The 57671-nt window shown below is 34.6% G+C and carries 41 protein-coding genes and 3 tRNA genes (2 of these 44 running past the window's edge); 20 read left to right on the top strand and 24 right to left on the bottom strand.

What is annotated here, in order from left to right:
- Positions 1–13: the end of a nucleoid-associated protein gene (locus GIY83_RS00760; protein ID WP_055095663.1), read on the top strand. 1046 nt of this gene lie to the left of the window's left edge; the window shows 13 of its 1059 coding nt (coding positions 1047–1059); its start codon lies off the left edge, out of view; its stop codon occupies positions 11–13.
- Between the two features lie 90 nt (positions 14–103).
- Here the strand turns inward: GIY83_RS00760 and GIY83_RS00755 are convergent, their stop codons facing one another.
- Positions 104–685 (bottom strand): TetR/AcrR family transcriptional regulator, encoded by a 582-nt coding sequence (locus GIY83_RS00755; RefSeq protein WP_208684105.1) that lies wholly within the window; start codon positions 683–685, stop codon positions 104–106.
- 70 nt (positions 686–755) lie between these two features.
- Positions 756–1508 carry a glucose 1-dehydrogenase gene (locus GIY83_RS00750; protein WP_208684104.1) on the bottom strand — a complete coding sequence of 251 codons (753 nt, stop codon included), beginning with the start codon at positions 1506–1508 and terminating at the stop codon, positions 756–758.
- 228 nt (positions 1509–1736) lie between these two features.
- Here GIY83_RS00750 and GIY83_RS00745 point away from each other — a divergent pair, with 228 nt between their 5' ends.
- On the top strand, positions 1737–4106 hold the full coding sequence (locus GIY83_RS00745) for a GAF domain-containing protein (RefSeq protein ID WP_208684102.1): 2370 nt from the start codon (positions 1737–1739) through the stop codon (positions 4104–4106).
- A gap of 117 nt (positions 4107–4223) precedes the next feature.
- Here the strand turns inward: GIY83_RS00745 and GIY83_RS00740 are convergent, their stop codons facing one another.
- Positions 4224–5402 (bottom strand): Pycsar system effector family protein, encoded by a 1179-nt coding sequence (locus GIY83_RS00740; protein WP_208684100.1) that lies wholly within the window; start codon positions 5400–5402, stop codon positions 4224–4226.
- A gap of 28 nt (positions 5403–5430) precedes the next feature.
- On the opposite strand from GIY83_RS00740, the gene GIY83_RS00735 reads away from it, so the two are divergent.
- On the top strand, positions 5431–9165 hold the full coding sequence (locus GIY83_RS00735; RefSeq protein WP_208684098.1) for a metallophosphoesterase: 3735 nt from the start codon (positions 5431–5433) through the stop codon (positions 9163–9165).
- Between the two features lie 196 nt (positions 9166–9361).
- On the opposite strand, the gene GIY83_RS00730 is transcribed toward GIY83_RS00735, so the two are convergent.
- Positions 9362–10222, bottom strand: a complete 861-nt coding sequence (locus GIY83_RS00730; protein WP_194618352.1) for an SdiA-regulated domain-containing protein — start codon at positions 10220–10222, stop codon at positions 9362–9364.
- 99 nt (positions 10223–10321) lie between these two features.
- Positions 10322–11374, bottom strand: a complete 1053-nt coding sequence (locus GIY83_RS00725) for a hypothetical protein (RefSeq protein WP_194618351.1) — start codon at positions 11372–11374, stop codon at positions 10322–10324.
- A 94-nt stretch (positions 11375–11468) separates the two neighbouring features.
- Between GIY83_RS00725 and GIY83_RS00720 the strand changes: the two genes are divergently transcribed.
- Genes GIY83_RS00720 through GIY83_RS00710 form a run of 3 tightly spaced genes read left to right on the top strand, consistent with a single transcriptional unit; the run spans position 11469 to position 15587 of the window.
- Complete coding sequence (locus GIY83_RS00720; protein WP_194618350.1) at positions 11469–12380, top strand: ABC transporter ATP-binding protein; 912 nt, start codon at positions 11469–11471, stop codon at positions 12378–12380.
- A 3-nt stretch (positions 12381–12383) separates the two neighbouring features.
- A complete protein-coding gene (locus tag GIY83_RS00715; RefSeq protein ID WP_208684096.1) occupies positions 12384–13220 on the top strand; it encodes an ABC transporter permease in 837 nt (278 codons plus the stop codon).
- Positions 13221–13235: 15 nt separating this feature from the next.
- The gene (locus GIY83_RS00710; protein WP_194618348.1) at positions 13236–15587 is read left to right on the top strand and encodes a T9SS type B sorting domain-containing protein; all 2352 of its coding nucleotides are present in this window, start codon (positions 13236–13238) and stop codon (positions 15585–15587) included.
- A 162-nt stretch (positions 15588–15749) separates the two neighbouring features.
- On the opposite strand, the gene typA is transcribed toward GIY83_RS00710, so the two are convergent.
- Positions 15750–17546: a translational GTPase TypA gene (gene typA / locus GIY83_RS00705; protein ID WP_194618347.1), complete on the bottom strand. Its 1797-nt coding sequence runs from the start codon at positions 17544–17546 to the stop codon at positions 15750–15752.
- Positions 17547–17714: 168 nt separating this feature from the next.
- On the opposite strand from typA, the gene GIY83_RS00700 reads away from it, so the two are divergent.
- Entirely contained in the window at positions 17715–19424 is a 1710-nt protein-coding gene (locus GIY83_RS00700) for a PAS domain S-box protein (protein WP_208684094.1), read from the top strand.
- Positions 19425–19429: 5 nt separating this feature from the next.
- Entirely contained in the window at positions 19430–19834 is a 405-nt protein-coding gene (locus GIY83_RS00695; protein WP_194618345.1) for a response regulator, read from the top strand.
- A 231-nt stretch (positions 19835–20065) separates the two neighbouring features.
- Here GIY83_RS00695 and rpsT read toward each other — a convergent pair whose 3' ends face one another.
- From rpsT to proS, 5 genes are all read right to left on the bottom strand, one after another.
- Positions 20066–20317, bottom strand: coding sequence for a 30S ribosomal protein S20 (gene rpsT / locus GIY83_RS00690; protein ID WP_055095632.1), 252 nt, complete (start codon positions 20315–20317; stop codon positions 20066–20068).
- 155 nt (positions 20318–20472) lie between these two features.
- A tRNA-Glu gene (locus GIY83_RS00685) sits at positions 20473–20544 on the bottom strand.
- Between the two features lie 43 nt (positions 20545–20587).
- Positions 20588–20659 (bottom strand) — tRNA-Glu (locus tag GIY83_RS00680).
- Between the two features lie 45 nt (positions 20660–20704).
- Positions 20705–20776, bottom strand: a tRNA-Glu gene (locus tag GIY83_RS00675).
- 77 nt (positions 20777–20853) lie between these two features.
- Positions 20854–22332, bottom strand: coding sequence for a proline--tRNA ligase (proS, locus tag GIY83_RS00670; protein WP_208684092.1), 1479 nt, complete (start codon positions 22330–22332; stop codon positions 20854–20856).
- A 101-nt stretch (positions 22333–22433) separates the two neighbouring features.
- Here proS and GIY83_RS00665 point away from each other — a divergent pair, with 101 nt between their 5' ends.
- From GIY83_RS00665 to GIY83_RS00645, 5 genes are all read left to right on the top strand, one after another.
- Positions 22434–23438: a hypothetical protein gene (locus tag GIY83_RS00665; protein WP_194617668.1), complete on the top strand. Its 1005-nt coding sequence runs from the start codon at positions 22434–22436 to the stop codon at positions 23436–23438.
- Positions 23439–23483: 45 nt separating this feature from the next.
- Positions 23484–24989 carry an OmpP1/FadL family transporter gene (locus GIY83_RS00660; protein ID WP_208684091.1) on the top strand — a complete coding sequence of 502 codons (1506 nt, stop codon included), beginning with the start codon at positions 23484–23486 and terminating at the stop codon, positions 24987–24989.
- A gap of 345 nt (positions 24990–25334) precedes the next feature.
- Positions 25335–26648: a 30S ribosomal protein S12 methylthiotransferase RimO gene (gene rimO / locus GIY83_RS00655; RefSeq protein WP_208684089.1), complete on the top strand. Its 1314-nt coding sequence runs from the start codon at positions 25335–25337 to the stop codon at positions 26646–26648.
- Positions 26649–26691: 43 nt separating this feature from the next.
- Complete coding sequence (locus tag GIY83_RS00650) at positions 26692–27255, top strand: hypothetical protein (protein ID WP_194617665.1); 564 nt, start codon at positions 26692–26694, stop codon at positions 27253–27255.
- Between the two features lie 32 nt (positions 27256–27287).
- Positions 27288–28193, top strand: coding sequence for an N-acetylmuramoyl-L-alanine amidase (locus GIY83_RS00645; protein ID WP_208684081.1), 906 nt, complete (start codon positions 27288–27290; stop codon positions 28191–28193).
- 424 nt (positions 28194–28617) lie between these two features.
- Here GIY83_RS00645 and GIY83_RS00640 read toward each other — a convergent pair whose 3' ends face one another.
- From GIY83_RS00640 to GIY83_RS00600, 9 genes are all read right to left on the bottom strand, one after another.
- Positions 28618–29712: an outer membrane beta-barrel protein gene (locus tag GIY83_RS00640; protein WP_194617663.1), complete on the bottom strand. Its 1095-nt coding sequence runs from the start codon at positions 29710–29712 to the stop codon at positions 28618–28620.
- A 710-nt stretch (positions 29713–30422) separates the two neighbouring features.
- The gene (locus GIY83_RS00635; RefSeq protein ID WP_194617662.1) at positions 30423–31385 is read right to left on the bottom strand and encodes a glycoside hydrolase family 5 protein; all 963 of its coding nucleotides are present in this window, start codon (positions 31383–31385) and stop codon (positions 30423–30425) included.
- 10 nt (positions 31386–31395) lie between these two features.
- Complete coding sequence (locus GIY83_RS00630) at positions 31396–32628, bottom strand: glycoside hydrolase family 27 protein (RefSeq protein WP_208684079.1); 1233 nt, start codon at positions 32626–32628, stop codon at positions 31396–31398.
- Between the two features lie 138 nt (positions 32629–32766).
- Positions 32767–33729, bottom strand: a complete 963-nt coding sequence (locus tag GIY83_RS00625; protein ID WP_194617660.1) for a T9SS type A sorting domain-containing protein — start codon at positions 33727–33729, stop codon at positions 32767–32769.
- 203 nt (positions 33730–33932) lie between these two features.
- Entirely contained in the window at positions 33933–35186 is a 1254-nt protein-coding gene (locus GIY83_RS00620) for a fasciclin domain-containing protein (RefSeq protein WP_208684077.1), read from the bottom strand.
- Positions 35187–35262: 76 nt separating this feature from the next.
- Complete coding sequence (locus tag GIY83_RS00615; RefSeq protein WP_208684075.1) at positions 35263–36327, bottom strand: IPT/TIG domain-containing protein; 1065 nt, start codon at positions 36325–36327, stop codon at positions 35263–35265.
- A 19-nt stretch (positions 36328–36346) separates the two neighbouring features.
- Entirely contained in the window at positions 36347–37909 is a 1563-nt protein-coding gene (locus tag GIY83_RS00610; protein WP_194617657.1) for a RagB/SusD family nutrient uptake outer membrane protein, read from the bottom strand.
- A 12-nt stretch (positions 37910–37921) separates the two neighbouring features.
- Positions 37922–41089 (bottom strand): TonB-dependent receptor, encoded by a 3168-nt coding sequence (locus GIY83_RS00605; protein WP_208684073.1) that lies wholly within the window; start codon positions 41087–41089, stop codon positions 37922–37924.
- Positions 41090–41402: 313 nt separating this feature from the next.
- Entirely contained in the window at positions 41403–42281 is an 879-nt protein-coding gene (locus tag GIY83_RS00600; RefSeq protein ID WP_194617655.1) for an AraC family transcriptional regulator, read from the bottom strand.
- Between the two features lie 307 nt (positions 42282–42588).
- Here GIY83_RS00600 and GIY83_RS00595 point away from each other — a divergent pair, with 307 nt between their 5' ends.
- The 6 genes from GIY83_RS00595 (at position 42589) to GIY83_RS00570 (ending at position 50522) form a co-directional block, all read left to right on the top strand.
- A complete protein-coding gene (locus GIY83_RS00595) occupies positions 42589–43719 on the top strand; it encodes a glycoside hydrolase family 26 protein (RefSeq protein WP_208684072.1) in 1131 nt (376 codons plus the stop codon).
- Positions 43720–43941: 222 nt separating this feature from the next.
- Entirely contained in the window at positions 43942–45333 is a 1392-nt protein-coding gene (locus GIY83_RS00590; RefSeq protein WP_194617653.1) for an MFS transporter, read from the top strand.
- A 28-nt stretch (positions 45334–45361) separates the two neighbouring features.
- Entirely contained in the window at positions 45362–46552 is a 1191-nt protein-coding gene (locus GIY83_RS00585) for a glycosidase (protein WP_208684070.1), read from the top strand.
- Between the two features lie 6 nt (positions 46553–46558).
- Positions 46559–47749 carry an AGE family epimerase/isomerase gene (locus GIY83_RS00580; protein ID WP_194617651.1) on the top strand — a complete coding sequence of 397 codons (1191 nt, stop codon included), beginning with the start codon at positions 46559–46561 and terminating at the stop codon, positions 47747–47749.
- Positions 47750–47753: 4 nt separating this feature from the next.
- Complete coding sequence (locus tag GIY83_RS00575; RefSeq protein ID WP_208684068.1) at positions 47754–48989, top strand: glycoside hydrolase family 26 protein; 1236 nt, start codon at positions 47754–47756, stop codon at positions 48987–48989.
- Positions 48990–49235: 246 nt separating this feature from the next.
- The gene (locus GIY83_RS00570) at positions 49236–50522 is read left to right on the top strand and encodes a cellulase family glycosylhydrolase (RefSeq protein ID WP_208684066.1); all 1287 of its coding nucleotides are present in this window, start codon (positions 49236–49238) and stop codon (positions 50520–50522) included.
- 118 nt (positions 50523–50640) lie between these two features.
- Here the strand turns inward: GIY83_RS00570 and GIY83_RS00565 are convergent, their stop codons facing one another.
- The 4 genes from GIY83_RS00565 to GIY83_RS00550 all read right to left on the bottom strand — a co-directional run bounded on the left by GIY83_RS00565 (position 50641) and on the right by GIY83_RS00550 (position 57053).
- Positions 50641–51597, bottom strand: coding sequence for an aldo/keto reductase (locus GIY83_RS00565; protein WP_208684064.1), 957 nt, complete (start codon positions 51595–51597; stop codon positions 50641–50643).
- Positions 51598–51856: 259 nt separating this feature from the next.
- On the bottom strand, positions 51857–54154 hold the full coding sequence (gene bglX, locus GIY83_RS00560; RefSeq protein WP_208684062.1) for a beta-glucosidase BglX: 2298 nt from the start codon (positions 54152–54154) through the stop codon (positions 51857–51859).
- 435 nt (positions 54155–54589) lie between these two features.
- Positions 54590–55969, bottom strand: coding sequence for a sialate O-acetylesterase (locus tag GIY83_RS00555; RefSeq protein WP_208684060.1), 1380 nt, complete (start codon positions 55967–55969; stop codon positions 54590–54592).
- Positions 55959–57053 (bottom strand): SGNH/GDSL hydrolase family protein, encoded by a 1095-nt coding sequence (locus tag GIY83_RS00550; protein WP_208684058.1) that lies wholly within the window; start codon positions 57051–57053, stop codon positions 55959–55961. The genes GIY83_RS00555 and GIY83_RS00550 overlap by 11 nt, the downstream gene beginning before the upstream one ends.
- A gap of 219 nt (positions 57054–57272) precedes the next feature.
- Here GIY83_RS00550 and GIY83_RS00545 point away from each other — a divergent pair, with 219 nt between their 5' ends.
- A protein-coding gene (locus GIY83_RS00545) for a C40 family peptidase (RefSeq protein ID WP_208684056.1) crosses the window boundary here: on the top strand, positions 57273–57671 show its 5' portion. It continues 108 nt past the right edge of the window; the window shows 399 of its 507 coding nt (coding positions 1–399); the start codon lies at positions 57273–57275; its stop codon lies beyond the right edge, outside the window.

Genomic DNA, 57671 nt, shown 5'->3' with positions numbered 1-57671 from the left:
AGAAAAAAGCTAAGAGTCATTCATTTTCTATTACTTACTTAAAACAAAAAACGGCAACTACATTCGTAATTGCCGTTTTTTTATTTAAGGTTTCTCAAAGTCATTACAAAATCGATAACATTGCTTTTATAATATCATCGTACACTTGTTTATCTCTTTCGCCGGTACGTGCCAAAACCCTGATTCCTGAATAATTATTAAAAGTAAACCGGGCTAAAACTTTCGCACTGTTTGCTTTTGAAATATGTCCTGAATCCTGACCTTTCTGTATGGCAGTTGTAAAAACTTCTTCCATTATCTGGCTGTTATTTTTTACAATTTTGGCAATCTCTTCATCATGCATCGCTAATTCTACCGAAGAGTTTACCATAAAACAACCTTTTGTAATCCGGTCTTCTAAACTCTCGATAACAGCTTGTTTGAAAATGTCGTGTAAAGTCTCTTTGATATTTTCTGATTGATCAAAAAGCTCGACGATCTGGTTTTGTGCATTTTTTTGATAGCGCTGCAACGATTGAGCAAAAAGCTTTTGCTTATCGCCAAAGGTGTCATACAAACTAGAGCGGCTTAAACCCAAATGTGTCACCAAATCCTGGGCCGATGTTCCGTTATAACCTTTGTGCCAAAAAATTTCGATGGCTTTGTCTAAAGCCTGATCTTCATTAAATTCTTTTGTTCTAGCCATGATTTTTTCAATTAACATTACAAAGGTATAAAAAACGGAACAATCGTTCCTGAATTTGTGTAAAAAAAAATTATACTACAGCATTAACGGTAAGTCCACCATCAACAACAATTTCAGTTCCGGTAATAAACGATGCATCATCTGAAGCCAGAAAACTCACCGTTTTTGCAATTTCTGAAGCCTGCCCAAAACGTTTCAATAAAATTTTCTCTCCTAAAACGGCTCCAAAACCTTCCACTTCTGCTTTTTCTAAACCTAGTTTTCCGTACAATGGAGTTTCAACAGGACCTGGAGAAACTGCGTTTACTCTAATTTTTCTTGGCGCTAATTCCGTAGCAAATACTTTATTTAAAGATAATACTGCTGCTTTGCTTGCTGCATAAACACTGGAATTTGGCATACCAACATGAGCATTAATCGAAGTATTAAAAATAATAGAACCTCCATCATTTAAGATTGGTAATACTTTTTGAACGGTAAAATAAACCCCTTTTACATTTACATTCATAATACTGTCATAATGCGCTTCTGAAGCTGATTCTACCGGAGCAAAAGAAGCTGTTCCTGCGTTTAAAAATAAAATATCAACTTTTCCAAATTGAGCTTTTACCTGCTCTACCAAACTATCAATCGATTTTAGATCGGATTGATCTGAAACAATTCCGGTAACATTCAATTCTTTTTCGGCTTGAGCCAAAGCTTCTTTGTTTCTTCCTGTTACAATTACTTTTGCACCTTTTGCTACTAAATCAGCTGCAGCTGCGTACCCAATTCCGCTATTTCCACCAGTTACAATGGCTACTTTGTTTTCTAAATTTTTCATTTTTATTATTTTTAAAATTATTGATTATTTAATTATTATTGTACAAAGATATAATAACGGAACGATCATTCCGTTATTAATAAAGTTAATATTTAGTTAAAATAAAAAACCACTCTAAAAACACTGATTTTCAGACAGTAAAATCTATGAAACAATAGACGAAAGAAATAATATAATAGCAAAGATTCTTAATTTTTGCTTAATTTTGTACTCTAAAAACAAATTAACATGGATATTCAATTATTCAACGAAAGTCCCTTTAAAACCATAATTTCATTTCATAAACTAATTGAATCTTTTGAAGAAATTGCTTTATCGAATGTAGATTACCGAGCCAACTACGCCAAAGCCATATTGAAAGAAATAGAACCTATTCCCGAATTTAGAACCGGGATTCAGGATTTTTCTATCATTAAAAACAATGAAGCTTTAATCAAAAATTTATTAGCAGATTTATTCCCAACTGCTTTAACCCAAAACGAAATAAAGGCGGTTACAATTCCGTTTCAAAATATATCATTTAACTATACTGATCGTTTCAAGAAAATTTTACGTAATGCCGGTGACGAATTTTATATGGAGATTCGTGATTTTGATGATCATCAATTTTACATTAATAATTGCTGCTTGATTTTAAACAATTATTACAATCAGAAAATAGATTTTAATAAACCTTTTTTCTACGACATTCCGGATGAAGATGGAGTCGAAAAACATTATCGCATTTTATACAATGCCGATTTTATGGAAATAATTCCAACTGAAAACGCTGTAGAACTGACTCAGGACGATATCGATCTTTTATTTGATAATTATAACGATCTGGAGCTTTGGAAATCAAAATTCCCTAAAGGAAGCTGGATTTTAAAAGGTTTTGGAATTGTTTCTTTATTTGATGCGACAACAGAAAGTGCCATTTCTAATTTAAAAAGTAATTTACTTAAGCCTGATTCAAAAACCGTTGCAACAGATGAAATTGTTACAAACATTTTTAAATCTATATTTAAAATTCCGGATTTAAGAGTAGGTTTTATTATTTACAATCCTGAAGAAGAAAAATTTATCAGGCCGGCAAAATTAGACAATCAGCTCAAAAGCTTTTTACTTGCAAAAGATCAGGAAGTCGATTGTAAAAATGCTTTTTTTGGATGTTCTTTTGAAAATTTATTAGACAACAAAGAGCCTTTTGTTATTTCTAATGTTAAAAAATTCATCGAGGAATCATCTAATAAAAAACTTGGGGAACATTTATTAAGACAAGGGATTCAGAGTTGTGTTTTTGCTCCTGTTATAAAGAACGATCATTTACTGGGTGTTATTGAATTAGTTTCCGGAAATGCCAGAGAAATTAATAGTGTAAATGCAACCAAACTAGAGTTAGTCCTACCCTATTTAACGGATACGATTGATCGCTATAATACGGATATGCAACATCAGGTTGAGGCCATTATTCAGCGTGAATACACTACTATTCATCCAAGTGTTTACTGGAAATTCAAGAAAGAATCCCAAAATTATTTTCAGAATAACAATCCTATAAAAGATTATATTTTTAAAGAAATTGTCTTTAAAAATGTTTATCCGCTGTACGGTCAAATCGATATTAAAGGTTCTTCTGAGCACAGAAATGAAACAGTTAAAACAGATTTGAAAAGCCAGCTTACTACGCTTCTGGAAATTTTTGACAATCAAAAACCAAATGCAAATCTGGTACTTTTGGAACAAAGAAAATTTGAATTGGAATCACTTCGCAACGAGCTTGATTTTCCGCTAAAAGCAGATACAGAACAACAAATTCAACGTTATATTGAAGAAGAGATACATCCTATTTTAAAAAATACAAAAGGAAATGCCATCAACGAAAAATTAGAAGAGATATATTTTGAGACTCTTGATGAAAAAACGGGATTATTTTATCAGGAAAGAAAGAAATTTGACAATGCGATGTCTATTATCAACAAAAAACTGGCATCGGTTTTAGATAAAAAACAAATCGAAGCGCAACAAATTTATCCCCATTATTACGAGCGTTTTAAAACCGACGGTGTTGAGCATAATTTATATATTGGTGCATCAATTTCGCCAACCAAACCTTTTGATATTATGTATTTGCACAATTTACGTTTGTGGCAATTACAAACTTTGTGCGAAATGGAACTGGAACATCATCAGCTAAAAGAATCTTTACCGTATGAACTCGACGTAACTTCGCTGATTTTAGTATTTAGTGCGCCGCTTTCTATCCGTTTTAGAATGGATGAAAAACGTTTTGATGTTGACGGAACGTACAATGCAAGATACGAAGTGGTTAAAAAACGTATCGATAAATCGAACATTAAGGGCACAAAAGAGCGTATTACAGAGAAAGAAAAAATTACAATTGTATATTCTCAAAACAGCGAAGAAGCGGAGTATTTAAAATATATCAAATATTTGCAGCACAAGAAAATCTTAGAACCATCAATTGAACAATTTGAAGTCGAAGATCTTCAGGGAGTTTCCGGTCTAAGAGCGATTCGTGTAAAAGTGATTAATAACAGTACAAATCCGGTGGCTCAAAAAATTACCTATCAGGATTTATTAGATGAGCTTAATTAATTATTGAATACATAGTTAGGCCGCGCATTTTTGTCATCCTGAGAAACGAGAGATGACAAGATTGATGTTATATACTAAGCTTTGTCAAAGTTTAAAACTTTGACAAAGCTTTTTTAATTAAATTGATTTAAAAGCGATTACAAAAGCAACAACAGTTACAATGATACCAATCATGAAAAAGTTGTAAGCAATGCGCAACAAGTTGTATTTACGCTGCAAAACCAATCCCAGGTAATACAAATCTTTGATCATGTTCGAATAGAGATAATCACGATCTTTCATCATTTCATTCATTGCCCAGTCGTATTCTTCTAAAGGCATCTTATAGAAATTCCCAAAAAACAACAGATTAATCTTTTTGTTCTCGATATCTTCTCTGGTAAAAACTCCTGAAGTAACTTTTGGTCTGGTCGAAAGAATCGCAAAAATTATCGTAATAACGCTTGACATCAGCATTATAAAAGTTGGAATCACTAAATGTGCATTCTTCGGGCTGTCTAATTTTGGAATAATCGACGAAAGTGCAATCGAAATAATAATTGCATTTACAGACAATAAAATATTGGCTTTACTATCGGCAATTCCGCTTAAACGCGTGTGATTTCCTAAAGTAACACGAAACAAAGTATCGACACCACGATCCGGTTTTTCGATTTTATCTTTCTTTTTAATTTCTTCTTCTATTTTATCAGCTTCTTTCTTTTTTTGTTTTTCAAATCTCTTCTGAACAAGGAGTAAATTTTTTTCTTTTAGAGGCTGCCATTTTCTAAGTGCATAATCGGTATAAAAACGATGTTTGTTCATTAAAAAATTCAAATTTTCTTTTGCCCATTCGACATTAGAAAAATCCAGTTTCCAGGTATTTTTTAGTTCAATTCGCAACAATTCGCAGGTTGTTTCATACTCTGCTCCAACTAGATGCGAAAAATCTGCGTCTTTAATTATTTTTTCTAAATGTGTTTTGGGAACATATTCTTTTACGGTAGCCATAATCAAATTAGAAACACTCGCTATAAATTCATCAGATTGTCCTTTTTCTTTCAAAAAAGCTGTAGCAATTTTCACACTTTCCTGTTCATGATTTTCATAACCATCAATATAACCTGTATCATGAAACCAGGCAGCCACCAAAAGTATTTCTTTATCATCACTACTCACGTCTTCCTTTTTGCATAGCTCTTTAACAGCATTTACTACGGTGAAAGTATGGTTAAAATTATGATAAGAATATAGATTAGAAAGTTTATCTTTGAGTAAATTACTGACGAAATCTTCTGATTGTTCTACTAGATTCATGGAGAATTGTTTTATATACCACTAAATTATGAAATTGTTTTTGGATAATCATTTTATTACTAAAATTAAAAACCGGTCTTTGGCAATAGTTGTATTGCTACTGGTCTATTCCTGTGCGACACATAAAGCGCAATATGGAAAAAATGTTAGTGCTAACGAAACGGAAAACGCAACTGATACTATAAAAATTGCACACACAATTTATTTAGTTGGAGATGCCGGAAATGCAGATGAGGAACAGGCACAACAAACGCTTGAATTATTGCATCAAAAATTGAAAAAATCGAATAAAAAAGCAACCTTACTTTTTTTAGGAGATAATATTTATCCTAAAGGTTTTCCCAGCGATGATAATGCCGCAGAGAAAGCTTTGGCCGAAACAAAATTGACCAACCAACTAAAACTTACTAAAGGTTTTAAAGGAAAAACAATTGTTATTCCGGGTAATCACGATTGGTATAATGGTATAAAAGGTCTGGAACGCCAGGCGAATTTTGTAACGAAATATTTAAATGACAAAAAGGCTTTTTTGCCTAGAAAAGGGTGCGCGATCGAAGATGTAAAAATTGACAGTACTACGACACTAATTACTGTTGACAGTGAATGGTTTCTGGAAAACTGGGATAATCACCCTACTATTAATGACGATTGCGACATTAAAACGAGAGAAGATTTTTTTGATCAGTTAGAAAATATCTTAAATAAAAATCAGGAAAAAACAGTTGTTCTTGCTATTCACCATCCTTTGATGAGCAACGGAACTCACGGCGGGCAATTTTCTTTAGAAAAACAATTATTCCCACTAGAACAAAAAATACCATTGCCTATAATTGGTTCTTTTATCAACTTGTTACGTAAAACATCCGGAGCAAGTCCGCAGGATATTCAAAACAAGCAATATACTATTTATGCAAAACGAATTAAAACCCTTTTGCAAAAACAGAAAAACGTAATTGTAGTTTCCGGACACGATCATAATCTTCAGTATGTTAACAAAGAAAATATTCAGCAAATTATTAGCGGTGCAGGATCAAAATCTGAAGCGGCAAGAGCGATAAATCCTAATGAATTCTCTTATGGCGGAAATGGTTACGCCACCTTAACTTTGTTTAAAAGCGGTGATGCTAAAGTTTCGTTTTTTGGAAATGAAAACAATAAAGAAAAATTACTTTTTGAACATGAAATTATAAAGGCAAAAGAAATTAATTGGGCAGCAACGGTTGATAATAAGTTTCCCGCCACTGTTACCACTTCTATTTATTCTGATAAAATGACCAAAAAGAGTATTTTTCATAAATTCTTATTCGGAAATCATTACAGAAAGTATTACAGCTTGCCAATAGAAGCTAAAACAGCTACTTTAGATACTTTAATGGGCGGTCTGAAACCTATTCGCGAAGGCGGAGGACATCAATCTGTATCGTTAAGAGTGTCTGATCCCAAAGGAAGAGAATATGTAATGCGTGCCCTGAAAAAAAGTGCCACCGTATTTTTGCAGTCAGTAGCTTTTAAAGATCAATATGTGGTTAATGATTTTGAAGATACATATGCAGAGAACTTCTTATTTGATTTCTACACCACTTCTCATCCTTATACTACATTTGCCATTGGCAGTATGGCAGACCAGATTGGTTTACCGCATACCAATCCAGTTCTATATTATATTCCAAAACAAAACGGTTTAAAAGAGTTTAACTCGAACTTTGGAGATCAGCTTTATATGGTCGAAGAAAGACCAGCTGATAATCATTTGGATGCTAAAAATTTTGGTAATCCAACTGATATTATTAGTACTGAGGATATGATGAAAAATCTTCATAAAGACGAAAAATACAGCGTTGATGAAGATGCTTATATGAAAGCGCGTTTGTTTGATATGCTTATTGGCGATTGGGACAGACATAGTGATCAATGGCGTTGGGCAGAGCATAAAAAAGGCAATAAAGTGCTTTATGAGCCAATTCCTCGTGACCGTGATCAGGCTTTTGTAAAATACGACGGAACTTTACTTTCTCTTTTAATGAATATTCCTGCACTTCGCCATATGCGAACTTTCAAAAATAAAATTGATAATGTAAAGTGGCTTAACAGAGAACCTTACCCTATGGATTTAGCATTTTTAAGAACTGCTGAAGAAAAGGACTGGATCGCTCAGGCCAAATATATTCAGGAAAATTTATCGGATAGTGATATCGATAAAGCTTTTAAAAACTTACCAAAAGAAGTTCAGGACGCAACGATTGAAGACATCAAGAAAAAATTAAAAAACAGAAAGAAAGATCTTCAAAAATATGCTTCGGAGTATTTTGATGTTTTAAGCCATACGGTAATGATTGCCGGAACAGATAAAAAAGACAAATTCGTTATTAATCATAATGCTAAAAAAAGCATCGAAATTCAGGTTTTTAGAGTTAAAAAAGAAGGCGATGAATTAGTTTACACGAAAACGGTAACGGATTCTAAAACTAAAAATCTTTGGATTTATGGTTTAGATGATAATGATGTTTTTGAGGTAAAAGGAAATCAGAAATCAAACATTAAAATTCGTTTGATTGGCGGTCAGAACAATGACACGTACAACATCGAAAACGGTAAAAAAGTAATTGTGTATGATTTTAAATCTAAAGAGAACACCTATAATCTGGATGCTAAAACAAGAACACAACTAACAGATGATTACGATGTGAACTTATACAATTACGAAAAACCTAAATACAATGTGGTATCCGGTCTGCCAAACATTGGTTTTAATCCTGATGATGGTGTAAAAGTGGGTATTAATTTAAATTATACGGTAAACAATTTCAAACAGAATCCGTATACGCAACGACACGTATTAAATGCTTTTTATTATTTTGCAACAGGAGGTTTAGAGTTTAATTATGTAGCGCATTTTCCTGGTTTGTTAGGTAAATGGGTTATTGATGTTGAATCGCAATATACAACTCCAAACTTTGCAGTAAACTATTTTGGATACGGAAATGAATCGGTAAATAATACTGAAGAATTTGGAATGGATTACAATAGGGTTCGTATTCAGAAATTTAATCTTTACGGAGCTATTAGACACGTTGGCAGATACGGAAGTGAGTTTAGTATTCAGCCCATGTTACAACAAATGAGAGTTGAAGAAACAGATAACAGATACATTGATACTCCAAATATCATTAACCCAATTGTTTTTGATAGTCAGGTTTATGGTGGTGCAAAAATTAAATATCTATTTAAAAATGCTGATTTTGCTGCAAAACCTACTTTAGGTGTTGCTTTTATGGCTTCGGCAACATGGCTTTCTAACTTAGATAACACGAAACAAAATTTTCCTACCATTGAAAGTTTCTTAGGATTTACTCATAAAATCGATCACAACGGAAATTTAGTATTAGCTACAATTTTAAAAGGAAAAGCGATTCTAAACAACAATTACGAATTTTATCAAGGCGCTACTTTAGGTGGAGATACTGATTTACGCGGTTATAGAAATGAGCGCTTTCTAGGAAGTTCTTATTTCTCTCAAAGCACAGATTTACGATTAAGCATTGGTAAAATCCGAAAAACAATTGCTCCTTTAACTTATGGAATTCTGGGTGGTTTTGATTACGGAAGAGTTTGGCTTGATGGTGAAAATTCAAGAAAATGGCATCAGGATTATGGTGGAGGAATCTGGATGAACGCCATAAATGTTTTAACTGCGAGAGTTTCTTATTTTAAATCTCCTGACGAAGAAGGAAGGGTTATTTTTGGAGCGGCATATAGCTTTTAGGAAAGGTTCAAAGTTGCAAAGGGACAAAGGGACAAAGGGACAAAGGGACAAAGGGACAAAGGGACAAAGCCACGAATTCACGAATTATTTATAATAATAATTCGTGAATTCGTGGCTAATTTTTTTGATGAGATGCTTTCTTATTTTAAACTTAGAAATTTAGTAGCTTAGAGTCTTAGCAACTCAGCAGCTTAAACTACTTTAGCTTAAACTCGTAAACGTTTCCTCCTACTTTGTTTGTTTTTTCGTCGGCAATCAATAATGTGTTGTTGTCTTTGAAAACTATGGCTTCTTTTTGCGAGAAGTGATTTAGTTTGATTTCGGTTTGAGATCCTTTATGAAATAAGTCTCCTTTGAAATCTTTAAATAAAACAATTTTATCATGGCTTAACAAAACTACTTTTTTCCCATCGGGACTAATTGTAGCACTTGTCAGGACACAATGATTGTAATTATCACAGGTTTTAAATTCACCTATTTTAGTTGCTTTTTGAGTTCCCGGAGCGTTTAGAATTTTGTATATAAAAGCGGTTCCGTCGAAATTTTTGCTACGGTTTTTTGTAAAAAGGTAAAAGTAATTTCCGTGTTCAAAAAAACCTTCAACATCATAAAACAGTTCTTTTTTCTTTGGAGGAAATTCAGTTTGTTCCGGATACGAAAATGAAACTTTATATTCGGCTACAGCCGCATCTTTATTCAATTGATTTTTATTGACTTTGTAAATGCACAAATCTCTACGTTCATTATCATTATTCCCAAAATCACCAATGTAGATATTTCCGGTTTTATCTTTAGTAATATCTTCCCAATCTACGTTTGTGGCGTTTGTGATTGTAATTGTTTTAGCCACTTTACCTTGCGAATTTATGGCATAGATTGCATTTTTATTGCCGCTGTCTTCTAAAGTATAAAGCAGTTTGGTTTCTGGGAAATAAGTAATGCCTGAAACTTCTTTTAATTTTTTAGGAAGCGAATAAAGCGTCTTGAATTCAGCCGTTGATTGTTGCTGACAAGCTAGTAAAGCAATAGAAATCCCAAGTAAAAAAAACTTTTTCATATGATTATTTTTTATTTTTCTAGCCACAGATTAAATGATTAAAAATGATTTTATCAAAGTTAATATTTTAAAAGAATCCGTTTAATCTGTGGCTAAAAACTAGATTAAATGTGTGTTTTTAAAATTGCGCGTAATAAACTCAAAAGCCGCAAACATGACATGCCCCATCGATTTGGCATTTTTAAACTTCATATCGTTGGTATAACGGTACAATTCCATTTTTAGCTGATTTAAATGATCTACTGTCGAAATGGTATCGTGACACATGATATTCAATAATTTTGTAATCCTGGCTTCGGCAGAATGAATTCGTTTGGCCAAAATGGCTCTTTCTTCATCTTTATACTGAATAACAGAACGGTCCTCTAATTTTTCTTTAATAAGTTTCATCATCTGATAGTTCTCTTTAAAAAACTGCGGACGATAGACTTTAAAATTCCCCTCATAACATTGCTGATCAAAATCTATGGCACGAATTCTATAGACTACCTGGTCAAAATCATGAATTGGGACAATTACATAATTATACGAACGCATATCGCCCAAAAGCCTAATCATACAACGCTCATTAAATTTCACAAACTCTTTTGCTATTTGAGATTTTTCTGTTTCGGTAGAAGTATGAAGCAACGTTTCCATAAAAATATCACCCGGAATTCCTACGATATGTTCTTCGATCAGAGTGTCACCAAAAACTAAAAAATTTATTTTATCCGGAGATAAAATGTCTTCCAATTCTAATCCGTAAATTCGTGAAGCATCGGCTTTTTTTATATAAAAATGAACGTAGTTGTCATTGAGAATATTACGGACTTTTACCCTAAAAGGCTTTGAGTTTCCAAAGGTGCAAAAATCGATAGCATCGACATTTAGATACTGAATAATATCATTGTTACCATCGGAATGCAACAGCGAATAAATCTTTTTTAAATTCAAATCAATTTCTTCGCGGTCAAACTCTCCATAATAAACACGAGTCCACAAAGTATCTACTCCGTTTTTATCATATAAATTTATGGCACCGGAAAATCGCAATAAATCATCATAGAACACAGATACCTTCGATATACGCTCGTATCGGTCTAGATAACTTAAAAGAGCTGGTGTCAAAGGGTACGATGGTTTTTTTAAAACCATTAAAGGTTCGCTCATTTTGAATATCTTTATTACAAATTTACATTAAATAAAATTTAGCGTAACAATAAACAAGTTGAATCGTCATACTTAAAACTAAAACCGAATAAATTTGGAAACCATACTTACTATTGAGAATCTGCATAAAAGATACGGGCGCATTCAGGCCTTAAAAAATGTTTCTTTTGAAATACAAAAAGGCCGTGTTTACGGTATTTTGGGACCTAACGGAAGTGGAAAATCGACTACTTTAGGAATTGTCCTAAATGTTGTAAACCGTACATCAGGAAATTATAGCTGGTTTGGAGGAAAGGTTCAGACTCATGAAGCCTTAAAAAAAGTAGGCGCCATAATAGAAAGACCTAACTTTTACCCGTACATGACGGCCGAAGAAAACCTGAAATTGGTTTGCAAAATAAAAAGCATCAATTATACTAAAATCAATGAAAAACTGGATTTAGTTGGTTTAACTGAAAGAAAAGACAGTAAGTTCAGTACTTTCTCATTAGGGATGAAGCAGCGTTTGGCTATTGCATCGGCACTTTTAAATGACCCTGAAATTTTAATTTTAGATGAACCTACAAATGGTTTAGATCCGCAGGGAATTCACCAGATTCGTGATATTATCAAAAAAATAGCTTCTCAGGGCACTACTATTTTACTGGCATCGCACTTATTAGATGAAGTAGAGAAAGTATGTTCGCATGTGATTGTTTTGCGTAAAGGCGAAATTTTGTATTCAGGCTCGGTGGATGAAATGTCAGCAAATGAAGGTTTCTTTGAAGTTATGTGTGATGATAATGCAACACTAAAAAATGTTCTGGCAACACATTCATCAATAGACCGGATTACAGAGGAGGACGGGAAAATTTTGGTTTATTTAAAATCAAATTTATCAGCAGCAGAACTGAATCAGTTTTTATTTTCTAAAAACATTACGTTAAGCCACTTAGTAAAACGTAAAAACAGTTTAGAAGCTCAATTTTTAGAATTAACCAAAAATGCCATTACTCAAAACAACTAAACCATGAACAGACTTATCTCTATAGAATTACAAAAAATCTGGAAAAACAAAGCCAGTCGCATCCTTACTTTAACCTATTTCATTTTACTTTCGTTCATTGCATTAATTGCTTCTATCAAATTTGATATAGGTCCAATACATATTGATCCGTCAGAAATGGGAATTTTTAATTTTCCGTTTATATGGCAGTTTAATACTTATGTTGCCGCCTGGCTAAAATTTTTCCTAGCCATTGTTATTGTGTCAATGATGGCAAATGAATATAGTTATGGTACTTTAAAACAAAATTTAATTGACGGTTTAAGCAAAAAAGAATTTATTTTATCCAAATTCTTAACCGTTGTACTTTTTGCATTAGGCTCGACCGTTTTCGTTTTTATAATGACTTTAATTCTTGGATATTCGTTTTCATCTTATACTGAATTTGGTATCGTTTTTAGTGATTTAGATTATCTCTTAGCCTTTTTTGTAAAATTGACAGGATTCTTTTCTTTCTGTTTGTTTTTAGGAATTTTAGTAAAACGTTCTGCTTTTGCTTTAGGTTTTCTATTGGTTTGGAGTATTTTTGAGTGGATCCTAAAAGGAATATTAGTATTTAAAGTTTTTCCAAACAGCAATACAGGAAGTTACATCACACAATTCCTTCCTCTGGAAGCAATGTCAAATTTAATCACTGAACCTTTTACAAGATTATCAATTATAAGAAGTATAGGAACACAAATAGGAGTCGAAAACACTAAAGATTATGCTGTACATATTCTTTCAATTGTAATTGTTTTAGTATGGACATTATTATTCATGCTTTTTTCTTACAAATTGCTTAAAAAAAGAGATTTATAGTATATTTGTAATACTATGAATTATATTAAAATCTTTTTATTAGTTTTCTTTCTGTGCTTATTATCCACAAAGATAAAAGCGCAGAATATTACTGTAGATGATTCAAAAACAGACGAAAGTTTAGTAAAGAATATTTTAATAAATAGTTCGTGTATCGATGTATCCAGTGTGCAGGCTTCAGGAAATCCAACAAGCAGTGGAAATAGTTATGCTTCTTTCACTTCAGGAACTAGTGATTTTCCTTTTTCCAGTGGAATTGTTTTAAGTACTTCAGCCAGTAAAAATGCTGCCGGACCTTATAACGAAGCCAATTCGAAAGGTATACAAACTAACGGATGGCCTGGTGATGATGATTTAGAAAAGGCATTAAATACTACTAACAGTACCCAAGCAACAGTTTTAGAATTTGATTTTGTAGCTTTGACTAATTCCATAAGTTTTAATTATATTTTTGCTTCAAATGAGTATCAAACTTATTACCCTTGCAAATACTCTGATGGATTCGCTTTTTTAATAAAAGAAGCGGGAAGTACAGAGGACTACAAAAATTTAGCCGTATTACCCAATACTACAACACCTGTTTCTTCTACGACTGTACATAATGAAATAGAGCCTTATTCAGATGGTACCATATCTTCTCCCGGCTGTCCAGCAGAAAACGAAGATTTCTTTGACAGATATAATACTGCTAGTAGTCCTATAAATTATGCAGGGCAAACTAAAGTAATGAATGCCAGGGCCAACGTAGTTCCTAATAAAAAATATCACCTAAAACTAGTCATTGCTGATGATTCTACCAAAGAATACAACTCAGCTGTTTTTATAGAAGGTGGAAGTTTTCTTTCTTTAGTTGATTTTGGAGCAGACAGAACTATAGCAAATAACAATCCTGCATGTTTTGGAGAAACTATCACGTTGAACACTCAATTAGACAATACCCAATACGACTTTAAATGGTTTAAGCAAGATGCAACTAATAATTATGTAGAAATTCCTTCAGAAATAAGTGCTACATATAATGTTCAATCAACAGGAAATTATAAAGTCGAAGCTACTATAAAGGGCACAACTTGCGTATCGACAGGACAAATTAAAATTGAATATGCTCCAGAAATTCTTTCGACCGACACTTCTTTATTACAATGCGATGATGATACTGACGGAATTACTGTTTTCAACCTGACAAAAGTTAATGATATTGTAAAAAATAATGTTTCAGCAATTTTAAACAAAGGATATTACGAATCATTAGCAGATGCTCAGGCACCAACAAATCCGATTTTAAATCCTGAGAAATACACGAATAAAACCCCTGATCAAATTGTTTTTGCAAGAATTGAAAATCAATACGGCTGTTTTACAACTGCCGAAGTAACATTGAAGGTTTCTAATACAACAATTGCGGATCAAAACCCAATTGCAACTTGCGATGGAGATGATAAACAAGACGGATTGTATCAATTTGATCTTGCAGCAGAAGTAACAGCTCAAGTCACAACAGGATTACCTGCTACATTAGTATTTAATTATTATCTAAATACTAATGATGCGTTGCATGATGCCAATAAACTGCCGAACATTTTTAAAAATACTGTCGCTTACAGCCAGATTATTTATGCTAAAGCTACAAACGGAGCTGATTGTTTTGATATCGTTCCCATTACACTTGTTGTAAATACTTTTGATCCTCCTAATTTTCAGGATGAAACAAAATATTTATGCAAAGGAGAAGAAATCACATTAAATGTTGCTACTGGTTTTGTAAGTTATAAATGGAATACCGGAAGTAGCGACACCTCTATAGACGTTAACACAGCAGGAGATTATTCAGTAGTAGTTACAGATCCTAATGGTTGTGAAAAAACAAAGAAATTCAAAGTAATTTTATCTGAGCCTGCTTTTATAACCGATGCTATTATTAAAGATTTTTCGGGAATTGACAATTCTGTTTTAATAAAATATACAGGAGTTGGTAATTATGAATTCTCATTAGACGGTAATGTTTTTCAGGACGACGCGTTGTTTACCGGTGTCAGAGCAGGAATTTACAATGCAATTGCCAGAGATAAAAATGGCTGTGGATTGTCTAATTCTTTTCTTTTATATGTCATAGACTATCCTAGATTCTTTACTCCTAACGGAGATGGTTATAATGATTTATGGTTTATTACTAATGCAGATCACCTTCCTGATTACAAGATTTTCATTTTCGATCGTTACGGGAAGTTATTGAAACAAATGAATCAAAATAGTGCCGGATGGAATGGAATTTACAATGGCCAGCAACTTCCTTCTGATGATTATTGGTTTACACTACAATTTGTTGATGGCAAAACTGTAAAAGGCCATTTTAGTTTAAAAAAATAAAGGAAATTCCAATCTGAAAATTCCAAATTCCAATACTTGAAAATTCTAAGGAATTTAAACTTCAACTAAAAATTATAAATTCCAAAAAGTTAGAATAAAAAAAATCCCAAACTCCGTAAAAATGGAATTTGGGATTTTTTATATTGAAATTTAAAAAATGATTTAGATTTTAAATCTTTTTCTATCAGTTTCTGTCAAATAGATTTTTCTCAAACGAATAGATTTTGGAGTTACCTCTACATATTCATCTTTTTGAATGTACTCTAAAGCTTCCTCTAATGAGAAAATAATTGGAGGGATGATTCTTGCTTTTTCATCATTTCCAGAAGAACGAACGTTAGATTGTTTTTTCTCTTTCGTTACGTTTACACACATATCATCAGCACGAGAGTTTTCTCCAATTACCTGACCTTCGTAAATTTCAGTATTTGGTTCAACAAAAAACTTACCACGATCTTGTAATTTATCGATAGAATAAGGAATAGCTTTTCCTTTTTCCATAGAAATCAATGAACCTTTGTTACGCCCGGCAATTTCTCCTTTGTAAGGCTCATATCCAATGAAACGGTGTGCCATAATAGCTTCACCAGCTGTTGCAGTAAGTAATTGGTTACGCAATCCAATAATTCCACGAGATGGAATATTAAATTTTACAATCATACGCTCACCTTTAGTTTCCATGCTCAGCATTTCACCTTTACGCATAGTAACGAACTCAACCGCTCTTCCAGAAAGTGATTCCGGTAAATCGATTGTCAATTCCTCAATTGGCTCACATTTTTTACCATCAATTTCTTTGATGATAACTTGTGGCTGACCAATTTGTAACTCATACCCTTCTCTTCTCATTGTTTCAATAAGAACAGATAAGTGAAGTACTCCACGACCAAAAACCATGAATTTATCAGCAGAATCAGTTTCACCTAACTTCATCGCTAAGTTTTTCTCTAATTCTTTTGTCAATCTTTCTCTAATATGACGAGAAGTTACAAATTTACCCTCTTTACCAAAGAAAGGAGAGTCATTAATTGTAAACAACATACTCATTGTAGGCTCATCAATATCAATCGTTTTTAGACCTTCTGGATTTTCAAAATCAGCAATAGTATCACCAATTTCAAAACCTTCAACTCCAATGATTGCACAAATATCTCCAGCAATAACTTCTTGTACTTTTTTACGACCAAGTCCTTCAAAAGTATGAAGTTCTTTGATACGTGATTTAGATACAGTACCATCTCTTTTCACTAATGAGATTGGCATACCTTCTTTAAGAACACCTCTTTCTAAACGACCAATAGCAATACGACCTGTAAAAGCTGAAAAGTCTAAAGAAGTAATCAACATTTGTGGTGTTCCTTCAGAAACTTTAGGAGCTGGTACATTTTCAACAACCATATCCAATAATGCTTCAACATTATCAGTTACGTTTTCCCAATGATCAGACATCCAGTTATTTTTAGCAGAACCATAAACGGTTGGGAAATCCAACTGCCATTCTTCAGCACCTAATTCAAACATTAAGTCAAAAACTTTCTCATGAACTTCTTCAGGAGTACAGTTTTCTTTATCAACTTTATTGATAACTACACAAGGTTTTAAACCAAGGTCAATCGCTTTCTGTAATACAAAACGAGTTTGTGGCATTGGACCTTCAAAAGCATCGACTAGCAAACATACACCATCGGCCATGTTTAATACACGTTCTACTTCTCCTCCAAAATCGGCGTGGCCAGGAGTATCGATAATATTGATTTTTGTTCCTTTATATTGAACTGATACGTTCTTTGAAGTAATAGTAATACCTCTCTCACGCTCTAAATCGTTATTATCAAGAATTAAATCACCTGTGTTTTCGTTGTCACGAAATAATTGACAGTGATACATAATTTTATCAACCAAAGTGGTTTTACCGTGATCGACGTGGGCAATAATTGCAATGTTTCTAATAGATTCCATCTGTGATTTTTAATGGGTGCAAAGGTACACTTTATTTTGATATAAAAAACGTTTCTGTGATAGTTTGCGTATAGACAAGTAATTAGTTCGTTAAAACAATGTAAATTTAACCACCAAATTGAACTTTCGTTGTTGTTTAATTATAGTTAATTTAACTATATTTGAGTAATGAAAAGTAAAACTCTCCAAATTACTCTAGTTTACGTTATCATATCGCTAATTATGGCAATTCTCTGTCATAAAATACTTACTACCTACTTTTCTAAAATAGAATATTTTTATTTATTTTTCATAAAAGACATACTCTTTATATTAGCTACAGGATTTATTTTCAGATATATATTAGCCAAAAACGAAAACAGAAATATCTCTATTTTCGAAAAACTAAAGAGAACAAACGAAGAAATCAAAGAATCGAACGAAAAATATGACATTGTCGCAAAGGCAACAAGTGATACTATTTGGGACTGGAAAATTCAGGAAGACAGCATCAACTGGAACAAAGGAATCGAAATTGTTTTTGGATACAATCCGGCAGAAGTTGGCAAAACATCAAAATGGTGGTTTGACAAAATACACCCCGAAGACAGCATCAGAATGTCTATAAAACTATATTCGTTTATCGAGCAAAAAACCGAAAAATGGCAAGATCAATACCGCTTTAGATGTGCTGACGGAACCTATAAATATGTTCTTGACAGAGGTTTTTTATTGAAAGATGAAAACGGAAGAGCCATAAGGATGATTGGAGCCATTCAGGATATCACCAAACAAAAAGAAGAAGAGCAGCGACTAAAACTTTTAGAAACCGTAATTACACAATCTAAAGATTCGATCCTGATTACAGAAGCTAACTCAGTAGATCGTAAAATTCCTAAAATAGTCTATGTGAATCCTGCTTTTTCGCACATGTCCGGATACCTCTCTCATGAAATAATCGGTAAATCCCCGAACATCTTCAAAGGGCCAAAATCAGATTCAGAAGAATTAAAAAAACTATTAAGAGCCATAAAAAACAAAGAAGAGTGCTTAATTGAAACTATAAGCTACACCAAGAAAAAAGAGGAATACTGGGTTCGATTTTCGATGATTCCAATTTTCAATAATGAAGAAAATATTTCGCACTGGATCTCTATACAAAGAGACATCACCGATGAGAAAAAATTAGAGACAGAAAAAGAACATCTTATTCGCGAATTAACTCAAAACAATAAAGACTTAAAACAATTCTCCTATATTACGTCACATAATCTGCGAGCGCCATTATCTAATTTAATAGGACTTCTTAACTTAATAGAAGACATCCCGGTAAAGAATCCTGAACTTCAGGAAATTATTTCCGGTTTTACAAAATCGACTCATTTATTAAATGAAACTATCAATGATCTGGTAAAAGTGATTATCATCAAAGACAATCCTTCGATGCAAAAAGAAGAAGTCTCATTAAAAGAAGTTTTCGAGAATGTCTTTAGTCAATTGTCTTTTCAGATCGAGCTGCACAAACCTATTATTAAACTCAAATTCGACAAAGTTCCTGTATTAAACACAAATAAAGCCTATATTGAAAGCATTTTACTTAATTTACTAACCAATTCTATAAAATACAAATCAGAAAACAGGAAATTAAAAATCTCTATTACCGCCGAACAAATCGATCATAAAGCCATCCTAACCTTCAAAGACAACGGAATTGGAATTGATCTGGAACGAAACGGCGATAAAGTTTTTGGATTGTATCAAAGATTTCACAATTACCCCGACAGCAAAGGCTTAGGATTGTATTTAGTAAAATCACAAGTAGAAACTATGGGAGGAACAATTAGTATCGATAGCGAAGTTAATACAGGAACAACATTTACAATAACATTTAAAAATTAATTTATATGCTCGAGCAAATTTTATGCATCGACGACGACCCAATCACGTTAATGCTATGCAAGAAAGTAATTTCGAAATCATCTTTTTCAAAAGAAATTATCACTGCTCAAAATGGCGAAGAAGCATTGCATCATTTCAATACCTTAAAGTACAACAAAAACAAAGCAAGCAAACCAGAACTAATTTTTTTAGATCTAAACATGCCTGTCATGGGCGGTTGGGAATTCCTGGACCATTTTACCTCTTCAGATTATGCCGAATTCAATAAGGCACGCGTAATTGTACTTTCTTCTACAATTGACCCCGAAGATCTGGCCAAAGCAAAAAAATATCCTATTATCATCGATTTCCTTTCAAAACCAATTACACAGCCAATGTTGGAATATCTTAAAAAGAAAATGGATCTTTAAATAGATTTAAATTCCAATATCTAAAATTCCAAATTCCAACAAACATATCTAAATTCTAAAAAAAAAAAAAAAAAAATCCAAATTCCAATAGATATCGCAAAAGTTAACGCGTATAATTGAAATTTGGAATTTATTTTTTTTTGGAATTTTATTTGTTTATTCCGTTTTGTTCAAATAAAAAAAAGTCCTCTTTTAGAGGACTTTTTATATACTTTAGGAAATTGTAACTAATTACAATTTAGCAACATGTTTAGTTAATTTAGACTTCAAGTTAGAAGCTTTATTATCATGAATGATGTTCTTTTTAGCTAATTTATCAATCATAGAGATTACAGTTGATAATTTAGAAGTAGCATCAGCTTTATCAGTAGCTATTCTTAATGCTTTAATAGCATTACGAGTAGTTTTATGTTGATATCTGTTAAGAACTCTTCTTTTTTCGTTACTTCTGATTCTTTTTAATGCTGACTTATGATTTGCCATTTTGTTTTAATTTTAGATGTAATAATTATTATAGATACTAGTTAAAAAAGAAAAACCTCCCACAATTGCAAAACAATCACTTTGGTTTTAACTAATAAAATAAAAATCGAGACACCAATCCTTATTTTACAAAACTTATTCACAACTAATTTTAGTAGTCTGTAAGGGAATCGAACCCCTGTTACCAGGACGAAAGCCTGGAGTCCTAACCCCTAGACGAACAGACCATATCCTTCTAAGTTTTTCTATATTTAAATAGAGGTATTATTGTAGCCCGTAGCGGAATCGAACCGCTCTTACATGGATGAAAACCATGCGTCCTAACCGATAGACGAACGGGCCATTTTAATTCTCAGTATTTTAAGAACAATTTTGCAAAAAAAGTAGTAGCCCGTAGCGGAATCGAACCGCTCTTACATGGATGAAAACCATGCGTCCTAACCGATAGACGAACGGGCCTGCTTCTCTAATGCGGATGCAAAAATACAACTATTTTTAAGATGTACAATACCTGATGCAAAAAAAATTAAAAAAAATTAATAAGCCTTTGCAAACAACACTCTTTTTGAAGAAGGATTACCAGTAAACACACAGGTTCCCGCCTCTTCTTTACTATCCAAAGGAATGCAGCGAATTGTGGCTTTTGTCAAGTCTTTTATTTTTTCTTCAGTCTCAGCAGTACCGTCCCAATGAGCCGATACAAACCCTGCTTTACCATCTAAAACTTCCTTAAATTCCTCAAAACTATTTACTTCTGTAATATGAGTATTACGATAGTCTAATGCTTTGTTAAATAAATCTGCCTGAATCTGCTCCAACAAGTCATTTATATAAGTAACAATTCCTTCTCCTGAAACTGTCTCTTTTGTCAATGTATCCCGTCTCGCAACTTCAAAAGTTCCGTTTTCTAAATCTTTTGGTCCAACAGCAATTCTAACTGGAACACCTTTTAATTCCCATTCAGCAAATTTGAATCCTGGTTTTTGAGTTGTTCTGTCATCATATTTAACAGAGATCTTTAATTTCTTAAGTTTAGCTGTCAATTCATTCACTGCAGCTGTAATTTCAGCCAATTGCTCATCTGTTTTATAAATAGGCACGATAACAACTTGTATTGGCGCTAAATTAGGAGGCAAAACCAATCCCTGATCATCAGAGTGTGTCATTACCAAAGCACCCATTAAACGAGTAGAAACTCCCCAAGAGGTTCCCCACACGTGTTCTTGCTTTCCTTCGGCATTTGCAAACTTTACATCAAAAGCTTTGGCGAAATTTTGTCCTAAAAAGTGCGATGTTCCAGCCTGTAAAGCTTTTCCGTCCTGCATTAAAGCTTCGATACAATAGGTTTCATCAGCTCCGGCAAAACGTTCTGTTTCGGTTTTTATTCCTTTTACAACCGGAATCGCCATAAAATCCTGAACAAAATCAGCGTAAACATTCATCATCTTTTCAGACTCTTCTAACGCTTCCGCCTTTGTAGCATGTGCCGTATGCCCTTCCTGCCATAAAAACTCAGCAGTTCTTAAAAACAAACGCGTACGCATTTCCCAACGCACAACATTTGCCCACTGGTTAATTAATAAAGGTAAATCTCTGTACGATTGTACCCATCCTTTATAAGTAGACCAAATAATTGCTTCACTAGTAGGACGAACAATAAGCTCTTCTTCTAACTTAGCATTTGGGTCTACCATTAGTTTTCCGGGTTTATCCGGATCATTCTTTAATCTATAATGTGTTACGATAGCACACTCTTTTGCAAATCCTTCTGCATTTTTTTCTTCAGCCTCAAACATGCTCTTAGGCACGAATAAAGGGAAGTATGCATTTTGATGTCCTGTTTCTTTAAACATTCGATCTAATTCCGCCTGCATTTTTTCCCAAATAGCATATCCGTACGGTTTAATAACCATACATCCTCTAACGCCTGAATTTTCGGCTAGATCTGCCTTTACAACCAGCTCGTTATACCATTTCGAATAATCTTCTGATCTTGTAGTGAGGTTCTTACTCATATTGAATAGTTTGGCACAAATTTTGTTTTAATAATTTTAACTAAATAGTTTGACAAAACTAACTATTTTTGTAATGTGCAACAATAAAAAACACCACAGATATGAAAACTTCTACATCTCTCCGCCAAAACTCAAGTCATTTTTACTTAATTGGAATATTGAGTTTTCTACTAGCATCGTGTGGTTCTTACCAAAACGCTTCATATAATGATAATGATGGAGTATATGGTGGTTCGACAAGAACGTATGCTCAAACAAATACCACAAACACAAATAATCAATACAAAGATTACTTTAGATCATTGCAAGATGACAATCAGCCAACTGAAATTTTTACAGATGTTGACACGTATGGCAATTATGCCGATAATGACAGCACACAAACAGTTGCAACCGCTTACCCTGCCTGGGGAAGTGCAAATACTGATGTTTCTGTAAACGTTTATTCTGACCCTACATGGTCAATGGGATTCGGAATTGGTTTCGGATATCCATATTACGGATGGGGCTACGGAGGAGGCTACTGGGGCTACCCTGCATACGGCTGGGGCTACCCAGGATATTGGGGACCAGGATGGGGCTATCCAGGATACAGACCTTATTACGGATACAATAACTACGCTTATAGTTATGGAAGAAGAGGTTCTGCCGCTTATTACGGAGGAAGAAACTATGGCTATGATAGAAGCTATAGCAACAGAAACTATAGCAATAGAAACTACAGCAGCAGAAGCTACACTGACAGAAATTTCAGCAACAGAAACTACACTACAAACAGAGGAAGTTATACAACAAACAGAAATGGGTATTCTGACTTTAGAAGAAGTTCTACAAACGGAAGAACATACAATTCTTCAAACCCAACTTTTACAAACAGACGAAGCGCTGCCCAGGGACAAAGCAATAGTTACGACTATTCTAACAGAAGATCAAGCAGTAACACGACTACCAGAAATTATAATAACGGTAATAACAGCGCACCAACAAGAAGCTACTCTCCTAGCCCATCACGTTCTATGAACAGTGGCGGAGGAAGCATGAGATCATCTGGCGGCGGTGGCGGTGGCGGAAGATCATACGGAGGAGGCGGAGGTGGAAGAAGATAATATCTTCTTTCACAAATCGAAAAATCACATTAAAAACTTATCCCAATGAAAAAAATATTATTCCTCCTTATTACAGGATTAACTGTTAGCGTCTCACATTCACAAGAAGTATCCGATGCTATTCGTTACGCACAAGACAACCTAACCGGAACAGCTCGTTTTAGAGCAATGAGCGGTGCATTTGGAGCAGTTGGAGGAGATTTATCCTCAATAAGTGTCAATCCTGCAGGATCTGCCGTTTTCTTAAACAATCAGACCGGAATAACTTTTAGCAACCAGAATATTAAGAATAATTCTAATTATTTTGGAACGCAAACAAGTGATAAAGAAAATTCTTTTATACTAAACCAGGCGGGAGCTGTTTTTGTTTTTAACGATCACAACCCAAGCAATAATTGGAAAAAGATTGCAATTGGAGCGAATTATGAAAATACTAACAATTTTAATAATTCTGTTTTCTCAGCAGGAACAAATCCAACAAATTCTATTGATAAATACTTTTTAGCGTTTGCTAACGGAATACCTTTAAAAGATGTAACACAAATTGATTATAGAGATCAGTTTTACGATGAGCAACAAGCTGCTTTTGGATATTATGGAAAGGTAATAATACCCGCAAACCCAGGGGATATTAATGGAACTCAATACCTAAGCAATGTACCTGCTGGTGGTAAATACTACCAGGAAAATGGTTTTCAGACTAGCGGATACAATAGCAAGTTAAGTTTTAACATTGCAACATCATATAAGGACAGAATATACCTAGGTGCCAATTTAAATGTCCACATAACCGACTATAGAAAAACAAGTAGTTTTTTCGAAAAAAACGACAATCCACTGCAGCCAACTGAAACAATATCTGATCTAACCTTTAACAACGACCTTTACACATACGGTAACGGGTTCTCGTTTCAACTTGGAGCCATTGCTAAAGTTACAGAATCTTTCAGACTTGGTTTAGCATACGAATCTAATACCTGGTACGAGCTTTATGACGAATTATCACAAAGTTTATACACCACAACTGATGTTATCGGAGGACAAACTAAATATTATAACGACAATCCAAATATTGTAAACATTTACGAATCATACACTTTACAAACCCCTGGAAAAACAACGTTTAGTGCTGCATATGTATTTGGAAAATCAGGATTAATTAGCGTCGACTATTCCATTAAAGACTACAGCAACTCTAAATTCAAACCAACAAGTGATACACGATTTAGAGGTTTAAACAATGATATTAGCAATCAATTGACTACTGCCGGTGAATTAAGAGTTGGTGCTGAATATAAAATAAAACAATTAAGCCTACGTGGTGGATATCGTTTTGAAGGTAGTCCTTATAAAAACGGAACTACAATTGGAGACCTAAACAGTTACTCTGGAGGTTTAGGCTATAATTTTGGAGGAACAAGAGTAGATTTAGCTTATTCTTATTTGGAAAGAAAATCGAATCAGGGATTTTTCGCAACAGGATTTACTGATGGCGCAAACATTACATCGAAACTAAATAATGTTTCTTTGACTTTATTATTTGAATTGTAATTAAGAATAAATAGATGAATGGAAATTTCCGTCAGGCGTTGTCTGGCGGATTTTTTTTTAGAACTAAGAAACTGGAAATTTCACACCAATAAAACCTGACAGCAATACTATTAGCTTAATTTTAGACACAAATTTCACGAATATACACCGATTTAATAGGCTTATTTACTTTGTGAAATTAATTCCGCAAAGCAATTGGTGCAAATCAGCGAAATTCGTGTTTATTCTAATTTGTCCGCATATCAGAATAACTATCCAAAAGCTTCATAAAAAACACGTAAAAGAAAAGGAAACAAGCGGTGTTTGAATAAAAAAGTGTAATTTTGCACTCCAATTTATAAAAGTATGAGAACCAAGTCTTTAAAAAAGAACAAAATTAACGTAATCACTCTTGGGTGTTCGAAAAATGTATATGACAGTGAAGTGCTAATGGGACAACTTCGTGCAAACGGAAAAGAAGTTGAACACGAAGCACCAGCAGAAAGAGAAGGAAACATTATCGTAATTAACACTTGTGGTTTTATTGACAATGCCAAAGCAGAATCAGTAAACATGATTTTGGAATATGCAGATAAAAAAGACAGAGGACTAGTTGACAAAGTTTTTGTGACTGGTTGCCTATCTGAGCGTTACAGACCTGATTTAGAAAAAGAAATTCCGAATGTAGACCAGTATTTTGGTACAACAGAATTACCTCAATTATTGAAAGCCTTAGGAGCCGACTATAAACATGAATTATTAGGAGAGCGTTTGACTACTACTCCTAAAAACTATGCTTACCTAAAAATTGCCGAAGGCTGCGACAGACCTTGTAGTTTTTGCGCTATTCCGTTAATGAGAGGTTCGCACGTTTCGCAGCCAATTGAAAAATTAGTGAAGGAAGCACAAGGTTTAGCTAAAAATGGCGTTAAAGAATTAATACTGATTGCTCAGGATTTAACATATTATGGTCTTGACATTTACAAAAAGAGAAATCTTGCTGAACTTTTAGAAGAATTAGCAAAAGTCGAAGGTATTGAATGGATTCGTTTGCATTATGCCTACCCTACAGGTTTCCCTATGGATGTTTTGGAATTAATGAAACGCGAACCTAAAATTTGTAATTATATTGATATTCCGCTGCAACACATTTCTGATTCAATATTAAAATCGATGCGTCGTGGTACTACACAGGCTAAAACGACTCAATTATTGAAAGATTTTCGTGCTGCGGTTCCTGGAATGGCAATTAGAACGACTTTAATCGTTGGATATCCTGGAGAAACTCAGGAAGATTTTGAAATTTTGAAAGATTTTGTTCAGGAAATGAAATTTGACAGAATGGGTTGTTTTGCTTATTCTCATGAAGAAAATACGCATGCTTATTTATTAGAAGATAACGTTCCGGACGATGTAAAACAAGCCAGAGCAAATGAAATAATGGAATTGCAATCGCAAATTTCATGGGACCTGAATCAGGAAAAAATTGGTCAGGTTTACAAATGTATTATTGACAGAAAAGAAGGTGCGCACTTTGTTGGAAGAACTGAGTTTGACAGCCCGGATGTTGACAATGAAGTTTTGATTGACGCCTCTAAACATTATGTAAAAACAGGTGAATTTGTTAATATAAAAATAATAGAAGCAACAGAATTTGATTTATACGGAGAACCTGCTTAAATTTACGCTAAACAATTATCAATTTAAGATAAAAACATTTTTTATGAAACCTACTCAATCTTTATTTCTTTTGGTTTTTACCTTATTCTGTTTCAATTTTGCTTCGGCTCAATACGGAAATGGATATAATAACGGCTATGGCGGCGGCGGTTACGGAAATGGTTATGGGCGCGGTGGCGGAATGGGAATGGACAGAAGTATGATGTCCGGACCACAACCAAATACGAGCAAACCTAAAGAAACTCCACCCGAAGAAATGGCAGCTAAAATTGTAGAACAAATGAAACCGGTAGTTAACCTTGATGAACTTCAGGCCATTGCCATTGCAAATGTTTTTACTGATAGCATGAAAGAGCAAGGAATTCTTTTGAAAAATGAAAGCAGCAGTCAGGATGAAAAAGTAGAACAAATGAAAGCATTAAGAGAAAGTACTACTAAAAAAATAACTGCTTTCCTGAATCCGGATCAGGTTGAAAAATACACTGCCTTTATGGCTGACTTTAAGGAGATCAAAAAACCTTCGAAATCAAAAAAGAAAAAAGATTCTAAAGATAAAGACACAAAAGAAGTAAAAGAAGAAACTGAAACAACGAAAGTTCAGGAATAATTGTTTCAGCCTCATCTTAAAATATAAGCACTATGACAAAAAAACACTTTTGTTATCTGATTTTAACCCTTGTTATCACTGCCTGCTCGACAAACCCTTATAAGACTACAGAAAAGGTGTACGATCAGCAGCTTAAGACTTTAGAAACCCAAATTACAAGCAAAGAGGCTAAACCGATACCTGCCGTTAGCCCTGTAGTTATTGATACGAGTTATGCAGCTCAATTAGGTATCGTAAAAGACACTTTATCAAAAACAGGATCTACATATTTACTTAATGGAGTAAATACAGAATGGGTTGGGACTGTGAACTTTAATTTGAGAAAACCAAGTTTTATTATTATTCACCATACTGCTCAGGATTCTATCCAGCAAACCATAAAAACTTTTACTTTAACAAGAACTCAGGTAAGTGCTCATTATATTATTTCTGAGAACGGAAAAGTAGTTCAGATGTTGAATGATTATTTAAGAGCATGGCATGCGGGAGCAGCAACCTGGGGAAAAAACACAGATATAAACTCTTCGTCTATAGGAATTGAGCTGGACAATAATGGTTTTAAACCTTTTACAGAAGCACAAATTAGCAGTTTAGTAGCTCTTTTAACAAAACTAAAGAAAGACTACAACATCCCTACTCAAAATATATTAGGTCACTCAGATATCGCTCCAGGCAGAAAACAAGACCCAAGCGCTTTATTTCCATGGAAAACTTTAGCTGAAAAAGGTTTTGGTATTTGGCCCGATGAAGTTCTAGAAGAAGCTCCTTTTGATTTTAAAATAGAACCTGCTTTGAGAATTATTGGGTATAATACCAAGAATCTTTCGGCAGCAATTCAGGCTTTTAAACTACATTATATTCAAACCGATGTAACAGCAACTTTAGATCGAAAAACAATAGATACTATTTACTCGATTTACAAAAAGCAAATTCAGTAATAAGATAAAATACTTCAATATAAAACGCGTTTCTAAACATTTAGCAACGCGTTTTTTTATTGAATAAAGTTTATGTTTAACACTAATTCCAAAAAAAATTGCAAAAATCGAAAAGGGAAAATTTAGCCACTCTCTATAAGCTATGGAGATAGAAAATTATTACTTTAAAATATTTTTGTTTCACGCAGATTTAAAAAGATTAAAGCAGATTAAAATGGATTTAATTTTCAAACTTTAGTAATCAATATATTTGCGCAGATCTGCCTAAATCTTTTTAAATCTGCGTGAAAAAAGAATTCGTGAATTACTTTGTCTCTTCTCTATCACTCTATTAATTGCAAAAAGACTTCAAATAAAAAAGCTGCCAAAACATTAGTGTGTTTTGACAGCTCCAAAAAAAAAAAAAAAATATCAATCTTTATCTCTAGAAAGAGTATGTTGTAGCAATTAGTGCGTAGAATGATCCTCCTGTTGGTAAAGCATCTTTATCTAAAAAGATATCTTCTGAGGCAGCATCATATCTTAACTCGGGAATTATCGTTAGTTTTCCAACTTTATAATTTAAAGAAACTGTATTAGCAAAAACACTTGATCCCATTAATGTTCCAACATTAGCGGCAGCATCTTTAGCATCAAAATATTCCATTCTGTAAGCTAAACTCAATGATGGTTTGAAAGCATAATTAGCGTATCCTACTACTGAAAACCAATCACCATCTAACTCGCTGTCGAAATCATTTTTAGTTTTAGCATACGTTGCATTAAATCCTAAAGAAAAAGCATCAGTTATTGTTTTTGATGCCACAAAATCGATTTGTGTTTTATTTTCATCAGATGGCACTACTAAAGTTCCAGGAGTTGGATTTGTACTTCCTGATGTAAAATTCAGGTAAGCACTTCCCGTCTCACCAATATAACCCAACTGAGCTATAAATGTTTTTTGAGTTGAGCCTGCATCCATAGCTGATTTAAAATCAGTAGGATTTGTAATTCCTGCCATGGCAGTAAACTTTCCTGAGGTATATTGTGCTTTTACCCCTGTATTAAAGAACGGACCATAAGAAAAGGCGTAAGACATGCTGTAGTTTTTATTTCCTATCGCATCTAATACTTCATATCCTATATGTGTACCAAAACTACCTGCGACTACTTTAAATTCATCTGTAATTTGATAAGTGAAAAACAATTGTTTAATTAAAAATTTCGCATCAATATCTTTGTCTGTTGTTTCATTGTATGAAAATTCTCCTGCTCTTTTTCCGAAACCTAAGTCTACAAAAACAGAGGCTTTCCCAAATGTGTGTGCTGCCTGAACAGAGGCCATTCCTAATTCAAATGAATCTTGTGAGTTGGTAAAGCTCGTTAATCCATTCATTTGTTTTGAAAAATCATATTTATAGTAAGCATCTGCAGATCCTCCCCAAGTTGTTGCTGGCGAAGTCGTGGTTTCAGTATCTTCTTGAGCAAAAGCAAAAGAACTCGTTAACATCGCGGCAAAAATGTGTAATACTTTTTTCATGTGTAATTGGTTTTTGGTTATTAATTGATTCTGGTTAGTTAATCTTTTATATATGTATTGTAATACTATAAGTCCCTTTTTAAAACCTCATTTCCGCCTCTAAAACATCTTCATTTTCATTAGCGAATTTATTAACTTTTGTATGAGTAGAATAATTGAAGACTATTTTTTTGATGTTTTGACAGCAGAATTATGGATTACAAAAATTAAATTAACAATAATCGTGATTTGACATTTATACAGAATCATTTTTGAAAATTCAACAACGAATTTTATCGCTTTTTTAATCAAAAACACATACTAAATAAAAATAAAGACTAAAAAATAGCACTAAAAACACCAAAAAACAAATCTAAAAACAAAACACCCCCTAAAAAAATAGGGGGCATGCTTAAAATTAAAAATATAACACAAATTAAAAGACACATTTATATAACAAATAATCCACCACAAGTTATAAAGTCTAAATTCTTACAAAAACGCAATACTGAAATTCTCGTTTTGACAGATTATCAAACCAAAATATATAAACGCAAGTAGTACCAAATAATCCAAAAAAGGAATAAAAAAAAGGACGCACTATTGCGCATCCTTATATTTATAAATTACTAATAAAAATTACCATCACGAATTTCTTCCTGGCAGCTTATCTATCTTTTATCATTGAAAAACAAATAAGTTTGCTTACGAACAAGCATTATGTATCCATACTAATCCCATGTATTATATTTTTTGAAATATTGACGGGCTATAATTCCGGATTCTTTTAAGTCCTCCATTTTCCACTTACCGGTAGATTTTGCAGATTTTTTCAAAATAGAACAGGTTTCATCTTTATCAGATACTGACCAGATAATCCAGCTTAGTTTTCTGGCTTCCATCCAATCAATATATTCCTGCCAGGCTTTTAGATCTAACGGGCCATCACCAGTAGCTTCCATTCCGGCAGATTCTGATACAAAAATGGGTAAACCTTTATTTATAGCCGCATCTGTTTTATCCCTAAGTTCCTTACCGTGTGTTGAGGCATAAAAATGCATCGTATACATTATATTAGTATAACCTAAAATAGGATCGGCTGCAGCAAGATCTACATCCTGATCCCAATGTGGCGAACCAACCAAAATAATATTTTTAGGATCATTTTCTCTTATCACCTTTATTACTTCTTCAGAATAAGCCTTAACCTCAGCCCAGCTTTCATGATCCGGCTCATTAAATATCTCATATATAATATTGGGATATTTGGAGTATTTTTTAGAAATCTCTGCAAAAAATTCTTTGGCCTCCTTCAAATTAATATTATGACTGTGCCAGTCGACGATGACGTAGATATCCGCTTTGATTGCTCCTTTGATAACGGCTTCAATTTTTTCTTTCGAAAATTCTGGGTCTTTCATATAGGAGTATTCTCCAAGCTCAACACCCATAGCGGCACGAACAACATTACAGCTAAAATCTTTTCGCAGCCATTTAACCGCCTTTTCATTATAAAACCTTGGCCACATACTATGCCAGCCAAAACTCATTCCTCTTAAAACAATAGGTTTATTATCACTATCTACTAATTGCGTACCTGAAACACTAAGATATTTATGTGTTTTAACCTGAGCATTTAGAAATGTAAAAGCAAACATAAAAGCGACAAGAAATATTTTTTTCTTTAACTTCATAATAAAAGATTTAATGGGATAATTTTAATGTAATCACATCATGAGAAGCTAGCTCTGAAACAAAACTCTTCTTAGTATTTCCTATTTCTTTATTCTTCCAAAGATCTTTCAATTTGTAAACTATTTTATTAAAATCAGCTTCGTAACCAAAATCAGTATCTTTTATTAAATGCTTTTTCCAGTCGAAATTGATTTTTTTCGAGACTTCACTTCTATTTAAAAAAGTAACCGCCCAATTTCCATCTGATAATGGTTTTACCCAAACTTCTAAACCATCTTCGGCAGAATATTTAAAACCCTGAATTCCTAATTTATCCTGATTGATGGCGATCAAATCTTTGTTGGTTAAAATTGCTAAGGTTTCTTTAGACATTTTTCTGAAATCATTTCCGGCTACAAGCGGAGACGAAAGCATACACCAAATGGCAAAATGCGATTTATCTTCGGTATCATTCATTTCATTTCCAACTTCCATCATATCAAAATCATTCCAATGATCCGGTCCGGAATATTTACGAATATCTTTTCTCATTTCGGCTATTTTCATGAATCCCCACGAAGACCAATTTTCAGGATGCTTGAATTCGCAATCGAAACAAGGATAAATATCGCCTGAGATTCTCCATAAATTGCCAACCGGTTTCCCCCACTCCCACGGCTGGTTATCTCCCCATTCGCAAAGACTAAAAACAATAGGTCTTCCGGCAGTTTTTAGCGCATTACTCATTGTAGTGTAGGCTTCCGGCGCCGTAATTCCTTTTGTATTGCACCAGTCATATTTAAGAAAGTCTATTTCTAACTTAGCATAAAATCTCGCATCCTGATATTCATAACCACGAGTTCCGGGATAACCCGCGCAGGTTTGCGTTCCTGCACAATTGTACAAACCAAATTTTAATCCTTTACTATGCACATAATCTACCACAGCTTTCATTCCGTTTGGAAACTTAACAGGATCCGGAACTAAATCTCCGTTAGCATCACGTTCTCTAGTCATCCAGCCATCATCGAGTACAATATAATTGTATCCCGCAGCGGCCATTCCGGACGACACCATAATATCTGCTGTTTCTTTTACCAATTTTTCATCGATACTGGTGCCAAAGGTATTCCACGAATTCCAACCCATTGGAGGCGTCATGGCCAAACCTTCGAATTTTCCTGCTGTTTGTGTATGTGTATTTCCCTGGCTAAAAGTAAAGTTGCACCAGATTGTAAGGGCTAATAATATTGCTTTTTTCATTATACTCTTTTTTTGATATTTTATTCTTTTATACTGATGAAGAACATTTAAACTTCATACATTCATAATTAACGGCATAAAAAACTCCAAATCGATAATCTCGAAATGGAGTTGTTTTTTTTTTAAGAACAACTTTTTTTAATTCACAACTAAATTTTTACTTTTTACAGTTCCATTCGGATACGTTACCTGCACAATATAAATTCCTGCAGTCAAAGATGGTCCTATAGCCGTTCTGAGCGGAATATAGGTACTTGGACCAAGTAATGAAAATGTAAGCTTTAAAGCACCTGAACTATTAAAAATTTTACAAGTTGCCGGAGCTTGCGAAGAAACAGCAGTTGCAACGATAGTGATATAACCATCACTATACGGATTTGGCGATACCGTAAATTCATAATTTGGCCCAGGATTAGGCGTGTTGTTTAAACAACCGGTTAAATTTAACGAAACCGAATTACCATATGTTGTCGATGACACACTATTCGACTGACATCCTGATAATGATGTTGTGCTTGTTACATCATACAAAAAATAAGATTGTCCGTTTAATGGTAATTTTAATTCAAATACATTTTTCGAGGTTTGTGTTACTATAATACTAGGATCCGGTACTCTTGGTGCGATTGAAAAATTTGTGTTTGGGCTTGGATTTGGATCTGTTGTTACTGTTAATGATATAATATGATATTGACTGGTACAGTAATCATTTGTTTTTGTTACAAGATAATTGGGCTGTACAGGCACTTCGGGCGCAACAAATGTAATTTGTCTTACCGCTACAACCGTACCTCCGCTTTTAAATTCTACTTTGAGGATTTCTCCTCCCGCAATAAATCCCGGGTATTTATACAAAACTTTAAAAAGCGTCAAAGGCGATGGATTTCCTGAAAATGTCACAAGTGGATCCGTACAAGACCACACTACTTCATCATAAGGCACGCTTGGAGCTACTACTGAATAAGAAGGATTTGAGGCCACACAATAAGGATTTAAGCCTGTAATTTCCTGAGCATTTGATCTATAGCCCATTAAAATTAAACTAAAACTTAATAAACAAAGTTTTAGTTTGGTTGAAAATTGAAAGTCATTTTTTTTCATAAATTCTTTTTTTTTGGTTTGTTAATATGAAATAAATTTAACCCGAAAAACAGATGAAAAAAGATACTATTTTCTCAAATAGCAGTACTAAAAAATCACATAACAAACTGATTATCAATAAATAAATTGGTTTTTATAAAAAATATTCCCTAATTAAATGAATTAGGGAATACTTTAAACAAAACTCAAAATAAAAACTCCTTTTATAAGAAACCTATGTCATCAAAATATACAATTCCAGGTTCACCTGAATATTCCTGTATGTTTAATGAATTTATCGTTTCACCAATCTGATCTGCTTTAAGATCTGAAAATGGAATTGAAAGATTATTCCATTCCCCCGCTTTTACTTCAACAGAAAAACCTGTAGCCCAAGGCAAGTCAGATTTGATAGAAAAGAAAAGTCTTGTAGTTTTTATAGGGAATACAGAAATCTTCAAATAGCCGTAATCTGCAACATTAATAGAATTAAATCCTATAGACATACCTGTCCAACCCTCATTATTTGTCCTTTTAATAGAATAAGTACCACGATTTACCCTTTCTGTATTTTGAAAATCCTGAGTACCTCCCCAACCACCGTTCCAAACTGGTGAAGCTACACCTGAAAAATTATCACCATACAATAAGTATCTAACACCCAGCGTAGCAATATTTGAAACACCATAAACTGTTCGTACTGTTACAAGCGCATTAGAACCATAATCTGCCGGAACCGTTACTTGTATTTCTGTTTTAGACAATACTTTAAACGTAACCACTTTGTCATCAAACTTAACAGTTTGTACTTGTACAAAATTTAAACCTTTAATAATTATATCTTCTCCAGGAGCGGGAGATGCATTAGACACCCCTTCAATTACCGGAGCAGGAGGATCCAGAGATATCACATTATCTAAAACATTTACAAAACCATTTGTACCATAATAATCTGTTCCGGGAGCAGGTTTATCAGATCCGTTTACTTTTAAAACGCCATTGGTAACATTTACACTTAGTAAATAAAGGTCTGTATCTTCTGCATTGGCCATTGTAGCCAATTCAGCGGTTGTTAGATAATCTGCTTGTATTCCGTCTAAATGTGCTACTCTCTTTTTTACTCCTTTTACAACATGGCTTAAGACCACCTCTCTTAAAACATCAACCGGAACCAAATTAATATCAGGATATCCAAGCGAATTTACATAGCCGCTTTTTACCAGATAAGCATCAAAAGCAGCATCGGTAGGGATGAAAAAAGTGAAATTATCAGCCGTATCAAAAGTAGATTTTAATCCTGCTAAATCTATAGCCTTGGTAAAAGTCGCTAAATTGGTATTAGCAGCGATTATTCCATAAACTGAGTTATAATTTTGCTGTGCACCTCCAACATCTTCAATTGTATCGTCGCAGGAAGAAGCCATGGCAAGCAAAAGTACACCTAATGCAATTTGTTTTAATTTATATAGTATTTTCATAAGTTTTCTTTTTAATATTTTTTTACCTCTTAAGAATCATGTTATAATTTCAAATGATTCTTTCAAAACCTGTTCACTATTTTAATATCAGACCTAAATCGTCAATATAAATAGTGTTCCCCCCTACTTTACCTCCAAATTCCTGAATAGAAATTTTATTCAGTTCTGCAGGATTATTAAAAGCACTAAACGGAATTTCAACATAAGTCCAGTCAGACGAAAAATCATATGATGGTTTAATCGCATCGCTGCCATTTAAGAAAACACCAACTTTACCTGCATTTTGTCCTTTAAGACTTACTCTGATACCTTTATATTTAGAAAGATCAACTTTAGCACTCGCAACTTTAAATTCTAATCCACCCCATTGATTCGCTGTCCATGAAATACATTTCGAACCTTGCTTAGGATCTTTGGCATAGGCATCGTTATAAGGATTTTCAGCATTCCATAAAGCATACCCATCACTTATCGAAGTATAAGCATCGTCGTAAATGGCACTTCCAAAAGATTGTCCGGCCACGGTAGTTCCTGATACATTGGTGATAGACAAGCTTTTGTACTGAATATCATTCGGTACTTGCACAGTAAGCTCTGTTAATGAAGAGGTAATTGGCTCGACTTTAGTGGTTCCAAAATTTACAACCGGACGAAGGAAATAGTCACCTGTAATTGTGATGATATCTCCCGGAGTAGGATTAATAGGAAACCCTGTAATACTAGGAAAAGGAGGTCTTACTTTTACAGAATAAACTAAGGTTCCAATATTAGTAACCAGTTTCATCTCATCCATTTCGTTATAGTAAGGAGTGGCCGCGTCTACATTTACCACAATTACATTATCTGTAACCAAAGTTGGATTAAATATAGTTTCTAGACCATTAAACCAGATTGATTTTAAAGTCGAAAAACCTGAACCTCTGATAATATAGGTATTACCTGCATTAATAACATCTGTTGGCACATCTACCTGCCTGTCTCCTTCGATCAAAGGATCATCTATAACCGATTTGCTAATTCCTGTAATGGCTAATGTACCCGAAGAACCTCCGTCGTCATTAGAACAAGAATTAAGTAAGAAAATTGAAATTGAAGCAAGAAAGTAAAACTTCAATGACATTATTATTTTTATATTTTTCATAATTGTTTTTCTTTAAGGTTTATTTAAAAACGTAAGGAACCGGAGCTTCTTTTAATTTTGGATTTTTCCTAACATCATTAGCTGGCTTAGGAAAAATGAAATCCGTTTCTACCGGAGTATAATGTTTCACTCCTTCATAATCAGAACCTCTGTCTTGTTTCGAAATAATATCGATAGCTTCGGCTCTCGGCAATCTTCCCAAATCGTACCAGAATTCTCCCTCAAAGGCAAACTCTACTCTACGTTCCTGAAACAACGCTTTTTTGGTTAATGGCACATTAACACCTAACTCACCTAATCCTGCTCTTTTTCTGATTTTATTAAAAGATGCTTTCGCAGAAGGATCACTGGTTTCATTAGCTCCTGCTAAAATTGCTTCGGCATGAATTAATAAAAGATCAGCATAACGCATGATATAATTACAGTTGCTCATAGCTCCCCAATTGTCTGCCGGACCAGTTTCTCCCGTTTCCTGACCTACAACATATTTTTTTACTGCTGCTCCTGTTGCATCTAAAACATTTGGATATTTTGTTTTATCTAATGTAAACCCTACTACATCATCTCCTTTTAATGCCGGATAGTTATCCCCGTAAATCATATACGATTCTTTTCTTCTTACATCCCCCACTTCAAAAGCTTCCTGAATATCATTACTAGGAATATATACAGCTCCATAAGATACTCTGTCATTTAAAATATCCAAACCATATTGCACATTAGAAAAGTTTCCTGCCTGATATTCATTGACAGCTCCAGACCATTGCCATGAATAAATAGATTCTTCGTTATTGTTTTTACTCGTCAAAAACAAATCGGCATAATTAGGTAAAAGACCAAATTCTCCTGAATTAATTACTTTCTCTGCCATTAATTTGGCGTTTGGATAGTCTTTTTCATAAAGATAAACTTTAGCCAAAAACGACTCTGCAGTTCCCTGAGAAACAAAAACGTTCTCAGTACTTGATCCTCTTAATCTTACTTTTGATTTAAGGTTTGCAGCAGCATATTTTAAATCATTTTCGATGAACTTATAAACATCTTCAATTCTGTTTGTATTCACCATCGGATTTTTAGCAAGCGCTAAATTGTCTTCGATAATAGGCACGGGCCCAAACAAACGAACCAAATAGAAATAAGAAACTGCTCTAAAAAAGTGCGCTTCGGCAATTGTGTTTTTAATTACAGCAGGACTTACACCCGCTTTTGCATTGTTATTTAAGTTATTAATTAAATCATTTGATTGTGCAATAACACTAAAACAAGATCTCCACGGATCTGATAAAATGAAACTGTCTGAAGTTAGTTTAAACTGAATTACTTCGTTTCCATCAACATTCGACCAGCAGTTTCCTGATGACAATTCTGAAAGCGCGTAAAAACATTTAGTATAAAACGGTGCCCACATTCTTCCGTACATTCCGTAAGTAGTACGCTGAACCTGCTCATCCGAAGTATAAAAGTTATCACTAACATAACCATCCTGAGTAGGTCGGTCTAAGTAATCATCACTACATGAAGCAGACAAAGCCAGTAAAACAAAAACCACTAAGCTTTTAAAATTTATTTTATATATTTTCATAATAGTTTTTTATTAAAATTCAACATTCATTCCAAAAGTAATTGTGCGGTTCGTAGGGTAACGTCCCGAGTCAATTCCGCTCAATAAAGCATTTTGATTATAGTCTCCAATTTCCGGATCATAACCTGTGTATTTTGTGAAAGTGTACAGGTTTTGAACACTTGCATAAAATCTTAATTTGCTTAATTTGGTTTTAGAAAGTACATCTGATGGTAAATTAAAACCGAAAGTTAACTGTGAAATTTTCAAATAAGAACCATCTTCTACATAACGATCTGATATGGCAATATTTGGATGTCCGTCTCCGCCATCAGGTCTTGGATATTTCGCATTTGGATTATCCGGTGTCCAGAAATCAGCCGCTTCTGCCAGTTGATTTTCGTATAAACGCTGATTTTTTGTAGCAGCTCTTCTAGTTAAGTTCATTACTTTGTTCCCCTGAGATCCTGTTAAGAAAATAGAAAGATCAAGATTCTTATATCTAAATTGATTGTTGAAACTATAAATAAAATCGGCCTGTGGATTCCCGATATAAGTTAAATCCTTCTCATCGATCAAACCGTCTTTGTTCTGGTCAACATATTCTACATCTCCTAAAACACTTTTTACCGCTTTGTTTCCTGTATAAGGTATTGGCGCATTTGCCAATTGTTCGTTTGTTCTGATGATTCCAACCGTTTCGTACCCATAAAACTGTCCAATTGGCTGACCAACTTCACTTTTCGTTACTGTTTTAGTTGTATATCCGTTAACCTGAACATCTTTAATTAAATCAAAATTATCCACCAAACTCAACAGTTTGTTGTTGTTTTTAGAAAACATAAGAGTCGCATCCCAGGAAAAGTTTTTAGAAAAACTGTTCGAATATTTAAGAGTCGCCTCAATACCCTGATTTCTCATACTTCCTAAGTTTACTGTTGGTGCTGCCAAACCACCCTGATATTGCTCTAAACCTGTAACATAACTTGGCAAAGGCAATACAAATAAAAATCCTGAAGATTGTTTTCTGTATACATCTACAGTTGCAGATAATTTAGCTTTGAACAAAGTAAAATCAAGACCTAAGTTGGTATCCTCAGCTTTTTGCCAGGTTAAATCCGGATTGGCAATGTTACCTGCTGTAAAGAAATTTCCTAAAGCCGATTTAATGGTTTGGATATTCGAGCTGTACAATCCGCCGCCAATATCTTGTTTTCCTGTTTCACCGTATCCAACTCTAAATTTAATATTGTCGATATAGTCTTTTGTACCCTCCATGAATTTTTCGTTAGAAAGCTTCCATGATCCTGAAATCGAAGGGAAGTAACCCCATCTTTTATCTTCGGCAAAATTCGAGCTGCCGTCAGCTCTTATTGTCCCTTGCAAAAAGTATTTATTATCAAAATTGTAATTCAAAGATCCCAAGAAAGAGTACAAAGCATTTGCTCCTTTATATTCGCTGGCAACCAAAGTTTTTTGATCTCCAAGATTTATCGAATGAACATCATTACTTAATAAACCACTTATAGACTGACTGCCGCCAAACCAATGTGAGTCTGTAGCTTCCTGAAGTCCCATAAGCGTAAAATTATGTTTTCCTGCAGCAAAACTATACGTAAGCATATTTTTAAGATTCAATCCGTACCATGTATTCGATCTTTCCTGAAGTTGGTTTACTTTGTTCACAGCAGCTCCCCAGGCATAAGTTGGTTGAAATCCTTCAAAATTCTGAATGTTGGTTGAACCACCAAAATCAAAACGATAATCCAACCCTTTTGCCAGTTTAGCAATTGCATAAAAATTACCCTGAAAATTCTTTTGTACCAAATAATTGGTATTCATTAGCGTACTTGCAACCGGATTAATCCACGCGCCTTGCGTGCCATTTTTAGGCGGTCCCGCATAAGTACCGTCTAAATTTTTAACCGCTACATCCGGAGTAGATAAAATCGTAGTACCAATAATACCATCGCTGTAACCTTCAATAGTAATATTTTGATTTGTAATACCTGTATTAAGCGTAACTCCAACTGTTAACCAGTCTTTAATTTTTGAATCCAGATTCACCTTAAAAGTATATCTTTTAAAATCAGAACCAATAACAACCCCGTCCTGATTCAGGTAACCTCCAGAAATATAATAACTTGTATTGTCCTTTGCTCCCGAGAAAGACAATTGATGACTGTTCATCAACGCTGTTCTGTATATTTCGTCCTGCCAATTTGTTCCTTTACCTAAAATCGAAGGCACAGCAAACTCATCTCTTGGCGCTACACCATAATATTGAGCCAGTGCATTTTGCTGCGTTGCATATTGGCTTAAATTCATTGTTTTAAGCAATCTTGTTACATTTTGTGTAGAAAAAGCAGTATCGTAGGTTATTCTTCCTGATCCTTTTTTACCTTTTTTAGTCGTAATAATTACAACACCATTTGATGCTCTTGAACCATAAACTGCAGCAGAAGCAGCATCTTTTAAGATATCCATGGTTTCAATATCATTTGGGTTCAAAAACGCCAATGGGCTATTGGTTACACTTCCTGTATTTGTACCAATATAACCACTCACAATTATTCCTCCTGTAGCCTGATTTGTAGCATCTCCCGAAATAGGAATACCATCTACAATATATAACGGTTCATTACTACCACCTAGCGATGCACTACCACGAATCTTAACCGAAACACTTCCTCCCGGTTTACCTGAGTTATTCGTAACTACAACCCCAGCCGCTCTGCCCTGCAATAATTGCTCTACCGTTACTTGCTGAGAATCTTTAAAATCCTTTGCCGTTACTGAGGAAATTGCGCCGGTAACATCTTTTCTTTTCTGGTTACGATATCCAACGTTTACCAATACTTCACGCAAATCCTCAGCGCTAAGCTTTAGAATCACGTTTATTTTACCTCCATTTTTTACATTGATTGTTTGAGTAACATATCCAATAAATGAAACTGAAATACTAGAGTTCGCTGGCGTATCAATAGAATAGTTTCCGTCAAAATCTGTTGAAACTGATTTTTTAGTTCCTGTTACCATGACATTTGCGCCCGGTATAGAAAGTCCCTTATCATCAGAAACTACTCCTGTTACCTTAACCTGAGCTGTAATAAAATTACTGGTCAGTAACAAAAATAAAATCAAAGGAACCGCTCTGTGGTTAGCGTTCCAATGAATGAAGTTAGTCATTAGTTTTTTCATAATAAATGTTTGGTTAGTTTAAATTTGTTATTCTAATTCAAGTCATAAAAAAGGGTTGTATTTATTTCTTAAATTATTTAACAAATCTATAACACAAGGAAACATTAAATCGATAGTATTATATCATTTGATGATAATATTTTTACTATAACGTTTTAAAAAAACACATATGAAAATAAAAAGTATAAAAAAATACATTATTCGCAAATCAACCCCGTTAAACTACTTGATCTTATAAATAAAAATTAACGAATTCGCTTAAAAGCAAACGATTTCGTTAAAAATAATATTTGTTTGTGTCAAAAAAGTATCATTATAAAATACGTTTTAATCCAGAGAAATCTTCTCTATACTGACTGGGCGTACAGTTTTTAATCGCTTTAAAACTACGATTGAAATTGGCGATATTATTAAATCCGGACTTAAAAGCAACCTCAGAAACACTCATATCTTTTTCCACCAGCCAACGTGCCGCATATCCAATACGAATATCATTGATATAATTAACAAAAGTTTTTCCGGTACGTTTTTTAATAAATCGGTTAAAAGAAATTATCGACATGCTCGCAATATTCGCAACATCTTCTAAAGTGATTTTTTCTGCAAAATGTTTCTGTACATATTCATACACCAGCTTCATTTTATCATAATCATCAAACGTATCATAATCTACTGTATAAGTCGACAGTAAACGTTGATTTCTGGAATTTGCCAAATCATACAACAACGAAGTAATTTCTAAAAAATAGTCCATACCATCTAATTTAGAAAGCTTTACCAGCCTTGGAGTCAACTCTTCGGCTACTTTTTTCGAAAATAAAATACCATGAATAGACCTGTTGAACATATCACGAATAGGATTCATAATACGCCTTGACAACAAAGATTCATGAAAAAGATCGTTATGAAACTGAATCGTAATTTCGTGAATTTTTTTGCTCGTACATTTACTTAATTCCCAACCGTGATATAAATTTGGACCAATCAAAACCAATTCGACATTATCAATTTCTTCAATATTATCACCCACGACACGCTTTACTCCTTTGCCGTTTAAAATAAAATTGATCTCAAATTCCGGATGGTAATGCACCGGAAAATCAAAACTATCTTTTACTCTGTCGAAAACTAAAAAACTATCCCCGGCCGAAAGCGGAGCAATTTCTCTGTAAAAATTTTTAGTATTACTCATCTTTAATAAACTATTTTAGGAAGTACTATTGGATTTTTTATTTGCAATAATATGATATATAATTGATAAAATAATATTAATTAGACAATAAACATCCGATTATCTTTGAAAAATAGAATTATGATTTTTACAAAAAGAATATTAATAATAAACATTAATCATTTTTAATACAATATCTTTTTAAAGTTTTGATAATTTTAATCAAAAATTAATACTGATAAATAGATTACAAAAACGAAGGTTTCGCAACACCTTTTTCAACTGTTGCTTTTACACTTTATTACACTGAAAAACAACCACATTCCTAATGAAAAAAAACATACTAGCACTAATAACCGTGATATTTATAGGGACTTCCTGCTCCTCAAAGCAGTTGGTTACTAATACTAATTTGTCACTTTCAGATAAAAAAGCTACACCAGAAACCGTTTCTTTATATAAAAAACTCAATCAATTAACCCAAAAAGGTTATTTATTCGGGCATCAGGACGATCTTGCGTATGGTGTAAACTGGAAATACGAAGACGGTCGCAGTGATATAAAAGATGTAGTGGGCGATTATCCTGCGGTTTACGGTTGGGACATTGCGGGTTTAGAAAGAAATGATGCAAATAATATTGATGGAATTCCTTTTACTAAAATGAAACAGTACATCGAAGAAGCTCATGAAAGAGGCGGCATTTCGACAATAAGCATGCATTTTGACAATCCCGCAACCGGAAAAAGTGCCTGGGACAATACTCCAAATTCGCTAAAAACAATTTTACCTGGTGGAGAAAATCATCAAAAATTCAGCAGCTGGCTTGATAAAGCGGCTGATTTCTTTCTTTCTTTAAAAGATAAAAAGGGAAAAAATATCCCGATACTTTTTAGGCCTTATCATGAACTTACCGGCGGATGGTTTTGGTGGGGAAAAGGAAATGGAACACCTGAAGAATTTAAGACATTATGGAAATTTACTTTCGAATATCTTCAGAAAAAAGGGGTTCATAATTTAATTTATATTTACAATACCAGTAGTTTCAGCTCTCAGGAAGATTTTCTGGACAAATATCCGGGTGATAATTATGCTGACATTATCAGTTTTGATTCTTACCAGAACAATGACGACAAAGACGGCAAAAAGTTTATAGAAGAAGTGCAAAACCAATTGAAAATTATCAATGAAATTGGTATAAAACGAAACAAATTAATTGCCATAGCCGAGGCGGGTTACGAAGCCATTCCAGACCCAAAATGGTGGACAGGAACTTTATCTAAAGCAATTGGAGACTATAAAATTTCTTATGTTTTATTATGGAGAAACCACGGCTGGCAGGAAAAAGAGCAAAAAATGCATTACTATGCGCCATATACAGGCCAAGTAAGCGCGAAAGATTTTGTTAATTTTTATAATTTGGACAAAACCTTATTCGAAAAAGACATTAAAAAAAATTGAGAATTAAAAATCTGTTTAAATCTATCTAAATCTGCGAGATCCGCGTACCTAAAAATTCGACACATAAAAACATCGATTTAAAGATATGTCATTCAAAATAAAATCTGTTTTTTATCCGCGTTTTACGAAGTAAATCCGTTTTATCCGCGTCAAAAAAATTCAACAAATAGAAACATTAAAATAATTAACCAAATCTAAATTACAACTTTTAAAAAAAGCCTGATGCACAACAAAATTAGTTTAAAAGAAAAAGTAGGTTACGGTCTTGGAGATGCAGCATCATCCATGTTCTGGAAAATTTTCAGCATGTACCTTCTCTTTTTCTACACCGATGTTTTCGGACTGGCGCCTGCCGTTGTAGGAACCATGTTTTTGATTACCAGAATCTGGGATTCTTGTTTTGACCCAATTGTGGGAATCATTGCCGATCGAACAAAAAGCAAATGGGGAAAATTCAGACCTTACTTATTATGGGTTGCCGTGCCTTTTGCCGTAATTGGTGTACTAACTTTTTACACACCTGATTTTGACGAAAAAGGAAAAATAATTTATGCTTACGTGACGTATTCAGCCATGATGATGATTTATTCCTTAATCAATGTGCCGTATGCATCGCTTTTGGGCGTAATGTCATCTGATAGGAAAGAAAGAAATACTTTATCCTCTTACAGAATGGTTTTTGCCTTTGGAGGAAGTCTTCTGGCACTGTGGCTAATTGAACCTTTGGTAAATTACTTCGGCGGAAGCCTAAACTCTAAATCAGGCTGGCTAACAACAATTGCTGTTTTTGGAGTAATTACAACTGCTTTTTTCTGGGCGTGTTTTTTCTTCACCAAAGAAAGAGTAAAACCCATTTCTGACGAAGAAAACAATCTAAAAGAAGATTTAAAAGATTTACTAAAAAACAGACCGTGGTGGATATTACTCGGGGCCGGAATTGGTGCATTGGTTTTCAACTCCATTCGTGACGGAGCTGCCGTTTATTATTTTAAATATTACGTAAGCAGCAGCGTGAATTTCGACTTCTCTCTTTTTGGAACCGATTTTCACATGACGCCAACTTCAATCTATTTGGTTTTAGGGCAAGCTGCCAATATCATCGGCGTAATTATAGCAACGCCAATTGCCAATAAAATTGGTAAAAAGAAAACCTTTTTTGGTGCCATGGCCGTAGCCGCAATCCTGAGTTTGATTTTCTATTTATTCGGAAAAGAAGATGTGTTCTTAATTATGAGTTTCCAGGTTTTAATCAGCATCTGTGCCGGTTGCATCTTTCCGCTAATCTGGTCGATGTACGCTGACAGTGCCGATTATTCTGAGTGGAAACAAGGACGCAGAGCAACAGGATTGGTTTTCTCTGCTTCATCTATGTCACAAAAATTTGGATGGACCATTGGCGGCGCCGGAGCCGGATGGCTTTTAGGCTATTACGGTTTTCAGGCCAATGTAGAGCAAACTGCCACAGCCCAAAACGGAATTCAGTTAATGTTAAGCATACTCCCTGCCATCGCGGCCATAATATCAGTTGCTTTTATAGCATTTTATCCATTATCTGAAAATAAACTTCAGGTAATCGAACAAGATTTAAACGAAAAACGAGACCAAAGCAATTAAAAAAATACAGATACAGAAATCTATTTATATGACAGCAATAGCCACTTCAACTACATTTCAGGATAGAAAAGTAGCATTAGAAAAAGAACATAAAATACTGATCGAGCAAAAAAATGCTCCTCAGGATCATGCCGGAAACGGTATATACGAACGCTACAAAAACCCGGTTGTTACAGCAGCCCACGTACCATTGAACTGGCGTTTTGACCTTAACGAAAAAACCAATCCGTTTTTACAGGAACGCATAGGAATGAATGCCGCTTTTAATGCAGGCGCCATGAAATGGAACGGAAAATATTTGCTTGCCGTTCGTGTAGAAGGAATAGACAGAAAATCTTTTTTCGCTATAGCGGAAAGTCCAAACGGAGTGGATAATTTTAAGTTTTGGGAAAAACCATGCGTGATTCCGCAAACAGAAGAACCAGATACAAACGTGTATGATATGCGCTTGATTAACCATGAAGACGGTTGGGTGTACGGTATTTTTTGTACCGAAAGAAAAGATCCAAAAGCACCAAAAGGCGACACAAGTTCGGCTGTAGCCAATGCAGGAATCGTACGTTCGAAAGATTTGGTAAACTGGGAAAGATTACCTGATTTTATTTCGAATACAGGCCAACAGCGCAATGTGGTTTTACATCCCGAATTCGTAAACGGAAAATATGCTTTATACACACGTCCACAAGATGGCTTTATCGATGTTGGAGCCGGTGGCGGAATTGGTCTGGGATATGTGGATGATATGACAAATCCTGTTGTAAAAGAGGAGAAAATCATCTTTGGGAAACAATATCATACAATTTATGAATTGAAAAATGGACTTGGTCCCGCTCCTATCAAAACCGAAAAAGGCTGGTTGCATCTCGCACACGGAGTTCGTAATACCGCTGCAGGTTTACGTTACACCCTTTATATGTTCATGACCGATTTGAATGATATTACCAAAGTAACACACGTTCCTGCCGGTCATTTTATGGGACCAGAAGGAATCGAAAGAGTTGGCGATGTATCGAATGTTTTATTCTCAAACGGATGGATTGAAGATAATGACGGAACTGTTTATGTATATTATGCTTCATCAGATACCAGAATGCATGTTGCCGTTTCGTCTGTAGAAAAACTGATTGATTATGTTATGAATGCGCCCGCAGATACTTTTATTTCTGCAGGTTCGGTGAAAACCATCATCAATCAAATCGAGAAAAACAATACAATTTAATTTACTGTGTCAATACAACTAAAGCAACTTAAATCTGAATTATCAGACGAACTAGATTCAATTTTAAAATATTGGTCAAAACATACTTTAGACAACGAAAATGAAGGTTTTGTTGGTCAGATTGATTTCAACGATCATATTATCGCCAATACCGAAAAAGGTTCTGTTTTAAATGCGAGAATTTTATGGAGTTTTGCAGCTAGTTATAAAGTCACAAAAAACGAAAACCATAAAAAGATTGCCAAACGTGCTTTTGAGTTTCTTTCAGAACATTTTTATGATGCTGAATTTGGAGGTTTATTCTGGAGTATTAATACTGATAGAACACCAAAAGATACCAAAAATCAAATCTATGCTTTAGCTTTTGCGATCTACGGATTATCTGAATTTTATGCTATTTCTAAAGACGATAAAGCTTTAGAAATAGCCATAAATTTATATTTGAAAATTCAGGAACACAGTTACGATCCTGAACAGAAAGGTTATTTTGAAGCTTTAACCCGCGATTGGCAACCCATAGAAGATTTGCGCTTGAGCGATAAAGATGCCAACGAAAAAAAAACCATGAATACGCATTTGCACATTGTCGAAGCGTATGCCAATTTATTTAAGGTTTGGAAAGACAAAAAACTGCAAAGCGATGTTATTGAATTATTAGAAACAATCGAGGCACATTTCATCAATACCCAAACCGGTCATTTACGATTATTTTTTGATGAAAACTGGATCGAAAAACCAGACGTTATCTCCTACGGTCATGATATCGAAGCGGCTTGGCTTTTATTGCAATGTGCCGAAATTTCTGAAGATGAAACCTTGATTGCTAATTACACCAAACATGCCATTCAGATGGCAGAAGTTACCAAAGAAGGTTTAGATACTGATGGAGCTTTATGGTATGAATTTGATCCTGAAAACAACGAATTAGTAGCCGAAAAACATTGGTGGGTTCAGGCAGAAGCTTTAATTGGTTTTTATAACGCTTATCAATTAACCGGTGATGAAACGTATTTAAACATCGTTTATAAAAACTGGAAGTTTATAAAAAAGTACATTTTAGACAAAGAAAACGGAGAATGGTTTTGGGGAATTAATCGTGATTATTCTTTGATCGAAAAAGACAAGGCTGGATTCTGGAAATGTCCGTATCATAATAGCCGGGCTTGTTTAGAGCTCATTAACCGAATTAAAACTTAAAAAAATGAAAACTACATTTCTGAAAATAGCATTTTTAAGTCTATCAATTTTAGCCGTTTCGAGCTGTTCTTCAAACGATGAATCAGGTCCTGAAATCATCATTGAACCGCCGGTTTTAAACCCAAGCGATCTGTTGACAACACAAAATGTGACAAGCTTTATGGTCGATGCAAATGCCACCAAAGAAACTGTAGCTTTATTTTATAATTTAAAAAAGCTTGCCAAAACTAAAGTTGCCATTGGTCAGCAAGATGCTTTTAATAGTTTTTATCAGGATAATGGCGGTGACTCTGACATCAAAAAAAATACAGGTTCTGATCCTGCTATTTTAGGTTCTGACTTCATGTTTATTACCGATAAAAACAATAACAATCAGGCAGATAACTGGTTTTACCAACAAGAAGAAAAACTTGTAAGCGCTACAAAATCCGCTTACGCGAAAGGAATAATCAATACCTTTTGCTGGCATTTGAGAGAACCTAATAAAGAGGATTCTTTTTATGCAGCCGATATGACGGCAGACCAAAAAGCAACGGCTTTCCAAAGTATTTTGCCTGGTGGAACCAATCACGAATGGTACAAGAAAAAATTAGACAAAATTGCCAGCGTCCTTTTGAATTTAAAAGGTTCGAATGGTGAATTGATTCCGATAATCTTCAGGCCTTTTCATGAATTTGACGGAAGCTGGTTTTGGTGGGGCGCTAATTTTGCCATTGCCCAGGAATATAAAATGGCTTATCAGTTTACAGTTGATTACCTAAAAAATACCAAAGGCGTTCATAATATTCTTTATGCCTTTTCACCTGACAACTCGTATACTACAGAAATCAATTATTTAAGCAGATATCCCGGTGATAAATATGTAGATGTTTTAGGAATGGATAATTATGGTGATTTTGATAATCAAGGCCAATCTGGCGCTGCCAAAGCCAATTCTAAACTAAAGATAATTGCTGATTTGGCTAAAACCAAAGTAAAAATTGCAGCGTTAACAGAAACCGGTTATCAGGTTACAAGTACAAAGACACCAATAACAGATTGGTTTTCGACTTACTTATACAGTGCATTGACATCTAATGATATTGAAGTTAGTTATGTCATGTTTTGGAATAATACTAAAGATGCTTATTTTGTACCAAGTGGGGCTGTTTCTAATGCAGCAGATTTCAAGACATTTGCTGCCAAGCCAAAATCGGCATTGGTGAATTCTTTGCCGAAGATGTATGAATTGCCGAAGTAACACAAAATATGTCATTGCGAGGAACGAAGCAATCACATTAACAATAATCAAGTTTACAAATTAAAAAGATCTGCTACATCAGATTGCTTCGTTCCTCGCAATGACTTAAAAAACCTAAAGCCCTAGCCCTGATAGAAGTGGAAATCCTTTTATTTTTTTTCTTTAAAAAAAATAAAAGATTGAAACGGATAGCAGGACACGAGCAATAGCGACTGACGAAGTAAATAGCTCCTAAAAAAATAACTAATGAAAAATAAATTTCTAAAAACTCTTGTATTCGGTTTAATGTTTTCTGTAATTGCTTGTCAGGCGCAGGAAAGAATTATGGTCAAGGGAACGCAATTTTATAAAGGCGATAAAGCGTACGCTTACATTGGAACGAATTATTGGTACGGAAGTTTACTGGCTTCGAAAAAAGTGGGCGACAGAAAAAGATTGCTTCGCGAACTGGATTTGATGCAGAAAAACGGAATTGACAATCTTAGAATTCTTGTTGGTGCCGATGGTGGGAAATACGATTTTACCGTTCGCCCGGCTTTGCAATACGAACAGGGAAAATACGATGATGATTTGCTTGACGGATTGGATTTTTTGATCAGCGAAATGAGCAAACGCAAAATGTATGCGGTTTTGTATTTGACAAACAACTGGGAATGGTCGGGCGGAATGTCACAATATCTCGAATGGAATGGCAAAGGTGCGATTCCGGTACCAAATATTGCCCCAAATACATGGCCGCAATTTATGGCATATACTCAACAATTTTATAGCTGTGAGCCTTGTATGAAAGCTTTAGAAAATCATGTCAAGTTTATTATAGGAAGAACCAACAAATATTCCAAAAAGAAATATACCGAGGATAACACCATTATGGCGTGGCAAGTGGGCAACGAGCCAAGACTTTTTACGGTAGAAAATGAAGCCAAATTTACATCATGGCTGAATACTATTGTAAATTTGATTGATAGTTTAGATAAAAATCATTTGGTTTCGACGGGTTCTGAAGGAAAAAACAGCTCAAACGACAGCATGGAAATCTTTGAAAGAACACACCAAAATTTGAACATTGATTATTTGACCATGCACATCTGGCCCAAAAACTGGAATTGGTTTAAGGCTGATGATGCAAAAAAAACGATGACAACAACGCTTGATAATGCCGGAAAATATATTGATGAACATATAAAAGTGGCCAATAATCTAAAGCGCCCAATTATTATCGAAGAATTTGGTTTAGGAAGGGAAAACGAAAGTTTATTGGCGACGACATCGACAACAAACAGGGATATTTTTTATAATTATATTTTTAGCAGAGTTGCCGAGAGTGTGAAAAATAACGGTCCGTTGCAGGCGGCAAATTTCTGGGGATTTGGTGGCGAAGGCAAACCGGTTACCCAAGACGGAAAATGGAATCCCGGAGATCCATTAACAACAGATCCGCCACAAGAACCACAAGGATTGAATTCTGTTTTTTCTTCGGATAAATCGACTTTGGATATTGTGAAAAAGTATAATTTGAAATTAAAGAAATAATTTAAAGTACACCTTTATATCTTTTCAAACCCGACAGGTTTTAAGAACCTGTCGGGTTTACTGTTTCGTATAAATGACGGATACGCAAATGCTTCTCTACAGTATATTATAGAATATGTTAGACTAAAATTTTCTCAATCGCATTCAATTCATCCTGCGTAAACTCTAAACTTTGCAAACAATCAATATTATTATTTAATTGTCTCACAGAACTCGCGCCAATTAAAACCGAAGTAATTCGTTTGTCTTTTTCCAGCCAGGCCAAAGCCATTTGCGCCAAAGATTGATTACGGTTTTGAGCGATTTCATTGAGTTGTACTAATTTCTGAATGCGTTCGGGAGTAACCTCATCTTCTTTTAAATGTCCGTTTGGGTTATGCGCTCTGGAATTTTCAGGAATTCCTTTCAGGTATTTATCCGTCAAAAGTCCTTGTGCCAAAGGCGAGAATGCGATGCAGCCTACTCCTTTTTCTTCCAAAACATCCAGTAAACCATTCTCAACCCAACGCTCCAACATTGAATATTTGGCCTGATGAATCAAACATGGCGTTCCTAATTGCTTTAAAACATCCACCGCAACTCGGGTTTGCTCTGCCGAATAATTACTGATTCCCACATACAATGCTTTTCCGCTTCTTACAGCGTAATCCAAAGCCTGCATCGTTTCTTCAATTGGAGTTTCAGGATCAGGACGATGCGAATAAAAAATATCGACATAATCGACTTTCATTCTTTTTAAACTCTGGTCTAAACTTGATAATAAATATTTACGAGAGCCCCAATCACCATAAGGCCCATCCCACATGGTGTAACCCGCTTTGGTTGAAATGATGATTTCATCACGTAAATTTCCCTGAAAATTATGCCATAGAATTTTACCAAAATTAGTTTCTGCAGAACCTGGAACCGGTCCGTAATTATTAGCCAAATCAAAGTGAGTGATTCCTTTATCAAAAGCATCTACAGCAATACTTTCTGCATTTTCAAAATTATCTACTGACCCAAAGTTGTGCCATAATCCTAAAGAAATTTCAGGTAGTAATAACCCGCTTTTTCCGCATCTGTTATATTTCATTATTTTAGTTTAAATTGGTTGGTGTTTTAATAGATTTTAAAGGTAGAAAAAAAGTAGTAAATATAAAGTTGTGTTTTTTTTTAATCTCGCAAAGTCGCGAAGGCGCAAAGTTTTTTAAAATTTTAAGATTGAAAGCGCCCATCTTTAGCCAATGGCTATTAAAAAAATAGAAATCACCACGAATTCACGAATGAATTGTTTAAAAATTCGTGAATTCGTGGCGAAAAAAAACTTAGTGCCTTTGAGCCTTGGCAAAAACCTATTCTTTTATCTCAAAACCACTCTCCAATCCTTTATCAGAACTTCCTCCAACCATGATTTTAAAAGTTCCCGGTTCTACCAAATAATTTCCCTCATTATCATAAAAACCAAGCTCTTTTTCGGTCAAAGTAAAAGTTATGGTTTTGCTTTCCCCTTTTTTCAAATTCACCAATTCAAAACCTTTTAGTTCTTTTATTGGTCGAACAATACTGGCGTATTCATCATGAATGTATAATTGCACTACTTCTTTTCCGTCATAATTTCCAGAGTTTGTTACGGCAACACTAACCTGAACACTTTCTCCCTTTGCAAAAGCAGTTTTATTGATTTCGAGATTTTTATAATCAAACTTCGTATAACTCAATCCAAAACCAAACGGATATTGAGGCGTTTTCTCCACATCCATATAATGAGACCAAAACACGTTTTTATCACTATCAACAGGTCTTCCTGTACTGTATTTGTTATAATAAATCGGCACCTGACCCACATTTCTCGGGAACGACATTGGCAATTTTCCGCTTGGGTTATAATCGCCGTATAAAACCTGCGCAACCGCATTTCCGGTTTGAGTTCCTAATTGCCACGCTTCAACAATAGCCGGAATATGCTCTGCAGCCCACGGAATACTCAACGGACGACCGTTATTCAAAACCAAAACCACATTAGGGTTTACTTTATAAATTTCTTCTAGTAATTCCTGCTGTAATCCTGGTAAATTAAGATCAGTTCTGCTTCTTCCTTCACCGCTTTGAAAACCGTATTCACCTAAAACCATTACCACAACATCAGCATTTTTTGCGGCTGTCTTGGCTGCTTCAAAACTACTTTTATCTGTAGTATTAAAAACTGTTTCCGTTAAAAAAGTAGCTTTTTGCAAAAGCAATTCCAAACCTTTTTCGAATACCAATTGATTGTCTTTGTATTGCTGCATTCCTTCTAAAACCGAAACGGCAGTATTGTCATCTGCAGCAATTCTCCAGCTTCCTAACGGACTATTTTTATCATTTGCCAAAGCGCCAATCAAAGCAATTTTCTGTCCGGATTTTTTTAGCGGAAGTAAACCTTTTTCATTTTTCAATAATACAATAGATTTCTTCGCCATATCCAAAACCCCATCATTATTCGCTTTACTCCCCACAACCACTTTTTCACGTTTTTCATCGCAATATCTATACGGATCATCAAATAAACCAAGCTCAAATTTCACACGCAAAATTCTACGAACGGCATCATCAACCAAAGCTTCTTTTACCTTTCCTTCTTTCACCAAACCAACCAATTTTGCGACATACAAATACGATTCCATATCCATGTCAGAACCTGCGATTATCGCTTTTGCAGTTGCATCGGCTTCATCTTTTGCATAACCGTGAGCAATCATTTCGCGAATCGAAGCATAATCAGAAATTACAAAACCATCAAACTTCCATTTTCCTTTCAGGATATCTCTTTGCAGAAAAACATTTCCCGTTGCCGGAACCCCATTCAGCGTATTAAACGAATTCATAAACGTACGAACTCCCGCCTGAACCGTAGCTTCAAAAGGAGGCAAAACCGAATTATACAATTTCGAATTACTAATGTCAACAATATTATATTCCAATCCCGCCTCTACATAACCGTAAGCCGCAAAATGTTTCGCACAGGCCGCAATCGTATTGACTTTAGCCAGATCAGCAATTGTTTCACCCTGAAAACCATGAACTCTCGCAGTCGCGATTTTACTTCCCAAATATGCATCTTCTCCTGCACCCTCCATCACACGTCCCCATCTTGCATCGTTTGCAACGTCGACATTAGGACCAAAAGTCCAGTTAATTCCAGATGCCGAAGCTTCATCAGCCGCAATCGCCGCCGATTTTTTAATTGCTTCCAGATCCCAACTCGCTGCTTCTGCCAGCGGAATCGGGCTTAACGTTTTATAACCGTGAATCACATCAAAACCTATAATCAAGGGAATCCCCAATCGTGTTTCTTCAACCGCGATTTTCTGCACCGCGCGAACCTCTTTTACACCACGAACGGTCAACATCGACCCAACCCAGCCTTTTCGCAAATGTTCGTATTTCAGTTCCGCAGTTCCCCCTTTTGGAGCCGGTCCCGTTACATCCCAAAATCCGTTATATTGATTCATCTGCCCCACTTTTTCCTCCAGAGTCATCAATGGCAAAAGCAGATCAATTCGCTGCTCAATAGTTTTATTTTTATCCAGATACGGCTTTTTCTGTGCATTCATATTTCCAACAGTAAACAGGGCAAAAACCCCAATAGTTATTATTTTTTTATTTTTCATAATAGTATAATGGTCAGATAGTTTATTTTAAAGGCGCTATCCCGATAGCTATCGGAACTGAGATACTAAGTTTCTTTTGGGCGTGTTCGCCGCGGCGAATCGGGCTATTCGCTTCAAGTCCTCGCACTTCCTTCTTCAGGCTGTGGGCTTTCCGCTGCTATCCCTAACGCGAACGTTGCTAAAAGAACTTTTTTCTCATACGAATTTCTCACAATCTTGTCATCCTGAGGAACGAAGGATCACACAAGAGATTCCGCACAGTAATTCTCAAGTCTTTGTCGGGTTTCTAATGTGATCCTTCGTTCCTCAGGATGACAAACTTTATGTCTCACTTTGCGGGGCTTCGACTCCGCTCAGCCTGACAAAAAGCAAGACAAAAACAAAAAAAATCTGCGTCAATCCATTTAAATCCGCATAATCCGTGGGCAATTACTCTTATTCAGAAATAAAACAAGAAGCCGGTAAATTCGCTTTATTAAACAAATCAGATTGTATCGTATTTCCCCAAGCAAATCTCACTTTTGCAGGATTCACAACTTTTTTACTCACCAAAATCACCTGATTATTTTTTATCGAAGCTTCTGCAGGATAGAAAACTCCATCGGCTCCAGCCAATTCAAATTGATTCGAAGTCTTATTCTTGAAATACAATCCATCAGCAGAATCAAACGAAACGATTGCTTTGTTTTTATCAATCTTAAAATCTTTGTAAAGCGGACTATTCACCAAACCTGAATTGACTTTATAAGTATCTGCCAAAGCGAAGTTTGCCAAACGAATCCCGACCGACTTTTTATTCTTTGGATGAATATCAATCGTGTCCGAAATATCGCTGATCACCACCATTCCGGTTTTAGTAACATCTTTCAGGACTTTTCGTTGAGAATTTCTAACCGTAACATTCGAGAAGTTATTAGAACCCGTTTTATATGGCGCAATTTGAACGAAATAAAATGGAAATTCGTCGTTCCAGGCATTTCTCCAGGATGTAATCAAAGCCGATAATGTTTGATCGTAAACCAATGAACCAACATTCGATTCGCCCTGATACCAAAGTGTTCCGGCAATTTTAAAACCAACAAAAGGATAAATCATGGCGTTATAGGCTCTACCAGGTTGACGCGGCCCATATTCCTGTTCGTTGAGTTTTTTAGCATTTTCTAATAAAACAGGATCGTTCTGCACTACTTCTTCCGGCATCCAGATCTCCGCTGGCGTTCCGCCCCAGTTCGAAGAAATTAATCCTATTGGGACATTTTTTAAATCTTCGCGCAAGCGTTTGGCAAAAAAGTAACCAATCGCGCTAAAGTTTTTCATGGTTTCAGGAGTCGATTCGACCCAGTTTCCCAATAGATTATTTTGAGGCGTTGTAGCCGTTAATTTCGGAACGGTAAAAAAACGAATATTTGGATTCATAGCATTTTTCATTTCTTCCTCTCCATTATCTATTCCCCAACTTACAGACATTTCCATGTTCGATTGTCCGGAACAAACCCAAACTTCTCCAATCAGAATATTTTTAAGAATTACTTCATCATATCCTTTTATCGAAATTGTGTAAGGTCCTCCCGCTTCAGGCGTTTTTATATGCAGTTCCCATTGTGCCTGATTATTCGCTACGACTTTATATTCCTGATTGTTCCAGCCCGAAACCAATTTGATTTCTTCCTTAGGATTCGCCCAACCCCAAATTTTCACTTCGGAGTTGCGTTGTAAAACCATATTATCACCAAAAATATTCGGAAGTGTAACGTTTGCCATCATAGTACTGGAAATCATCAGAATGAAAACAAACTTAAATATATTATTTTTCATTTAGTAACTTTTTTAAAAACGGAGCATATTCCTGAGCCAAAACCTTATGATCCGCCACATCAGGATGCCCTGAACAGCCTTTTGGCGTCATTGGTTTAAATTTGAAAACAACAATTGGTTTATGAGTCTTATCTTCTGCGAAAGCCGCTTTTACTTTGTTCAGACAATCTTCAAAAACAATCGCTCTTTCGCCGTTTATCATTGGACTATTAGTGATCACAATTTGCGCATTAGGATTGTACTTGTACAACATTTTGATAAAGTTGATATAATTCGAAACGTACTTTTCCGGATTAAAAGGCAAACGTTCTTTTTTACCATCTCCGCTAGAAAAATCATTGGTTCCTAATGCCATGCTGATAATATCAGGCTGAAAAGCAAAATCATATTTAGGTTTAGAATTGTCTTTCGTTAAATATAAATTCTGATAAACGTCAGGCATAATTCCTTCGTCTTTATTCTCATCATTCCAGTTTCTATACATTCCAATTCCCGAAACCGAACTCATCAAATAATCAACACCAATTGCTCGCGAAAGTACAGGCCCGTACGCATAATAGCCATTATGATGATCAAAATACTCGCCTTTATCACAAGGAACATCTGATGGATCACTTGCTGCTCCACAGGTAATGGAATCTCCAATAAACTCGATTTTCTTTTTCTTTTTTGCAGTAATCGAAGTCAGTTTTGCCGTTGTTCCCGCAAATAGAATTCCACCGCTATGCGCTTCTGTAGTTTTATAAATTTCTAAAGTATGTTCTTTTTTATTTGAAGTAATTTTCACGGGGAAAGATTGCGCTGCCCCTTTTTCGATTCTTAATTTCCCAATATATTTCCCATCCAAAACCAAAGAAACATAATTATGATGTTCCCATGAATCAATACTTTGAAGTGAAATCGAACACTCGTTCCCCCTAAAATTAAAAGAAACCGAAGAAGCTGTTCCTATTAAAACAACTGTATTATCGGAAAGTTTTTCAACACGACCCTGATACAGAAAAGTTTCTGTTTTACTTTGTGAAGTTGAAACAATCGAAATCAGCAAAAATGAAATTAAAAATGCTATTTTTTTGAGAAACATAATTTATTTGTTAAAATATAAATACGATTCACAAATATATCTGAAATACGATATACAAAAAGATACTAAAACATCAAAAAGCAATAAAAAAACACCAAAATAAAAAGATGTATCTTCCGTTCTTATTACTCATCCACTGTTTCTTTGTATAACATTGTTTTTGATATTCAAAAGCAAGGCTATATATTTGTAAACAAAATCTTATAATTATATTTTAAAATGAAATCATCCCTATATATCGCATTTGCAGCTACGATTGTATGCTCTTCTTTTACTTTACAAAAAGAAAATAAGTCCACTAGTCATCAAACCGAAAAATTACAAACGACAATAGAACGTGATTCTATTATTAGCTATGCCACACAATATCTAGGAATACATTATTTATACGCAGGAAATGATCCCAAAAAAGGATTTGATTGTTCTGGCTTTGTCAATTATGTTTTCCAACATTTTAAGGTTAGCGTACCAAGAAGTTCCAGTGGATATAAAAATCTGGGAATTTCAAAAAAACCGGAAGATTTTAAAGTTGGAGATGTTTTAGTTTTTTACGGCTACAAGAACAGAAACGTTGTTGGGCATGTCGGAATCATTTGCGAAGCCAATGGCATGAATTCT

The sequence above is a fragment of the Flavobacterium sp. SLB02 genome (assembly GCF_009664855.1).
Taxonomy (GTDB): domain Bacteria; phylum Bacteroidota; class Bacteroidia; order Flavobacteriales; family Flavobacteriaceae; genus Flavobacterium.
This window is presented reverse-complemented; position numbering and strand designations above follow the sequence as displayed.

Excerpts from the sequence above, each read along its gene's own strand:
- GIY83_RS00750 (WP_208684104.1), bottom strand. The coding sequence starts at position 1,508 with ATGAAAAATTTAGAAAACAAAGTAGCCATTGTAACTGGTGGAAATAGC.
- rimO (WP_208684089.1), top strand. The coding sequence starts at position 25,335 with ATGAGAACCAAGTCTTTAAAAAAGAACAAAATTAACGTAATCACTCTT.
- GIY83_RS00730 (WP_194618352.1), bottom strand. The coding sequence starts at position 10,222 with ATGAAAAAGTTTTTTTTACTTGGGATTTCTATTGCTTTACTAGCTTGT.
- GIY83_RS00625 (WP_194617660.1), bottom strand. The coding sequence starts at position 33,729 with ATGAAAAAAAATGACTTTCAATTTTCAACCAAACTAAAACTTTGTTTA.
- GIY83_RS00570 (WP_208684066.1), top strand. The coding sequence starts at position 49,236 with ATGAAAAATAAATTTCTAAAAACTCTTGTATTCGGTTTAATGTTTTCT.
- GIY83_RS00650 (WP_194617665.1), top strand. The coding sequence starts at position 26,692 with ATGAAACCTACTCAATCTTTATTTCTTTTGGTTTTTACCTTATTCTGT.
- GIY83_RS00745 (WP_208684102.1), top strand. The coding sequence starts at position 1,737 with ATGGATATTCAATTATTCAACGAAAGTCCCTTTAAAACCATAATTTCA.
- GIY83_RS00575 (WP_208684068.1), top strand. The coding sequence starts at position 47,754 with ATGAAAACTACATTTCTGAAAATAGCATTTTTAAGTCTATCAATTTTA.
- GIY83_RS00565 (WP_208684064.1), bottom strand. The coding sequence starts at position 51,597 with ATGAAATATAACAGATGCGGAAAAAGCGGGTTATTACTACCTGAAATT.
- GIY83_RS00740 (WP_208684100.1), bottom strand. The coding sequence starts at position 5,402 with ATGAATCTAGTAGAACAATCAGAAGATTTCGTCAGTAATTTACTCAAA.
- GIY83_RS00595 (WP_208684072.1), top strand. The coding sequence starts at position 42,589 with ATGAAAAAAAACATACTAGCACTAATAACCGTGATATTTATAGGGACT.
- GIY83_RS00555 (WP_208684060.1), bottom strand. The coding sequence starts at position 55,969 with ATGAAAAATAATATATTTAAGTTTGTTTTCATTCTGATGATTTCCAGT.
- GIY83_RS00665 (WP_194617668.1), top strand. The coding sequence starts at position 22,434 with ATGAAAACTTCTACATCTCTCCGCCAAAACTCAAGTCATTTTTACTTA.
- GIY83_RS00590 (WP_194617653.1), top strand. The coding sequence starts at position 43,942 with ATGCACAACAAAATTAGTTTAAAAGAAAAAGTAGGTTACGGTCTTGGA.
- GIY83_RS00620 (WP_208684077.1), bottom strand. The coding sequence starts at position 35,186 with ATGAAAATACTATATAAATTAAAACAAATTGCATTAGGTGTACTTTTG.
- GIY83_RS00615 (WP_208684075.1), bottom strand. The coding sequence starts at position 36,327 with ATGAAAAATATAAAAATAATAATGTCATTGAAGTTTTACTTTCTTGCT.
- GIY83_RS00605 (WP_208684073.1), bottom strand. The coding sequence starts at position 41,089 with ATGAAAAAACTAATGACTAACTTCATTCATTGGAACGCTAACCACAGA.
- GIY83_RS00610 (WP_194617657.1), bottom strand. The coding sequence starts at position 37,909 with ATGAAAATATATAAAATAAATTTTAAAAGCTTAGTGGTTTTTGTTTTA.
- GIY83_RS00725 (WP_194618351.1), bottom strand. The coding sequence starts at position 11,374 with ATGAGCGAACCTTTAATGGTTTTAAAAAAACCATCGTACCCTTTGACA.
- GIY83_RS00640 (WP_194617663.1), bottom strand. The coding sequence starts at position 29,712 with ATGAAAAAAGTATTACACATTTTTGCCGCGATGTTAACGAGTTCTTTT.
- typA (WP_194618347.1), bottom strand. The coding sequence starts at position 17,546 with ATGGAATCTATTAGAAACATTGCAATTATTGCCCACGTCGATCACGGT.
- GIY83_RS00660 (WP_208684091.1), top strand. The coding sequence starts at position 23,484 with ATGAAAAAAATATTATTCCTCCTTATTACAGGATTAACTGTTAGCGTC.
- GIY83_RS00550 (WP_208684058.1), bottom strand. The coding sequence starts at position 57,053 with ATGTTTCTCAAAAAAATAGCATTTTTAATTTCATTTTTGCTGATTTCG.
- proS (WP_208684092.1), bottom strand. The coding sequence starts at position 22,332 with ATGAGTAAGAACCTCACTACAAGATCAGAAGATTATTCGAAATGGTAT.
- GIY83_RS00600 (WP_194617655.1), bottom strand. The coding sequence starts at position 42,281 with ATGAGTAATACTAAAAATTTTTACAGAGAAATTGCTCCGCTTTCGGCC.
- bglX (WP_208684062.1), bottom strand. The coding sequence starts at position 54,154 with ATGAAAAATAAAAAAATAATAACTATTGGGGTTTTTGCCCTGTTTACT.
- rpsT (WP_055095632.1), bottom strand. The coding sequence starts at position 20,317 with ATGGCAAATCATAAGTCAGCATTAAAAAGAATCAGAAGTAACGAAAAA.
- GIY83_RS00710 (WP_194618348.1), top strand. The coding sequence starts at position 13,236 with ATGAATTATATTAAAATCTTTTTATTAGTTTTCTTTCTGTGCTTATTA.
- GIY83_RS00585 (WP_208684070.1), top strand. The coding sequence starts at position 45,362 with ATGACAGCAATAGCCACTTCAACTACATTTCAGGATAGAAAAGTAGCA.
- GIY83_RS00635 (WP_194617662.1), bottom strand. The coding sequence starts at position 31,385 with ATGAAGTTAAAGAAAAAAATATTTCTTGTCGCTTTTATGTTTGCTTTT.
- GIY83_RS00735 (WP_208684098.1), top strand. The coding sequence starts at position 5,431 with ATGAAATTGTTTTTGGATAATCATTTTATTACTAAAATTAAAAACCGG.
- GIY83_RS00645 (WP_208684081.1), top strand. The coding sequence starts at position 27,288 with ATGACAAAAAAACACTTTTGTTATCTGATTTTAACCCTTGTTATCACT.
- GIY83_RS00700 (WP_208684094.1), top strand. The coding sequence starts at position 17,715 with ATGAAAAGTAAAACTCTCCAAATTACTCTAGTTTACGTTATCATATCG.
- GIY83_RS00695 (WP_194618345.1), top strand. The coding sequence starts at position 19,430 with ATGCTCGAGCAAATTTTATGCATCGACGACGACCCAATCACGTTAATG.
- GIY83_RS00715 (WP_208684096.1), top strand. The coding sequence starts at position 12,384 with ATGAACAGACTTATCTCTATAGAATTACAAAAAATCTGGAAAAACAAA.
- GIY83_RS00755 (WP_208684105.1), bottom strand. The coding sequence starts at position 685 with ATGGCTAGAACAAAAGAATTTAATGAAGATCAGGCTTTAGACAAAGCC.
- GIY83_RS00630 (WP_208684079.1), bottom strand. The coding sequence starts at position 32,628 with ATGAAAAAAGCAATATTATTAGCCCTTACAATCTGGTGCAACTTTACT.